The sequence below is a fragment of the Vibrio sp. PNB23_22_6 genome (assembly GCF_052877535.1).
In genome coordinates, this window is record NZ_JBNFXP010000014.1 from 1 (window position 1) to 57,671 (window position 57,671).

52 protein-coding genes, 1 tRNA gene and 2 pseudogenes are annotated in these 57,671 nt (G+C 46.2%); 23 read left to right on the forward strand and 32 right to left on the reverse strand.

Annotated features, from left to right (window positions below; genetic code table 11):
* Positions 1–93: 93 nt before the first annotated feature.
* A complete protein-coding gene (locus tag ACVA54_RS12120) occupies positions 94–1,059 on the reverse strand; it encodes an electron transfer flavoprotein subunit alpha/FixB family protein (RefSeq protein WP_119463939.1) in 966 nt (321 codons plus the stop codon).
* A gap of 12 nt (positions 1,060–1,071) precedes the next feature.
* Complete coding sequence (locus ACVA54_RS12125; protein WP_099080792.1) at positions 1,072–1,821, reverse strand: electron transfer flavoprotein subunit beta/FixA family protein; 750 nt, start codon at positions 1,819–1,821, stop codon at positions 1,072–1,074.
* Between the two features lie 269 nt (positions 1,822–2,090).
* Here ACVA54_RS12125 and ACVA54_RS12130 point away from each other — a divergent pair, with 269 nt between their 5' ends.
* Both ACVA54_RS12130 and ACVA54_RS12135 read left to right on the forward strand, forming a co-directional pair.
* Positions 2,091–3,752, forward strand: coding sequence for an electron transfer flavoprotein-ubiquinone oxidoreductase (locus ACVA54_RS12130; RefSeq protein WP_446644199.1), 1,662 nt, complete (start codon positions 2,091–2,093; stop codon positions 3,750–3,752).
* Positions 3,753–3,929: 177 nt separating this feature from the next.
* Entirely contained in the window at positions 3,930–4,406 is a 477-nt protein-coding gene (locus ACVA54_RS12135) for a DUF1456 family protein (protein WP_099080790.1), read from the forward strand.
* 153 nt (positions 4,407–4,559) lie between these two features.
* On the opposite strand, the gene ACVA54_RS12140 is transcribed toward ACVA54_RS12135, so the two are convergent.
* Positions 4,560–4,751 (reverse strand): hypothetical protein, encoded by a 192-nt coding sequence (locus ACVA54_RS12140; protein ID WP_099080789.1) that lies wholly within the window; start codon positions 4,749–4,751, stop codon positions 4,560–4,562.
* A gap of 336 nt (positions 4,752–5,087) precedes the next feature.
* Here ACVA54_RS12140 and ACVA54_RS12145 point away from each other — a divergent pair, with 336 nt between their 5' ends.
* A complete protein-coding gene (locus tag ACVA54_RS12145) occupies positions 5,088–5,399 on the forward strand; it encodes a hypothetical protein (RefSeq protein ID WP_099080788.1) in 312 nt (103 codons plus the stop codon).
* 148 nt (positions 5,400–5,547) lie between these two features.
* Here ACVA54_RS12145 and artM read toward each other — a convergent pair whose 3' ends face one another.
* From artM to artP, 4 genes are all read right to left on the reverse strand, one after another.
* Positions 5,548–6,216 carry an arginine ABC transporter permease ArtM gene (artM, locus tag ACVA54_RS12150; RefSeq protein ID WP_099080787.1) on the reverse strand — a complete coding sequence of 223 codons (669 nt, stop codon included), beginning with the start codon at positions 6,214–6,216 and terminating at the stop codon, positions 5,548–5,550.
* Entirely contained in the window at positions 6,213–6,902 is a 690-nt protein-coding gene (gene artQ, locus ACVA54_RS12155) for an arginine ABC transporter permease ArtQ (RefSeq protein WP_099080786.1), read from the reverse strand. Before artQ ends, artM begins: the two co-directional genes overlap by 4 nt.
* 1 nt (position 6,903) lies before the next feature.
* Complete coding sequence (locus ACVA54_RS12160; RefSeq protein WP_446643039.1) at positions 6,904–7,635, reverse strand: lysine/arginine/ornithine ABC transporter substrate-binding protein; 732 nt, start codon at positions 7,633–7,635, stop codon at positions 6,904–6,906.
* 79 nt (positions 7,636–7,714) lie between these two features.
* Positions 7,715–8,443 carry an arginine ABC transporter ATP-binding protein ArtP gene (gene artP, locus ACVA54_RS12165; RefSeq protein WP_446619540.1) on the reverse strand — a complete coding sequence of 243 codons (729 nt, stop codon included), beginning with the start codon at positions 8,441–8,443 and terminating at the stop codon, positions 7,715–7,717.
* A gap of 370 nt (positions 8,444–8,813) precedes the next feature.
* On the opposite strand from artP, the gene ACVA54_RS12170 reads away from it, so the two are divergent.
* On the forward strand, positions 8,814–9,632 hold the full coding sequence (locus ACVA54_RS12170; RefSeq protein WP_446649640.1) for an N-acetylmuramoyl-L-alanine amidase: 819 nt from the start codon (positions 8,814–8,816) through the stop codon (positions 9,630–9,632).
* Positions 9,633–9,876: 244 nt separating this feature from the next.
* Here the strand turns inward: ACVA54_RS12170 and ACVA54_RS12175 are convergent, their stop codons facing one another.
* The 11 genes from ACVA54_RS12175 to ACVA54_RS12225 all read right to left on the reverse strand — a co-directional run bounded on the left by ACVA54_RS12175 (position 9,877) and on the right by ACVA54_RS12225 (position 21,288).
* Complete coding sequence (locus ACVA54_RS12175) at positions 9,877–10,473, reverse strand: hypothetical protein (protein ID WP_119463943.1); 597 nt, start codon at positions 10,471–10,473, stop codon at positions 9,877–9,879.
* Between the two features lie 149 nt (positions 10,474–10,622).
* Positions 10,623–11,015 (reverse strand): nuclear transport factor 2 family protein, encoded by a 393-nt coding sequence (locus ACVA54_RS12180; RefSeq protein WP_446649641.1) that lies wholly within the window; start codon positions 11,013–11,015, stop codon positions 10,623–10,625.
* Between the two features lie 170 nt (positions 11,016–11,185).
* The gene (locus ACVA54_RS12185; RefSeq protein ID WP_099080781.1) at positions 11,186–12,148 is read right to left on the reverse strand and encodes an alpha/beta hydrolase; all 963 of its coding nucleotides are present in this window, start codon (positions 12,146–12,148) and stop codon (positions 11,186–11,188) included.
* A gap of 244 nt (positions 12,149–12,392) precedes the next feature.
* Positions 12,393–13,487: an NADH:flavin oxidoreductase gene (locus ACVA54_RS12190; protein WP_446580232.1), complete on the reverse strand. Its 1,095-nt coding sequence runs from the start codon at positions 13,485–13,487 to the stop codon at positions 12,393–12,395.
* Between the two features lie 176 nt (positions 13,488–13,663).
* Complete coding sequence (locus tag ACVA54_RS12195) at positions 13,664–14,422, reverse strand: SDR family oxidoreductase (protein ID WP_446649642.1); 759 nt, start codon at positions 14,420–14,422, stop codon at positions 13,664–13,666.
* 6 nt (positions 14,423–14,428) lie between these two features.
* On the reverse strand, positions 14,429–15,334 hold the full coding sequence (gene mmsB, locus ACVA54_RS12200; RefSeq protein WP_099080779.1) for a 3-hydroxyisobutyrate dehydrogenase: 906 nt from the start codon (positions 15,332–15,334) through the stop codon (positions 14,429–14,431).
* A gap of 10 nt (positions 15,335–15,344) precedes the next feature.
* Positions 15,345–16,469: an enoyl-CoA hydratase/isomerase family protein gene (locus tag ACVA54_RS12205; protein WP_119463944.1), complete on the reverse strand. Its 1,125-nt coding sequence runs from the start codon at positions 16,467–16,469 to the stop codon at positions 15,345–15,347.
* Between the two features lie 8 nt (positions 16,470–16,477).
* A complete protein-coding gene (locus ACVA54_RS12210) occupies positions 16,478–17,266 on the reverse strand; it encodes an enoyl-CoA hydratase (RefSeq protein ID WP_119463945.1) in 789 nt (262 codons plus the stop codon).
* A gap of 40 nt (positions 17,267–17,306) precedes the next feature.
* Complete coding sequence (locus ACVA54_RS12215; RefSeq protein WP_446649643.1) at positions 17,307–18,461, reverse strand: acyl-CoA dehydrogenase family protein; 1,155 nt, start codon at positions 18,459–18,461, stop codon at positions 17,307–17,309.
* A 19-nt stretch (positions 18,462–18,480) separates the two neighbouring features.
* The gene (locus ACVA54_RS12220; protein WP_099080775.1) at positions 18,481–19,974 is read right to left on the reverse strand and encodes a CoA-acylating methylmalonate-semialdehyde dehydrogenase; all 1,494 of its coding nucleotides are present in this window, start codon (positions 19,972–19,974) and stop codon (positions 18,481–18,483) included.
* Positions 19,975–20,058: 84 nt separating this feature from the next.
* On the reverse strand, positions 20,059–21,288 hold the full coding sequence (locus ACVA54_RS12225; protein WP_099080774.1) for a thiolase family protein: 1,230 nt from the start codon (positions 21,286–21,288) through the stop codon (positions 20,059–20,061).
* Between the two features lie 288 nt (positions 21,289–21,576).
* On the opposite strand from ACVA54_RS12225, the gene ACVA54_RS12230 reads away from it, so the two are divergent.
* The 5 genes from ACVA54_RS12230 (at position 21,577) to ACVA54_RS12250 (ending at position 26,594) form a co-directional block, all read left to right on the forward strand.
* Positions 21,577–21,942, forward strand: coding sequence for a MerR family transcriptional regulator (locus ACVA54_RS12230; protein ID WP_099080773.1), 366 nt, complete (start codon positions 21,577–21,579; stop codon positions 21,940–21,942).
* Between the two features lie 83 nt (positions 21,943–22,025).
* Entirely contained in the window at positions 22,026–23,195 is a 1,170-nt protein-coding gene (locus tag ACVA54_RS12235; RefSeq protein WP_119463948.1) for an isovaleryl-CoA dehydrogenase, read from the forward strand.
* Positions 23,196–23,216: 21 nt separating this feature from the next.
* Positions 23,217–24,821, forward strand: a complete 1,605-nt coding sequence (locus ACVA54_RS12240; RefSeq protein ID WP_446643043.1) for a carboxyl transferase domain-containing protein — start codon at positions 23,217–23,219, stop codon at positions 24,819–24,821.
* 16 nt (positions 24,822–24,837) lie between these two features.
* Positions 24,838–25,683: an enoyl-CoA hydratase-related protein gene (locus ACVA54_RS12245; protein ID WP_446643044.1), complete on the forward strand. Its 846-nt coding sequence runs from the start codon at positions 24,838–24,840 to the stop codon at positions 25,681–25,683.
* Positions 25,680–26,594 carry a hydroxymethylglutaryl-CoA lyase gene (locus tag ACVA54_RS12250; RefSeq protein WP_446649644.1) on the forward strand — a complete coding sequence of 305 codons (915 nt, stop codon included), beginning with the start codon at positions 25,680–25,682 and terminating at the stop codon, positions 26,592–26,594. The genes ACVA54_RS12245 and ACVA54_RS12250 overlap by 4 nt, the downstream gene beginning before the upstream one ends.
* Here the strand turns inward: ACVA54_RS12250 and ACVA54_RS12255 are convergent.
* The 3 genes and pseudogenes from ACVA54_RS12255 to ACVA54_RS12265 all read right to left on the reverse strand — a co-directional run bounded on the left by ACVA54_RS12255 (position 26,582) and on the right by ACVA54_RS12265 (position 29,228).
* Positions 26,582–27,124: a DUF2301 domain-containing membrane protein gene (locus ACVA54_RS12255; protein ID WP_119463950.1), complete on the reverse strand. Its 543-nt coding sequence runs from the start codon at positions 27,122–27,124 to the stop codon at positions 26,582–26,584. The two genes, ACVA54_RS12250 and ACVA54_RS12255, sit on opposite strands and share 13 nt — an antisense overlap.
* A gap of 146 nt (positions 27,125–27,270) precedes the next feature.
* Positions 27,271–27,964 (reverse strand): annotated as a pseudogene (locus ACVA54_RS12260) (DMT family transporter).
* Between the two features lie 70 nt (positions 27,965–28,034).
* The gene (locus ACVA54_RS12265; protein WP_099080767.1) at positions 28,035–29,228 is read right to left on the reverse strand and encodes an acetate/propionate family kinase; all 1,194 of its coding nucleotides are present in this window, start codon (positions 29,226–29,228) and stop codon (positions 28,035–28,037) included.
* 335 nt (positions 29,229–29,563) lie between these two features.
* Here ACVA54_RS12265 and ACVA54_RS12270 point away from each other — a divergent pair, with 335 nt between their 5' ends.
* The gene (locus tag ACVA54_RS12270; protein ID WP_119463989.1) at positions 29,564–31,132 is read left to right on the forward strand and encodes a putative bifunctional diguanylate cyclase/phosphodiesterase; all 1,569 of its coding nucleotides are present in this window, start codon (positions 29,564–29,566) and stop codon (positions 31,130–31,132) included.
* Positions 31,133–31,193: 61 nt separating this feature from the next.
* On the opposite strand, the gene ACVA54_RS12275 is transcribed toward ACVA54_RS12270, so the two are convergent.
* Positions 31,194–33,137, reverse strand: a complete 1,944-nt coding sequence (locus ACVA54_RS12275; protein WP_099080766.1) for a DEAD/DEAH box helicase — start codon at positions 33,135–33,137, stop codon at positions 31,194–31,196.
* Between the two features lie 684 nt (positions 33,138–33,821).
* Positions 33,822–33,973: pseudogene (locus ACVA54_RS12280) on the reverse strand (IS110 family transposase); the annotation flags it as partial.
* 276 nt (positions 33,974–34,249) lie between these two features.
* Between ACVA54_RS12280 and ACVA54_RS12285 the strand changes: the two are divergent.
* The 5 genes from ACVA54_RS12285 (at position 34,250) to ACVA54_RS12305 (ending at position 38,315) form a co-directional block, all read left to right on the forward strand.
* Positions 34,250–34,522 carry a polyhydroxyalkanoic acid system family protein gene (locus ACVA54_RS12285; protein WP_446580246.1) on the forward strand — a complete coding sequence of 91 codons (273 nt, stop codon included), beginning with the start codon at positions 34,250–34,252 and terminating at the stop codon, positions 34,520–34,522.
* Positions 34,523–34,673: 151 nt separating this feature from the next.
* On the forward strand, positions 34,674–35,246 hold the full coding sequence (locus tag ACVA54_RS12290) for a phasin family protein (protein WP_446580248.1): 573 nt from the start codon (positions 34,674–34,676) through the stop codon (positions 35,244–35,246).
* Positions 35,247–35,276: 30 nt separating this feature from the next.
* The gene (locus tag ACVA54_RS12295) at positions 35,277–35,648 is read left to right on the forward strand and encodes a phasin family protein (protein ID WP_253252712.1); all 372 of its coding nucleotides are present in this window, start codon (positions 35,277–35,279) and stop codon (positions 35,646–35,648) included.
* Between the two features lie 80 nt (positions 35,649–35,728).
* Complete coding sequence (locus ACVA54_RS12300) at positions 35,729–37,288, forward strand: wax ester/triacylglycerol synthase family O-acyltransferase (protein WP_099080762.1); 1,560 nt, start codon at positions 35,729–35,731, stop codon at positions 37,286–37,288.
* An 85-nt stretch (positions 37,289–37,373) separates the two neighbouring features.
* A complete protein-coding gene (locus ACVA54_RS12305; RefSeq protein ID WP_119463952.1) occupies positions 37,374–38,315 on the forward strand; it encodes an alpha/beta hydrolase in 942 nt (313 codons plus the stop codon).
* A 51-nt stretch (positions 38,316–38,366) separates the two neighbouring features.
* Here ACVA54_RS12305 and ACVA54_RS12310 read toward each other — a convergent pair whose 3' ends face one another.
* From ACVA54_RS12310 to ACVA54_RS12335, 6 genes are all read right to left on the reverse strand, one after another.
* Positions 38,367–38,999 (reverse strand): TetR/AcrR family transcriptional regulator, encoded by a 633-nt coding sequence (locus tag ACVA54_RS12310; RefSeq protein ID WP_172438181.1) that lies wholly within the window; start codon positions 38,997–38,999, stop codon positions 38,367–38,369.
* Positions 39,000–39,043: 44 nt separating this feature from the next.
* Entirely contained in the window at positions 39,044–39,550 is a 507-nt protein-coding gene (locus ACVA54_RS12315; RefSeq protein ID WP_099080759.1) for a DUF2505 domain-containing protein, read from the reverse strand.
* A gap of 63 nt (positions 39,551–39,613) precedes the next feature.
* Entirely contained in the window at positions 39,614–41,626 is a 2,013-nt protein-coding gene (locus ACVA54_RS12320; protein ID WP_099080758.1) for an SDR family oxidoreductase, read from the reverse strand.
* A gap of 433 nt (positions 41,627–42,059) precedes the next feature.
* Positions 42,060–42,599, reverse strand: a complete 540-nt coding sequence (locus ACVA54_RS12325; RefSeq protein ID WP_099080757.1) for a glutathione peroxidase — start codon at positions 42,597–42,599, stop codon at positions 42,060–42,062.
* Between the two features lie 257 nt (positions 42,600–42,856).
* Positions 42,857–43,117 carry an acyl-CoA-binding protein gene (locus ACVA54_RS12330; RefSeq protein ID WP_099080756.1) on the reverse strand — a complete coding sequence of 87 codons (261 nt, stop codon included), beginning with the start codon at positions 43,115–43,117 and terminating at the stop codon, positions 42,857–42,859.
* A 112-nt stretch (positions 43,118–43,229) separates the two neighbouring features.
* The gene (locus ACVA54_RS12335; protein ID WP_099080795.1) at positions 43,230–44,909 is read right to left on the reverse strand and encodes a GMC family oxidoreductase; all 1,680 of its coding nucleotides are present in this window, start codon (positions 44,907–44,909) and stop codon (positions 43,230–43,232) included.
* A gap of 812 nt (positions 44,910–45,721) precedes the next feature.
* Between ACVA54_RS12335 and rnb the strand changes: the two genes are divergently transcribed.
* On the forward strand, positions 45,722–47,725 hold the full coding sequence (gene rnb / locus ACVA54_RS12340; RefSeq protein WP_446580255.1) for an exoribonuclease II: 2,004 nt from the start codon (positions 45,722–45,724) through the stop codon (positions 47,723–47,725).
* Between the two features lie 62 nt (positions 47,726–47,787).
* Complete coding sequence (locus ACVA54_RS12345; RefSeq protein WP_446617650.1) at positions 47,788–48,582, forward strand: helix-turn-helix transcriptional regulator; 795 nt, start codon at positions 47,788–47,790, stop codon at positions 48,580–48,582.
* A 1-nt stretch (position 48,583) separates the two neighbouring features.
* On the opposite strand, the gene ACVA54_RS12350 is transcribed toward ACVA54_RS12345, so the two are convergent.
* Positions 48,584–48,943 carry a DUF3024 domain-containing protein gene (locus ACVA54_RS12350; RefSeq protein WP_099080794.1) on the reverse strand — a complete coding sequence of 120 codons (360 nt, stop codon included), beginning with the start codon at positions 48,941–48,943 and terminating at the stop codon, positions 48,584–48,586.
* Between the two features lie 288 nt (positions 48,944–49,231).
* Between ACVA54_RS12350 and ACVA54_RS12355 the strand changes: the two genes are divergently transcribed.
* Positions 49,232–50,059, forward strand: a complete 828-nt coding sequence (locus ACVA54_RS12355) for a phosphate ABC transporter substrate-binding protein (RefSeq protein ID WP_446649645.1) — start codon at positions 49,232–49,234, stop codon at positions 50,057–50,059.
* A 73-nt stretch (positions 50,060–50,132) separates the two neighbouring features.
* Here the strand turns inward: ACVA54_RS12355 and ACVA54_RS12360 are convergent, their stop codons facing one another.
* On the reverse strand, positions 50,133–50,813 hold the full coding sequence (locus ACVA54_RS12360; RefSeq protein WP_099080702.1) for a MaoC family dehydratase: 681 nt from the start codon (positions 50,811–50,813) through the stop codon (positions 50,133–50,135).
* A gap of 327 nt (positions 50,814–51,140) precedes the next feature.
* Between ACVA54_RS12360 and ACVA54_RS12365 the strand changes: the two genes are divergently transcribed.
* The 5 genes from ACVA54_RS12365 to ACVA54_RS12385 all read left to right on the forward strand — a co-directional run bounded on the left by ACVA54_RS12365 (position 51,141) and on the right by ACVA54_RS12385 (position 55,449).
* Positions 51,141–51,231: transfer RNA gene (locus ACVA54_RS12365), tRNA-Ser, on the forward strand.
* A gap of 88 nt (positions 51,232–51,319) precedes the next feature.
* Positions 51,320–52,582 carry a tyrosine-type recombinase/integrase gene (locus ACVA54_RS12370; RefSeq protein WP_446649646.1) on the forward strand — a complete coding sequence of 421 codons (1,263 nt, stop codon included), beginning with the start codon at positions 51,320–51,322 and terminating at the stop codon, positions 52,580–52,582.
* A 113-nt stretch (positions 52,583–52,695) separates the two neighbouring features.
* On the forward strand, positions 52,696–53,838 hold the full coding sequence (locus ACVA54_RS12375) for a tyrosine-type recombinase/integrase (RefSeq protein WP_446649647.1): 1,143 nt from the start codon (positions 52,696–52,698) through the stop codon (positions 53,836–53,838).
* 542 nt (positions 53,839–54,380) lie between these two features.
* Positions 54,381–54,557 (forward strand): hypothetical protein, encoded by a 177-nt coding sequence (locus ACVA54_RS12380; RefSeq protein WP_446649648.1) that lies wholly within the window; start codon positions 54,381–54,383, stop codon positions 54,555–54,557.
* Positions 54,550–55,449 carry a site-specific integrase gene (locus ACVA54_RS12385; protein WP_446649649.1) on the forward strand — a complete coding sequence of 300 codons (900 nt, stop codon included), beginning with the start codon at positions 54,550–54,552 and terminating at the stop codon, positions 55,447–55,449. The genes ACVA54_RS12380 and ACVA54_RS12385 overlap by 8 nt, the downstream gene beginning before the upstream one ends.
* A gap of 167 nt (positions 55,450–55,616) precedes the next feature.
* On the opposite strand, the gene ACVA54_RS12390 is transcribed toward ACVA54_RS12385, so the two are convergent.
* The gene (locus ACVA54_RS12390) at positions 55,617–57,182 is read right to left on the reverse strand and encodes a trypsin-like serine protease (protein ID WP_446649650.1); all 1,566 of its coding nucleotides are present in this window, start codon (positions 57,180–57,182) and stop codon (positions 55,617–55,619) included.
* Between the last annotated feature and the right edge of the window lie 489 nt (positions 57,183–57,671).

Sequence of the window (57,671 nt, forward strand, 5' to 3'; positions counted from 1 at the left end):
TTCATAGCAATGAACCCGCAGCGCATTTTGATAACAGATTCTGAGTCACGCTCGTTCCTCGCTGTTCAGAATGACGAACATAAAGGTGTGTGTCTAAACCTTCTCCAAAAGCTCCGGCATGATCTCAAACAGATCACCAACCAAACCATAGTCTGCAACTTGGAAAATTGGCGCATCTGGATCGCTGTTGATTGCGACAATCACTTTCGAGTCTTTCATCCCCGCTAGATGTTGAATCGCCCCGGAAATACCAATCGCAATATACAACTGGGGCGCGACAATTTTACCGGTTTGACCTACCTGCAAGTCGTTTGAGACAAAACCTGCATCCACCGCAGCACGAGATGCACCAATGGCACCACCGAGTTTATCTGCGAGCTGCTCGACCAACGCGAAGTTCTCTTTGCAACCCAACCCGCGACCGCCAGATACCACCACACTCGCTGCAGGTAATTCTGGTCTTGCGCTTTTCACTTTTTGCTGAGAAATAAACTCACTGTGTTCAGCGACTATCGTCGTCTCTAATGTTATGACATTCTCAACCACTGGAGAATCAGACATTACCACCAAATCAAAAGCCGAGCTTCGAACTGTCATGATTTTAATTGCATCATTCGAGCGCACTCTGGCTAACGCATTGCCCGCATATATCGGGCGAATGACCGTATCTAGAGACTCTATCGCCACCACATCAGATAGCTGACCAACATCAAGCAACGCTGCGACACGTGGCAGGAGATTTTTACCAAATGTACTCGCAGGGGCAAGAATATGAGAATAGGCTTTACCGACTTCCGCTATCAATGCAGACAGATTTTCAGCCAACGGATGCTGATACTCTGCTGCATCAATCACGATGATTTGTGAGACGCCCTGTACACGTTTCAAAGCATCCAGTACTGCACTGCATTGATGCCCTATCAGTAAAGCGCTAACCGGAAGCGTTGCACCATCATCGGTGATTTTAGAAGTCGCATTGAATGCTTTTAGCGTATCCACTGAAAGCGATTGATTATCGTGCTCGACAACAACCAAGGTTGCTAACTGCTTAGTTTCCATCGTCATGCCTCCTTACATCACTTTCGCTTCGTTCTTAAGTTTGTCAATTAACTCATTCACGCTGCCTACAATCTCACCAGCTTTACGCACTGGAGGTGACATAACTTCAAGTACTTCTTGCGAGCTCTCGACACTCACACCAAAGAACTCCGGAGTCATGACTGATAGCGGCTTTTTCTTCGCTTTCATGATGTTGGGCAGAGAAGCATAGCGAGGTTCATTCAAACGCAAATCGGTGCTCACTATCGCGGGCAACGTCAACTTCAACGTTTCTAAGCCACCATCAATCTCTCGCGTAACCAAAATCGCTTCCCCTTCCACTTTCAGTTCTGATGCAAATGTCCCTTGCGGCCGTTGCGTCAATGCTGCCAGCATTTGCGCTACTTGGTTATTGTCTGTATCAATAGACTGTTTGCCGAGCAAAACTAACTGCACGTGTTCTTGCTCCATGACCGCTTTTAGGAGTTTGGCAACCACAAGGGGCTCTGGGGATTGTTCAACATCAATATGAATCGCACGATCGGCCCCTAACGCTAACGCAGAACGTAACTGCTCCTGACAACTTGACGCACCAATCGAAACCACCAGCACATCTTCTGCTACGCCGGCTTCTTTAAGCCTGACGGCTTCTTCCACGGCGATTTCACAAAATGGGTTCATCGTCATCTTCACGTTGTTGGTTTCCACGCCAGAGCCGTCAGATTTCACTCTTACTTTAACGTAAGGGTCAATGACACGTTTAATTGCAACCAATACTTTCATACTCCCTCCTAGCAGATCGCCCAACACAAATCGCATCCTAGCGACTTAATCATGTGTGGTAGATAGAGTGATGAAAGCCGCTCATACTCAATGAATTCCCTGTTCATTTCGATTGGCCTATCACTGAGTGACAATGTCACTAAAAGCATTGAACACACACGATAACATCACCATTTGAGCTTAGTTTAGTTTACGTTTACGTCAACTGGACTATAGTTCTTTATACGGGTTGATGAGCAAAGACTGATTTATATAAAGGACACATAGGCATGGAAAGAGAATGCATGGAGTTTGATGTGGTTATCGTCGGGGCAGGTCCTGCAGGGCTCAGTGCCGCTTGTCGGTTAGCTCAGTTAAATCAAGAGAGTGAAAACGAACCGCTGTCCATTTGCGTGGTAGAAAAAGGCGCCGAAGTCGGCGCACATATCTTATCGGGTGCAGTATTTGAAACCCGAGCATTGGATGAACTTTTTCCTGATTGGCAAAACATGGGTGCCCCGCTTTCTGCGTCTGTTATTAATGATGCCTTCTTGTACCTCACAACCGAGCTTAACCATATTCGCGTTCCCCACTTTCTTACGCCAAATCCGATGCAGAATAATGAAAGCAATTACGTCATCAGCTTGGCAAACTTGTGTCGTTGGCTAGCAGAGCAAGCGGAATCACTCGGCGTCGAGATCTTTCCTGGGTTTGCGGCATCGAGCATCAACTATGATGCTTCCGGTAGTGTCACTGGCATCACCACCAGCGATATGGGATTAAACAAAAATGGCGAACCAAAACCCAACTTTGAAGCCGGTATCGAACTTAAAGCCCAATATACGGTATTTGCAGAGGGCTGCCGTGGCCACTTGGGCAAATCGTTGATTCAAAGATTCGGCTTAGATAGTGACACACAGCCGCAACACTACGCACTTGGATTAAAAGAGATATGGGAGCGACCTGTAGAGTCAAAAGCTCAATCCGGTAGCGTGATTCATTCCGCTGGTTGGCCGCTAAGTGAATCTGATACCACTGGTGGCGGCTTTCTTTACCATATGGAGAACAATCAAATCGCCGTCGGGCTAATCGTGGATTTGAACTATCGTAATCCATACCTTAGCCCATTTGATGAATTTCAACGCTTTAAACATCACCCTGCTATTGCACAACATCTACAAGGCGCGCAGCGCATTGCTTATGGCGCGAGGGCCATCGCCAAAGGTGGACTTTCTTCGCTACCGAAACAACAATTTCCAGGCGGTGTGCTGATCGGCTGCGATACCGGCACGTTAAATGTGGCAAAGATAAAAGGCAGCCATACTGCAATGAAATCCGGTTTACTCGCAGCAGAAGCCATTGTCGAAGCGATGGCTCAATCAAAACAAGAACCAGACTATCAGCGCCTATTTAAATATTCATGGCTGTATGAAGAGCTAAATGATACTCGTAACTTTGGCGCAAACATTCATAAATTCGGTAGTATACTTGGTGGTGCCCTTTCAACCGTTGAACATAACTTATGGCAACCACTGGTTAAAAAGCCGTTACCATGGACGGTCACCGATCCGTCGCTTGATCATGAACAGCTAAAACCACTTCAAGATTGTCAACCTATCGAGTATCAAAAACCCGATGGTGTACTTAGCTTCGATAAACCCTCCTCAGTGTTTTTGTCTGGTACACTGCATGAAGAAAATCAACCATGCCACTTACATCTCACCTACCCTCACATCCCAATTGATGTGCATCTAGAGAAATTTGGCGAACCTAGCCAGCATTACTGCCCGGCAGGTGTGTATGAAGTCATTGAGATTGATGGCAAGCCTAAATTTCAAATCAATGCGGCAAACTGCGTGCATTGCAAAACCTGCGACATTAAAGATCCATCTCAAAATATCACATGGAAAGCCCCAGAAGGTGGTGGTGGCCCTAGCTATCGGAATATGTAGTGTCTAAGCGTGCAAGAGATAGTTCTCTTATACGTGCGTTTCTAGCGGTAAGAAATAAGGCGTTATGATTTCGCTAAATTGCACAATTGGTAGGGAGTAGACGGTAAGTCTGATAAAATTCAAGTCTTCCAGTAATCACGTTGATAGCACTGGATTTACCTAAAACTAGGAACTATTTTGACCAATAATGATATTTTACGCCGTGTACGTTATACATTTGATTTAAAAGACAATGCAATGACTGAAATCTTCTCTTTAGCCAATCTTGATGTGACCGTTGACCAAGTCACTAGTTGGCTCAAGAAAGAAGAAGACGAATCTTTTGTGAAACTTAGTGATACTGAATTGGCAATATTTCTAAACGGTTTTATCAATTTTAAACGTGGTAAACGTGAAGGTGAACAACCTAAACCAGAAGAGAAGTTAAGTAATAATATCGTATTCCAAAAGTTGCGTATTGCTTTGAACCTAAAAGCAGAAGATATTCTTGAGGTTCTGCAACTTGCGGATTTTCGTTTAAGTAAGCATGAACTCAGTGCGTTCTTCCGCAAACCGGATAACAAACATTATAGAGAATGCAAAGACCAAGTTCTTCGTAACTTCTTATTAGGGCTTCAGCTTCAGTTGCGCCCAAATGGTAACGAATCAGAATAAGAACAAACGGTTTAAAGTGATTGGCAACGCATGGTATTTTTACCATGCGTTGCGTTTAAGGTGGTTTCCAGAGGCTTAGATATTGGGTTGCTCACACCTAATAGGCGTTTGCTTGGATATTTCAACCTGACTAACCCGCTAAATTCATCGTATTTATTTTTGTAATATATGAATCGACTCAACATTCGAAGACAAATCGTAACGAATGTTCACCTTAGTATTCGCGCGTTCAAACGTCATTCTATCAAAATCTGTCATGACTATTTTGAATCCATTGCTCGCAAATAAACTGGTAACCTGAGTTCGTTTCTTAATTTCCATTGCTGAAGTGAGTATTCTTTCCATAGTAACCCCCGATTAATATGATTGCAGATACGCCTTAACATAAAGTGTGGCTGCGATAGAATCAATCGCCTATAAAATAGGCAAAAATGATGTAATAAAAGACAATCATTAATTTATAGCTCATATCTATACTTGCGAGATTTCCGCCGCAATTTAATTATGTGTTAACATTAATTTTGTGACAATCTACCCAAAATGTTGATTTGCTCATTTTGTATTCAGTATATGATTGTAATGCTTACTTACAAAGCCAACCAGTAAATGAGTTAAGAGTGAGCCTGCACATAGCATTTTTAGCATACGGCGATTTTGTTATTGAGATGCCACAGGAAAAAAATGAAAGAAATCTATAATGACTTATTCTCTCAATCTTTTCCTAGTAAAGAACAACTCGTCGAGTTTGCCTTAAAACGTCATGGCTTTTGTAGCGACAACGGTTATTCTGGTGTGACATATCCAGAAGATTTAGATGAGTATGATCGTATTATTGAGAGCCAGTATATTCCCGACGGTATGGTTAACATTAACTATTGGGACGGCTCTTACAAAGAAGTCATGGTGAGTGAAAATGACTACCTTATCGCCTTAAAAATTTTCTTAACTTTAAATGGTAATGAAAACCTTGCAAGTATTCTGATTACGGAATAAAAATTGCCCAGAGCTTTCAAAACTGAGCTGATGCCAAATACTGGTTTAACAAACCAATGAGCGAAGTTTGACCCTATCCCCTATAAAATAATGCCCCTGCGAAGGATCATTCGCAGGAGAATATCAAAGCCGAGTTTTAATGCTGGCTTTATGCGACTTCGAACGCCAACGCCTTTTTCTCAACTTGGCGGAAAATCAACGTCAGAACGCCATTCACTGTTAAGTAGAATGCACCCGCAATACCAAAGACCGCTAACGTGTCGTAAGTTTGCGCGTTAATACGCTGGGCATAACCCATCAAATCCATGATCGTAATGGTGCTCGCAAGTGATGTTCCTTTAAATACCAAAATCACTTCATTCGAATAAGCAGGAACGGAACGGCGAATCGCATAAGGAAGAAGCACTTTCAGCGTTGCCGTTTTATTCATACCCAATGCGCGACACGCTTGCCACTGACCAGACGGTATCGCATTAAACGCCCCTTTAAACAGTTGTGTACTGTATGCCGCGGTATTCAATGCTAACGCTAACATTGCACAAAACCAAGGTTGACTTAACCAAATCCAAAAAACGCTTTCTCTTACTGCATCAAACTGACCCGGTCCGTAGTACACCAAGAAGATCTGAACCAATAAAGGCGTACCTGTAAACAAGGTGATAATGCCTCGGCTTATCCAATGTAAACCCGGTGTACGAAGGATCAGCGTCAACGTCATCATCAGCGCTAGGATGCAGCCCACGACTAAAGAAACCGCGGTCAATTGAAGGCTTGTACCTAAGCCATCGAGCATTTGCCAAACGTGCTGTTCGTTCATGCCGTCACCTCCTGCCCCATGCTCATACCTTGGATTGAAAACTTCTTATCAATCAACTTCACAGCCCGTTGCGTCATCAAAGTAATGCCTAAGTAAATTGCAGCAGCTGTCGCGTACCATGTAAATGCTTCATGCGTCGCTGCTGAGGTAAGCTGAGCTTGTTTCAGCAAATCGGTCACACCGATAAGTGATACTAACGCCGTGTCTTTTAGCAAAACCAACCATTGGTTAGTTAAGCCTGGTAATGCGTGTCTTACCGCTTGGGGCAAAACAATACGCACGAATGCATGAAATTGGCTGATGCCAAGTGCACTTGCGGCTTCTCTCTGCCCTCTACTGACCGCTTTTAACGCGCCACGTAAGGTTTGAGAAGCGTACGAAGCGAAGATTAACGACAGCGCCACAACACCAGACAAGAACGGGCTAACCTCAATAAAGTCTCCGGTGATCAGAAATAAAACCTGCGTCGAACCAAAATAGATGAACAACACGACAAGGATTTCTGGCAAGCCGCGTACAATCGTTACAAACGCCGTTGTTGGCCATTTCACAAATACGCGACGAGACATTTCACCACTGGCGAACACCACTGCCAGAATCAAACCGACGAAAAGGCTTGTGAATGCAAGCTGGACAGTCATCCAACTAGCTTGAACAAGCGTTAAAGAGTAACCCGTTAGTGCCATATTATTTACCGAAGTACTTATTATAGATGACGTCGTATTGGCCGTTCGCTTTCACCGTTTTCAATGCGGTGTTTAGCTTATTCACTAGCTCGTCATTACCTTTATTCACTGCGATACCAAAGCCGTTACCAAAGTATTTAGGGTTTGTTACGTGCTCACCTACGTACGCGAGGTTGTCTTCTTTCTTGAACCACTCAGCTACTACCGCAGTGTCACCAAAGACAGAATCAATACGACCGTTCTTCATATCGATGAATGCATCTTGGTAGCTTGAATAAGGCACCGCAGTCACACCCGGCATTTGATCAATGAGGTAGCTCTGGTGCGTGGAGCCATTTTGGACACCAACACGTTTACCTTCTAGCGCTTTTTGGTCAGCGACTTTATCCTGAATAGAAACAAACGCTGCTGAGTTGTCGTAATACGCATTTGAAAAGTTCACTTGCTCAAGACGCGCTTCAGTAATGTCCATTGCAGAGATGGCTGCATCATAACGTTTGAATTTTAATGCCGGGATCAGGCTGTCAAAAGCTTGGTTATGAAAGCTACATTTTGCTTCCATTTCTTTACATAGTTCGTTCGCCAGATCGACATCGAAACCTTGAATTTGGTTGTTTTCATCCATGTATTCGAATGGCGCGTACGTCGCTTCCATCGCGAATTTGATCTCTTCTTGTGCTGCTGCGTTCGCAGAGATAAGGCCAATTAGTGAAGCTAGTAGAATCTTTTTCATTGCAATACTCCGTGTGTACGTCTTGGGCTGACACTCGCAATGACAGCCGTGTTTGACTGCTCTTAACTTAATGTTGTTTTTAGTGTTTTAGATAATCAGCAAACTGTGTGGTTTGCGGATTAATAAATGCGTCGTGCGTGCCGTGCTCTACAATATGTCCTTTTTCGAGGTATAGAACATGGCTAGCGATTTTCTTAGCGAAATCCACTTCGTGCGTGACCACGACTTGAGTAATACCTGTTTCGCTTAAATCTTTTATAATTTTAACGACTTGGTTCGTTATCTCAGGATCAAGCGCTGCGGTTGGCTCATCAAAAAGTAACACTTCTGGTTTCATCATTAGCGCGCGAGCAATGGCTACACGTTGCTGCTGACCACCTGACAGTTGCATCGGCCATGCATCTGCTTTATCCGCCAAGTGAAGGGTTGCAAGAACTTGCATCGCCTGTTGCTTCGCTTCGTCTTTATTCATACCAGCGACTTTCACTGGAGCCTCAATCAGGTTCTCCATCACCGTCAGGTGTGGCCACAGGTTGTACTGTTGAAATACCATGCCGACTTTACGACGAAGCTCAAGACCTTGCTTCTCTTTAATCTCAATTGAGAAATCGAATGTGTCACTCGCAATGTTTAACTGGCCGTTATCCGCCCCTTCAAGCAGGTTAAGAACGCGCAACAGAGAACTTTTCCCTGCCCCACTTGGGCCAAGTAACACAAGCGTTTCACCACTTTCACAATTAAAACTGACATCGTGAAGGACTTGCGTATTTCCGTAAGATTTATTGATGCTTTTAACTTGAATACTCATGCTGACATACTGCATTAATTGTCACTTGGCACTTATAGTATCAAGAAAGTTTTTTTATGCAATAAAAACGTATAAAAATTTACATTAGTAATTTTTTGTATAATTATCAACCAGTACAGCAGAGCATCTGACTGGTGCAATGAGTGTGGTTTTATCCGTATTTGGGTGGCATCAATCGACTTAGCACTCGGACACAAGCCCCACAGGACTTTTGTCCTTTAGAATTACGCAGCAGAAGCATCTTACGGCTATAGTTTGTATGAACATTAGACATAACTGAGGCGGCGATGGATAAAGCTCGGTATCCCGTACCCCCACCGCGAAGCAATCGCAATTCTCTCGACTGCCTATCCAATTTAGGAGGCATCAAATGAAAATAAAAGCGCACAAACTTTTCAGAACTGACGACTCACAAGTTCCTTTCAAAAGAAGTCCGAATCAAAGTAGCGGTGCCATTCAACCTCGATATTTAGTCATGCACTATACCGCAGGCTCAAGCGCAGAAAGTTCGATCAGCTGGTTAACCAATCCCTTAGCGAAAGCATCCGCTCATCTTGTTATCGGCCAAGATGGTGCGATTACACAACTGGTCGCATTCAACCGAAAAGCGTGGCATGCAGGAAGGAGTCAGTGGAAAGGAGTCAAAGGTCTCAATAGCCATTCGATTGGTATTGAACTTGATAATCCCGGTTTACTTCAAGGATCGCCTGGTAATTGGCGTACAACATGGGGTCGCCTAGTTCCAGATAACGAAGTATTGGTAGATTCGAACGGTTCAGGCTGGCATGTTTATACAGAACAACAATTGGAAGTGGCGCGAGACGTCTCGCTTACGTTAGTTCGTCACTATGAATTAGAGGAAATCATTGGGCATAAAGATATCGCGCCGACAAGGAAAAACGATCCTGGTCCTGCATTTCCGATGTCCACCTTTCAGAGTTTGCTCGATGGGCGTAATAGTGACGATGAAGAGGAAATGTTCAAAACCACAACGGCTCTCAACATTCGTCTTGGCCCTGGCACCGAGTACGAAAAATTTGAAGATGTGTCCCCTCTTCCAAAAGGAACACGTCTATCGGTTTTGGAACATCATAACGTATGGCGTCGAGTGGATGTTTTAGACACGGTTAATGACGAAATGGATATCGTGGGTTGGGTACATAGCCGATATATAACCCGTGCTAATTGAAGTACCAGATCGATCCTAGTGAATACCATTGACGGGTTTACGCTTTCGGCATCGATATCATTCCTTTTGAGCACGGTAATTTTTCAATCGTCTTCTTTCTTCCCCCACGTTCCGTCTTCTTTACAAACAAGTCCTCCTATTACGGTTCCTGTAGGATAGGAGGTCCCATTATATATACAATCAGCATATATCGAGGATGAAAATAACAGTCCAAATAGAATAATAATTCTCATGTCATGTTCCTTTATAGACTCGATGGAATTAAGTATGCGGTAACAACTATAGTATCTTTACTTACATCTTCACCTAGCCATGATTCAACAAATTTCCGGCTTACCCACATATCACTGACATTGTCTTCTGTACAAATTAGTTTATGCGAAAACGCTTTAAATGCTCGCAATTCCTTTGTTTGATATTGTTCCGGAGGCGCAGCAAGAACCGCATGGTTTAATATTGGTGAATCAGGACAAACCACACCACCATCACCAAAAGGACTATCAGTTAACCTTAACGTGACGGTACTTTCAATCGGCTCAAAAGGGCCTTTGGCTTCCCTTACCATGATCCTCATTTCTAAACTCAGTGGGTTCTCCGTCGCCGGCAACTTCTCTATCTCGGAAGATATTTGTTTTGCAGACGAACTACTTAACGACCCCAAGTCTAGGATAAGTAAGTTTTTATTATTTTTGCCAATTGCGAATCGGCTTTCCCCGACTTCGAAATCAACAAACAAACCATCATTCCTAGACTGGATTGAAAAGCCAATGACAATTCCTAAGAGAAAAGTAAAAGACAGGAGCAATATTAAATCAAAATTTTCTGCTATGAACTTCCTCATGAGAACCTACTCTAACGAAGCCATTAATATTAATTTAAATACTAGCACATATTGATGTTTTACGATTCATTATGTTACTCAGAACAGTATTATCGATTAATTCTACCTATTTACCCAATATCAAAGAAAACACAATGAAATTATCAGGTTTAATACATCGTATTACCGTTTAGCGTCTCTTTGGGGATTTCTTGTAGCGCGTCCCAGTGCTCGACAATTTTTCCATTAAGATCAAAGCGAAAGAAATCCATCGTTACGTATTCCACATTATCTGGCCATGTCTGATGAGTATGTAGCGCAACTAAATTTCCTTCGGAAACGGCACGAACAAAGGTAATATCTTTATTTGGATACTCGTCTTGCATGCGTTCGAAATATTCAATAAATGGTAATGTACCATTACCGACTAAAGGGTTGTGCTGAATATATTCATCACCAACAAACAGTTCAACGGCTTTTCTCGGATTCCCTCGATAGGCCATCTCGTAGAACGCAATCGCGCTCCGTTTGTTCTCTTCCGTGTCGATTTGCATCGTGTTCATGGTGTTCTCCTGTTTCGGTCTCAGCGCAGACAACCCACCTTAGTGGCTCATGTTAACCAGTGTTACCTCTATCCATAGTAGCTGAGTGTGTAAGGGTGGTTCGAAGCATTTGACTAAGGATAGAAAAGCCTGAATCGAATTGTTCAACTCAAGCTTAAGTAACGGAACCGTTATTTCAAAATTGTGCTTCGATCTTTAGGTGTGACTCGACCTGTTTTAATTGCATCCGCCATATGCTTGATGATAGGACTCACTTTACCTTTGTCGTTTTCCATAAAATAGGTGTGCCCTTTAATATCAAACTGATTATTAAAGTCATCACAGTCCACTTCATACACTTTACTCGGCAACTTCGACATGTCTTCTGGCCCAGTCATCCCCATTCGGCGAGACAACGTTCTATTTTTCACATTGGCAACTTTCGATGCCGGCATTGCAAAATCATCGTTAGCAAAATAAACAACGATATTACGACCAGAATCAACGATGAAGCGACCATCTTCGCCTTCCTCTAGGATTTCATTTTTCACGTCTGCCGCGATCATAAAGACATTGCGAAATAGCTGTGGCATATTGCCCGCAGCGTATTTACTCGCCCATTCCTGTAAGGCATTTTTCATGACTCGGTTGCCCATCGAATGCGCTAAAACATTGATGCGTTTGTAACAGGGCTCCTTTTGCTGCAACTCATCTCTACGCCATGTATCAAACTTACCTAATAAGCGAGCAAAAGCTGGACCACTAAAATCAGCTGCATCTTGATCGTCCCAATAATCGTCAATGATCGCTCCTGTCCAATCGTCATCACAAGGCCAGATAAGAGGAATGACATATACGAGCGATGGAGACTGCTTATCCATCAATTGTTGTAGCTTCTCTGTATTTTCAAAAACATCACCTTCCATGTTGTTATTAAATCCATGGATATAAAACAAAAGTTGTGTTTCATTTGGCAAAGCTTTTAGTCTTTCAAAGAAGCTATCGCTTAAGATTTCGACATAGTCGTCTTTGCTGTTTCGTTCACAGAAGTACAGATTTTGGGAGACTGAGACATTGTTGTAATCAAAGCTGAGGCTTCTTCCACGCCTCGATCTTGCGGACTGTTTAGGCGTGCGGTTAGTAATAAATAACATAGCGATCCCTCTTTATTTATGTACCTAATATGAGCCTAGAAGCTTATCTACCTATAGGTTGTCTCTTTGTTGTGAATCATATGCAATTTATTAGCTGCTACAGAGCTATACCGTGTATCATCGAAATCACTCGTTATAGCGTATCGTAGGTGCGTTTTATCCGCATACAGAAAGCCTCCAACTATCGTAAACATAGAAGGAGGCTTGATTAAATTCGGTTAGAAAGTCAATAAACGACTAGGTGTTACTTTCTACGCTTGTAAACCACACAGAAGTTGCCGCGCTTTGTACGACACTTAGAACAACGTTCACAATCCACTTCGGCGCGATTACCTTCTTTCCAACGTTTGATCAGTTGTGGCTCCGCTAACAACGGACGGGAAAGCGCAAAGAACTGGATGTTGGTGTTTTCAGCTAGGTCTTCAATCGCGCTAAAATCGTTTAAGCCACCGACCGTAATCACTGGCACATTCACATCTTGGCTGATCACTTGGCCGTATTCGTGGAAGTAACCTTCTTGCTGTAGCGTGTAGCCATCAAACGAGTCACCAACCATGGTATTTGCGTTGCCGTGAATGTTACCCGATACAATGATTGCATCCACGCCCACTTCTTCTAGCGTCTTACATACGATGCGCGTTTCATCGAAGGTTAAGCCGCCTTCAAAGAATTCAGTCGCCGTAAGCTTCACTAAAATGGGGAATTCATCACCAACTAACTGACGCGTTTCTGCATAGATTTCCATTAGGAAACGCATGCGATTCTCTAGGCTGCCACCGTATTGGTCTTCACGACGGTTGTAATATGGGCTTAAGAATTGGTTGATGAGATACGTGTGCGCCGCGTGGATTTCTACACCATCAAAGCCAGAATCTTGTGCTCGTTTACTTGCCAGTGCAAATGCCTTAACGATGTAGTCGATCTCGTCTTTGGTCATCGCTTTGCCTTCGGTTTTCGTGCCGCGCTCTGGCACTTCACTCGGGGCAAAAATCACACGCTCACCTACGTTGTAAGTGGTTTTAGTGCCACCGTAAGCAATTTGCATCACGATTTTGGAGTCGTGATCATGGACAAGCTCAGTCAGCTTTTTGTATTCATCGATGAAAGAATCATTGTAGATCCCCATCATGCCTGCGTTTGGCTTTTCTTCTTCAACGATGTTGGCGTAACCAGTGACAATCAGACCCACTTCACCTTGGGCAAGCTCTTCATAAATGTCGTACAGCTTGTCGGTCATATGGCCATCTTCTGTCGCCATATTTTCCCACGTTGCACTACGTACAAAGCGGTTCTTTAGTGTCATGTTGCCAATGCGGGCTTCGGAAAACAAAATGCTCAATGCGAGTCCTCTTAAATTGATCTTTGCATTATTGCTGGAACGAAAAAGGAACAGCCACACAAAGTATGGCTGTTCCTTGTCTAAATTCGCATTACGTCCAGTAATCGACGCGCACCTTACCGCCGATAAGGGGGGAGATCTTTAATCTGGATTAAGCTTTAGTGAGATTGATGGCTTCACATCCGCATTCCCCCATCCACTTCTAATACTCGCCCTGTAAAATAGTCATTTTCTAGAATGTACTTAACGGCGTGAGCAATCTCACTCGCATCCCCCATTCTACCAGCAGGAATCATGTTTCGTAGCCGCTCTATTGCCTCTGGTTTCATTTGCGCCGCCATCGCCGTCTTCACCACACCAGGTGCAATGGCTGCCGCCCGAATACCGTATCGAGCAAGCTCTCGTGCCCAAGTGGTTGCCATGGTTGCGACCGCTGCTTTAGACGCTGAATAATTGGTCTGCCCAATGTTACCCGCCCTTGCAACGCTGGAAATGTTGATGATCACACCTTTAGAGTTACTCGCAATCATCTTAACGGCGGCTTCTCTACCACACAGGAATGTACCTGTAACATTCACATTCATAACGAGGTTGAATTGCTCAAGTGACATCTTACTGATCTCGCCATCTTTTGCTTTGACCAATAAACCATCACGCAGTACACCTGCATTATTTATCAACCCGTTAAGCTTTCCAAAATCTTGAAGGATCTCATTAAAGGTTTCTTCAACTTCTGATTCGTTGGTGACATCCAATCGGTATATCAGCGCTTTGGCACTCAACATTCGGCATTGCTCCTGCGTGTTAAGCAACCCGGTTTCATTCACATCTAATAACGCGATATCAGCCCCAGCTTGTGCAAGGCTAACGGCCATCATTTGCCCAAGCCCTTGTCCCGCTCCGGTAATCGCGATCACGCTGTTTTTTAAGTCCATATGCTGTTAACCCTCCTGATGCTTATAAAATTCAAACAAACTAGAGAAATCAAGATCGGCATTCCCACTGGCATTGTGAAATGCGTAGAGGTTACGCGCTAACGAACCCATCGGAACTGAAGAGTGCGTTTGCAGTGCCGCATCTAAACCTAGCCCCAAGTCTTTCAGCATCAACTTACTCATAAAGCCTGGTTGGTATTGATTACTTGCTGGCGCATTGTCCATCACACCTGGACACGGATTGTACAGCTCTAACGCCCAATTTCGACCCGAGCTCTGCAGCATGATATTAGAGAGCACTTTAGGATCCAGCCCATGATCAATACCAAGATTCAGCGCCTCACAGGTTCCTGACATTAAGATGCCAAGCATCAAGTTATTGCAGATTTTTGCCATCTGCCCATCACCGGCTTTACCAGCATGAAACACATTTTTGCCCATGTAGCGCAATATCGCATTGGCTTTGGAGAACGCCTCATCGGTACCACCAACAATAAAGGTTAACGTTGCGGCATTTGCACCAGCGACCCCACCAGACACTGGTGAATCGACAAACAGCAAGTGCTTATTCGCGGCCTCATTTGCGACTAAACGTGCTGAATCTGGGTCGACCGTTGAACAGTCAATCAACAAGGTTTTTTCTGACACGAGGTTAAGTACTCCTACTCCGCCATGTAAGTCTCCTAAATATACCGATCTTACATGAATGCCGGTCGGCAACATGGTGATGACGGTGCTCGCGCCATCCACGACCTCTTCTAATGACTGAGCAACTATGGCACCAAAAGGTTCAAGCTGTTTGGCGGCGTTTACATCCAAGTCAAACACCTGCACATTAAATCCTGAAGCCAGTAAGTTTTGTGCCATTGGGCTTCCCATATTCCCTAGACCAATAAATGCGATGGTACTCATGCTGTTCTCCTTATTTTCCTAACTGTGCAAGCGGATGATCTTCGTCTGACCACAACGACGTAAACAAACCATCAATGACCCTTTCATCAACGTCAGTAATGCTGTTGAACATCCATTTCGGCGCACCATCTTTATCCATAAGCCTTGATCGTACTCCTTCTTCAAATTCACCAAGCAATGCGCTTCGTACTGATAAAGTGAGCTCCAAACGAAAACAATCAGCCAATAATAGTCTGTGGTAGTCTTTAACTTGCCTAAAACAGATATGAGCGGTAATAGGGCTTCCTGCAGCGAACGTCTGCTTTGCATTTTCAAGCCATTGATTGCTCGACTCTAGCGCTAATATCCGCTGTGAAATCAGCTCAAGATCGTTGCCTTTACACGCTTCTTTAATTTGAGAGAGATAAGGGCATATTTGGGTCGTCGGTTTACTGTCAATCACTTGCTCCTCCATCAATTGTAGCAAGGCACTGACAAGCTCCTTCGCTCCGGCGGTTCCCCACTTCACTTGCTGTAATTCTTCCAACAACGCGGGGTATTGCTCCTCCAAAAGTAGCCATTCCGCCAAGCCAATCGTGACAGCGTCACTTGAATTAACCATTGCTCCGGTGAGTCCGAGAAACAACCCAACTTCGGGATCTATTTGGCTCAAAAACCACGTCCCACCAACATCGGGATACAAGCCAATATTGATTTCAGGCATAGCAAGTCGAGACTTTGGCGTCACCACTCGATGGCTCGTGCCCATAAACAGCCCCATACCGCCGCCCATGACGATGCCTTCTCCCCAACCAATGATCGGCTTTGTATACGTGTGGATCAGGTAATCACATTCGTATTCAAGCGCGAAATAGTTGGTGCAAAATTCCGCCGTCGCTTCTTTACTCTCGTTGTGCATGACGTGATACATGGTTCGCACATCGCCGCCGGCACAAAAGGCTTTTCCACCCGCACCGTTAAGGATGACACACACCAAATGTGGATCGTCTTGCCATTTGATCAACTGCTGATTAAGTTGGAAAAGCATGTCGTAGGTCAGTGCATTAAGTGATGAAGCATTATCCAAGGTTGCGATACCGATACGATGAACACCATCCATGCATTGCATTTCCGTTAGGGTTACCTTCCCTGTCATGCCGCCTCCTATTGGTTTTTCCAGTTTGGTTTGCGTTTTTCCAAAAAGGCGCGAACCCCTTCAGTTTGATCCTCGGTGTCAAATAAATTGAGGAACAACTCTCGCTCTTTGATGAGGCCGTGTTTAAGCGGTGCAGAGCGCATGTTCTGAATCAAAATTTTACAAGCCGCGACAGATGAAGGTGATTGGCTTGCCACCGACTTTGCCAGTTCAATGGATTTATTGAGCGCTTGACCCGTTTCGACCACTTCTTCTACTAACCCAAGTTCGTACGCTTTCTCGGCCCCGACTTGTTCGCCACATAGAATGATACGTTTCGCCCAACCTTCACCCACTAATGCAGTGAGGTTTTGCGTGCCACCAGCACAAGGGAGCAGCCCAACTTTCGCTTCTGGTAACGCCAAAACAGCTTGCTTTTCAGCAACGCGAATGTCACACGCTAAGGCAACTTCTAACCCGCCGCCCATGGCATAGCCGTTGATGGCTGCAATGGAGACACCTCGAAATGCTGACAAGCACTCAAACGCCTCTCCAAATACTCTTGCCATGTCTAACGCGACCGCTTTGTCTCCATCGGCAAACAGCTTAAGATCCGCTCCTGCAGAGAAAAACTTATCACCTCTACCCGTGAGTACGAGTGCATACACGTCTTTGTCTTCATTCAGTGCCAACACCAACTCTTTTAGAGCAATTAGGCTATCTGACGTCCAAGTATTTGCGGGGGGGTTATTCATCGTCACCACCGCCACATGATTACTGATGGTGTAGTTAATCGCTTGTTGTTCTGTTAATGACATATCGCTGAATCCTTTCTCAGTGAAAATGATCGGAGCAAAATCAAATAAGTGATGATTGGTTGACCAGAAACCGGCGAGCAATGATTAACCGCATGATCTCATTCGTACCTTCCAAGATTTGGTGCACACGAACGTCGCGAAAGTAACGCTCCATTGGATATTCTTTGATGTAACCGTATCCACCATAGAGTTGTAGGGCTTGGTCGCAGACTTGAAAACCGACATCCGTTGCAAAGCGTTTTGCCATCGCACAGTAAGTGGTGGCATCGGGATCGCCTCGATCGAGCTTACTGGCGGCATAGCGAACCAATTGCCTTGCCGCCACAAGCTCTGTCACCATGTCTGCCAGCTTGAACTGCAGGGCTTGGAACTGAGCCAAAGGCTTGCCGAACTGCTTACGTTCTTGCATGTACTGCGCCGCATGATTTAACGCTTGCTGCGCGGTGCCTATCGAGCAAGTCGCTATGTTGATGCGACCACCATCGAGCCCTTTCATAGCGAAGGCAAACCCCTGTCCTTCTTCACCTAATAAGTGACTCGACGGAATCGACACATTATCGAACATCACTGCGCGTGTCGGTTGGCTGTTCCAACCCATTTTCGGCTCTTTTCGCCCGTAACTGACACCATGCGCATCAGCGGGTACCACAAATGCAGACACACCTTTGGCTCCAGCATCACCTGTCCTCGCCATCACGATTAACACTTCGGTATCCCCTGCTCCGGAGATAAAGGTCTTGCCGCCATTCAGCACATAACAGTCACCTTGCTTCGTCGCTGAGGTCGTCAATGAAGCGGCATCGGATCCTGCATTTGGCTCGGTCAAACAATAAGACCCTAGGTATTCTCCGGTAATAAGCTTTGGACAGAACTTGTTCTTCACCTCTTCGGTTGCAAAGCTTGCTACCATCCAGGTGACCATATTGTGAATCGTCATAAATGCCGTGGTTGACGTGCACCCCATAGAGAGTTGTTCAAAGATAATGGAGGCGTCTAATCGGCTTAAACCCAAACCTCCCTGTTCTTCTGGCGTGTACAGACTGAGAAATCCCAACTCACCCGCTTCACGCAATATGTCTTTGGGGAAGATTTGCTTCTCATCCCACTCTGCTGCCATCGGTGCTAACCGTTCTGCTGCGAACTGTTCGGCCGTATCAGCAAACATCCGTTGCTCTTCATTGAGTTCAAAATCCATATGAGCACCTTACTCTTAGTTAGTGCAGATTGATGGTGAGATTGGGACCGGTGGGAATATCGTCATCAAACCAACGGGCAGTCACCGTTTTGGTCTCGGTGTAAAAGCGCACCGCCTGTTTACCATAAGCATGAAGATCGCCATAAAAACTGCCTCGCCAACCCGTAAATGAGAAGAAAGGCAGCGGAACAGGTATAGGCACATTCACGCCAACCTGACCAACTTGAATCTCATGTTGGTATTTTCTTGCAGCCCCACCATTCGCCGTGAAAATCGACGTACCGTTGCCGTAAGAGTTACGATTCACCAGCGCTATCGCCTCTTGCAAGGTATCCACTTCAATACACACCAGTACCGGACCAAATATTTCTTGGGTGTAAATCGACATCTCCGTTGTTACACCACTAAACAGGGTTGGCCCAACCCAATTACCGTCAGGGAAGCCTTCGACTTCACATTGGCTACCATCGAGTTCACATACCGCACCTTGTTGCTTTCCTTCTTCAATCAGTCTCAGCACACGTGCTTTCGCCTGCGCACTGATAAGCGGGCCATAAGCCGCACTTTCATCATCCCAAGCTCCTGGATGCACTTTGGCCATCTCTTGTTTGAGTTCGCTTATCCACCCTTTCGAACTGCCAACAAATACCGCTACTGATATCGCCATGCAACGTTGACCAGCAGCACCCACCGATGATCCAACAAGATTACTCACGACCTGCCCTTTGTTGGCATCTGGCATCACCACCATATGATTTTTCGCCCCTGCAAAAGCTTGGACGCGTTTGAAGTTTTGTGTTGCTTTGGTGTAAATGTATTTCGCGACAGGCACGGAACCAACAAACGACACCGCTTGAATGGTCTGGCTCGCCAATAAGAAATCGACTTGTTCTTTTCGGCCATGCACGATCTGCAACACACCTTTTGGCGCCCCCGCTTCTTCAAACAGCTCGGCCAATCGAATTGAGGTCAGAGGGACTTGCTCGGATGGCTTGAGAACAAATGTGTTCCCGCTGGCAATCGCAATTGGAAACATCCATAAAGGAATCATTGCCGGGAAATTAAATGGTGTGATCCCACAGCACACGCCCAGCGGTTGAATCAAAGAATAACTGTCGATATCCGTGGCCACATTTTCAACCGTTTCCCCCATCATATGACTAGCAATATTGGCGGCTTGCTCTACCACTTCAATTCCTCGCCATACATCCCCTTTTGCATCAGCAAAGATTTTTCCCGTTTCGTGTGAAAGGAGTGTCGCCAATTCATCATGGTGCGTTTTTAACAAATGTTGATAGCGAAGCATGAGCCTCGCGCGTTCCGACACCGCGACATTCTTCCAGCTAGAAAATGCCTTGTTAGCGCTTTCAATTGCAGCTTGCATCTCTTCATCGGTTGAACATGGAAGGTAAGCAATCACCTCATTAGTGGCTGGGTTATTAACTTCTATCCAATCTGCGGTTTGAGATTCACGAAATTCACCATCTATGAATAAGGGAACCAAACGAGTCATAAGCTAATCCTTTGTTAACGTAATGATACTGACACCAATCTAAGTAACCCTGAGCCACTTCTGTTGACTAAAAGCCATGAGCTCCTATTTCCGTTGATCAGAGTCAAGCGGTATTTCGACAGCAATGGCGGTTGCTTCTCCACCACCAATACACAACGATGCTACACCTCGCATCACCGTCTTATTATTGGCATTCCCTTCAACACCCAAAGCTTGAAGCTGGCGCAGACTGTGAATGAGTGTGACTAAGATTCGAGCACCACTGGCACCAATGGGGTGACCAAGTGCACAGCTCCCCCCTTTGATGTTGACTTTGTTTTGATCGAGGCTTAACTGGCGAACAGCAATTTGGGTAACCACTGCAAAGGCTTCGTTGATTTCCCAAAGATCCACTTCATCCACCGACCAGTCGAGCTGTGAGAGTAATTGCTCAATTGCAAATACAGGTGCAAGGGTAAATTCTGAAGGCTTTCTTGCATGTGTCGAGTAACCCTTAATGACTGCTAATGGCGTTAAGCCTTTATGACGGGCGCTTTCTTCATCCATAAGTACGAGCGCAGCCGCACCATCTGAAATCGCGCTGGAATTCGCCGCCGTGATGGTCCCAAGAGAGTCGAAAGCCGGCTTAAGCTTAGGGATTTTTTCGAGTTTGATTGAGCGTGGATGCTCATCGTAATCCAGAGTCAAAGAGGCAATTGGTGTAGTTACGTCGATCGGAGAGATTTCATCATCAAACAAACGCTGCTCTTGTGCATCTAGCGCACGTTTGGCAGACATCATCGCCCATTCATCCATTTGCTCTCGCGTGAACTCAGAGTGATCGGCCGTCTGCTGAGCATACACGCCCATTAAATGCCCTTCATAAGCGTCTTGCAAACCATCAAGAAACATATGGTCATACGTCGATTTGTGCCCCATACGCATACCATTCCTTGCTTCTTTGAGTAAATATGGCGCATTGGTCATACTTTCCATACCACCAGCGATAGCAGTATTGATCGAACCCGCTTTAATCAGATCGCTTGCCAGCATGACGCTCTTCATGCCTGAACCACAAACTTTGTTGATCGTCGTACAGGCGGTGGTGTGTGGTAAGCCGGCTCCCAAAGCCGCTTGCCTAGCGGGAGCTTGACCACAGCCCGCTGCTAAAACACAACCCATGTAGACTTCATCCACCGATTTAATACCACATGCTTTTAAAGTTGCCTTAATCGCCAATGCACCTAACTGCGGCGCAGAGTAGCTTCGTAATTGACCTTGAAATCGCCCAATTGGCGTTCTCTTGGCGCTGACAATCCAGATGTCGTTTCTCATGATGCCGTCCTTATTGACGATAATTCACCGATCACGAACTCATCCCTCACACCTGCTACCACGGGCTTCCACATATTTTGCATGGTAGCTCCAGCCTCTTATAAAGCGACGAACTTTCGCACTGTGATTTCTTGACGTTTACGTAAGCATAGCACTAACATTTACGTCAACGTTAACAAACAACTTTATAACAATTAAATTTTAAACTCAGGTAAAGGAAGCGCCTTTCGCTTAAACAAGCATGACGTAATTTGCAGCAACTGCATTTTTAATTAGGGGAAGTGTCCGGTGGAAAAATACAAGATTAGTGACCTAGCGAAGGAGTTCGACATCACGACTCGGAGTATCCGATTTTATGAGGATGTAGGGCTAATTGAACCAGAGCGCAAAGGCAACATTCGTGTCTATCAGCGCCGAGATAAAACGCGTCTCAAACTGATTTTACGTGGCAAGCGTTTAGGCTTTTCCCTTGCAGAAATTCGCGAATTATTTGAGCTTTACGACACACAACAGACAGACAGTCAACTGATTAAAATGCTCACCATCATCGATGAGAAACAAGCGCATCTACAGCAACAACTGGACGATATTGGTGTTGTCATGGCCGAACTCAACGCCGCTAAAGAACGATGTCAACAGGCACTAAACCGATAACAAGACAAAAAAACAGACCCTTAAATTTGCCCAAGCAAGCAGTATAACTCTCACCTCTTTCGTACTTAAAACAGGGAAACGTTATGAAGACAAGCTACACCCCATTAAGTTTTGGGCTTGGTGAAACCATCGATATGCTCCGCGATCACGTGAATGCCTTTTCGTCCGAGCACATCGCCCCTATCGCTGCCAATATCGACCACTACAATCAATTTCCTAATCACCTTTGGCCTCTATTTGGAGAAATGGGCTTGCTTGGCGTAACGGTAAGTGAAGCGTTCGGCGGCGCAGGAATGGGCTATCTCGCTCATGTTGTGGCAATGGAAGAGATCAGCCGCGCGTCTGCCTCCGTTGGGTTGAGTTACGGCGCTCACTCCAACCTTTGTGTTAACCAAATCTACCGAAACGGAACTCAAACCCAACGCGAGAAGTACCTGCCAAAACTGATTGACGGTACTCATATTGGCGCACTAGCGATGAGTGAGCCGAACTCCGGCTCTGATGTGGTCAGCATGCAATTGCGAGCAGAAGACAAAGGCGATCACTTCCTGCTTAATGGTACTAAAATGTGGATCACTAACGGGCCTGATGCCGATACCTTCGTCGTTTACGCTAAAACGGACCCAAGTGCAAAGTCACGAGGTCTCTCTGCGTTTATTATTGAGCGTAATTTTGCAGGTTTTAGTCATGCACAAAAGCTCGAGAAGCTTGGCATGCGTGGTTCAAACACATGTGAATTAATATTCAAAAACTGCAGAGTACCGAAAGAAAACGTACTTGGAGACGTCAATCAAGGTATCAAAGTTCTCATGAGTGGTCTCGATTACGAACGAGTCGTCCTCGCGGCAGGCCCACTCGGCATTATGCAAGCCTGTATGGATGAGGTTATCCCCTACGTTCACGAACGAAAACAGTTTGGCAAATCCATTGGTGAGTTCCAATTGGTGCAAGGCAAACTCGCAGACATGTACTCACGCATGAATGCCGCGAAAGCGTATGTCTATACCGTTGCAGCGGCGTGCGACCGAGGCGAATGCACTCGAAAGGATGCCGCTGGAGTAATCCTATATAGCGCAGAATTGGCGACGCAAATGGCTTTAGACGCCATTCAATTGCTAGGTGGCAATGGTTACGTCAACGAATACGCGACAGGACGATTACTGCGAGACGCCAAGTTGTACGAAATTGGTGCCGGAACCTCGGAAATACGTCGAATGCTGATTGGTCGTGAACTGTTTGAAGAGTCTCGTTAATCCTCCAACAAGGAAATCTCCATGGCCATCATTAAAAGTAAAACCAAGCCAATGAGTGAGTTGTTTCAGTCTAACAAAATCGTCATGACTGAGTTGGTGAAAAACCTCAATGCAAACATCGAAATCATCAAACAAGGTGGCGGCAACAAAGCGATCGAACGTCAAAGATTAAAAGGAAAATTGCCCGTTCGTGAACGTTTGGCGTGCTTGCTCGACGATGACAGTGAATTTCTAGAAATTGGTCAATTCGCCGCATGGCAAGTGTACGATGAATCGATCCCCTGCGCCGGCGTGGTTGCTGGCATTGGCACCATCGAGGGCATTCAATGTATGGTGATTGCCAACGACCCTTCGGTCAAGGGCGGGACGTATTATCCACTCACGGTGAAAAAACATTTACGTGCTCAAGAAATTGCACAGCGTTGCCAGTTACCTTGCGTGTACTTGGTCGACTCAGGCGGGGCAAATCTCCCATACCAAGCGGAGGTTTTTCCTGATAGAGACCATTTTGGACGCATCTTCTTCAATCAGGCCAGAATGTCCGCCAAAGGCATTCCGCAAGTTGCCGTCGTGATGGGGCTTTGCACCGCAGGCGGAGCCTATGTGCCAGCCATGGCCGACGTATCGATTATGGTGAAACAACAAGGCACCATCTTTTTAGCTGGCCCACCTCTGGTCAAAGCGGCGACTGGAGAGGTGGTAAGCGAAGAAGAGCTTGGCGGTGCTGATGTCCATTGCCGTAAATCGGGTGTGGCCGACTATTACGCCGATAATGACAAGCATGCTTTACAACTTGCTAGAGAAGCGATTTCAAACAGCAACCAACCGAGCCCTGTCGTCTGTAATAAAACCATTTTACCTCCTCGCTACGACGCCAAAGAGATGTACGGGATCGTCAATGCGAACCTTCGTCTCACTTTTGATGTTAGAGAGATCATTGCGCGCATCGTGGATGACTCCGACTTTGACGAGTTCAAAGCACTATATGGAAAAACGTTAGTGTGCGGATTTGCGAGGCTTCATGGCCACCTGATTGGGATTGTGGCCAATAATGGCATCTTATTCTCAGAATCATCACAAAAAGGAACGCACTTTATCGAACTGTGTGCCAAACGTAAAATTCCCCTCCTGTTTCTCCAAAACATTACCGGGTTCATGGTCGGTAAAAAACTCGAGGCGGAGGGTATTGCTAAACACGGTGCAAAGCTGGTAATGGCGGTGGCATGTGCCGATGTACCTAAATTTACTGTCATCATCGGTGGTTCCTATGGTGCAGGAAATTATGGCATGTGCGGACGAGCCTATGACCCCACCATGATGTGGATGTGGCCAAATGCACGTATCTCGGTGATGGGGGGAGAGCAAGCGGCAGGCGTACTCACCAAAGTTCGAAGAGAAGTAAAAAAGCGCCAAGGTGAAGTTTGGCCTGAACAAGAAGAAAGGACATTTCGAGAATCTATCTTAGACTTGTATGAGTCTCAGGGGCATCCCTACTATGCCAGTGCACGATTATGGGATGACGGCATTATTGACCCTAAGGAGACACGTCATGTACTGGCGCAAGCATTGAAAGCCACGCTCAATGCGCCAATTCCTGACAGTGAATTTGGTATATTCAGAATGTAAATGGGAAGGACACGCTATGCAGGAGCTACAACCTAGCATCACACCAAATGCAAACCGACAAAATGATGTACTTTGGCACGTTGATAAACATGGTGTTGCGACATTGACTCTCAACCGTACCGATAAACACAACGCCTTTGATGCCTGCATGATCGACTTGCTGATCCACCGTCTCGACTACCTTGCTCTGCGTACCGATGTTCGCTGCTTAGTCTTGCGTGGCAGTGGAAAACACTTCTCGTCCGGTGCTGATCTTAATTGGATGAAGTCTATGGCAACCAGTACACGAAAACAAAACCTCGATGATGCGACGAACCTTGCCAGGCTGATGCACACACTCGATTCGTTTCCCCAGCCAACGCTAGCCGTCGTTCAAGGCTCTGCATTCGGGGGGGCATTGGGGTTAATTTGCTGCTGTGATATCGCCATTGCCGCAGACGATACTCAGTTTTGTCTAAGTGAAGTGAAATTGGGTTTGGTCCCCGCAACGATAGCACCATACGTAATGCGTGCGATGGGGAATCGGCAAGCACGTCGCTACATTCTTAGCGCAGAGGTGATCAGTGCCCACAACGCTGAAAAGTTCGGCATCATACATGAAGTACATAAATTGGATAAGATTGACGATACCATTGACACGCTTATAGACTCACTGCTTCTGAATAGCCCCGACGCCATGCGCAAAGCCAAAGCCCTCTGTCATCAATGCCACCAGAACCCAATCGACGCAGACCTTATCCACTACACCAGCCAATTGATCGCAGATGTTCGCGTTTCTCCCCAAGGGCAAGATGGCTTGCAAGCGTTTCTAGAAAAACAGACTCCAAGCTGGGTAACGAAGCCCTCTAAGGATGCACGATGATACTGCCCCGTAAAGTAAATATCGTAGAAGTTGGCGCCAGAGATGGATTGCAAAATGAAGAGCCAGTTTCAACCCATACCAAAATCCGATTAATCAACCTTCTATCTGATACGGGTTTGACGCACATTGAGGCGGGAGCGTTTGTTTCTCCAAAATGGGTACCTCAAATGGCGGACTCACTTGAAGTAATGAACGCGATTACTCGCCGTGGCAATGTCATATATTCGGCACTCACTCCCAACTTTAAAGGTCTTGAGCAAGCATTAAAAGCGGGTGCAAACCAAGTCGCGATTTTTACCTCTTGCTCGGAAGGGTTTTGCCAACATAATATCAATTGTTCCATTACAGAAAGCCTGAAGCGATTCGAACCTATCATGGAAATGGCGACCAAGCAAAATATCCCTGTGAGGGGATACCTCTCGTGTGTTATCGATTGCCCATATGATGGCCCTACCCGCCCAAATCAAGTCGCCAAAGTGGCAAAAGCATTAATCGACTTAGGCTGCTATCAGGTATCACTGGGGGATACCATCGGAACTGGCACCCCAAAAGGCGTTGCCCATATGTTAGAAACCGCGCAAGCCGTCATTCCAACTCACCAGTTGGCCGTTCATTTCCACGATACGTGGGGACAAGCATTGGCAAATATCTACCAAGCGTTAACCATGGGCATTGATACTATTGATAGCAGTGTTGCTGGGCTTGGTGGCTGCCCATACGCTCATGGTGCTTCTGGGAATGTAGCGACTGAAGATGTACTTTATCTCTGTCAAGGTTTAGGAATAGAAACGGGTGTCGATTTGGAGTTATTGGCGAAGGCCGGATGGATGATCAGTGAAGAGCTTAACCGCCAGCCAACGTCTAAAGTGTCGTTGGTTTTGCGGCGTCGCAGCGATTCCTACACCTCATAATTATCCTTAATACCGATATCAAAGTGTAATGGCATTCGCCACTTCAATATGGACAGGTACCCCATGATCACCCCAGCAATCAACAAGGAGAGCGCGGCAAAAGTGGATAACTCATACCAAATAGAAAATGTTGCGATGGCGAGTAAAACTGGGACGAGCTTTAATCCCGGAACTTTAAAGCAGAACGATTCTTTCAAGGCGATGCCAGAAAACGTCACGAAGATAAAACCTAATGCCAGCCAAACGAGGCTCCGTTCAAAATCACTCGCCAACAAAACAAGCCCAATCCACGAAGACCAACAGATCACGACTCGTACACGTTTACTGTAAATATGAACATTGGCAGCGGACAATGCACCGGCAACACAAATACCAGTGATGGTCCATTGGTAACCTTGTAAAAAAGCACCATAAACAACCATAGAAAGCGCCATCAAGGTCAACGCAAATAAACTAATACCTAGGCGATATAAACATACGCTGAGTTTATCCAGAGAATCGAGCGTTTCTTGATGTTCAATATTTGCCATGCTCTATTGCCTTACTAATCCGCATTGACCTTCTTCGGTTCGCTTTTCTTCGTAAAGTCACTTGCCAAGAACTGCAGAGTACTAATGCATTTCAAAAACCAAAGTGCTTAAATTAAGGATACCCACCTCTCCCACTAATGCCACTTCTATCGGCCAACGCTAAAACTGAATTTACCGCCTGTCCGATAAACAATCAGCGAAAATAAGATGAGTGCGCAACCGACTAGCTTCTTTGCCGTCAACACCTCACCGTACCAAGAAACACTGAGCATCACCGTCCAAACTGGTTCTAGGATCATAATGAATGCGGCGTTTCCTGCCTGCACAAATTTTTGTCCCATGGTCTGCATCACATCGCGCAAACTGGTGGCTAACAATGTACTAAGCGCAAACCAAACCCAAATCGAGGAATCAACCTCTGTTGGCCGAGACTCCAAACAGAACGAAACGAACAGTCCCAAACGGCGATGGGCAGCGACACCCAAAATATCCTTTGAGGACGCTGACGAAATTACGCCCATGCAACAATCGGAACAAACAACATCGACAAACTCATGATGAACGCCCCTTCACCGAGAGTATCACTGACCGAAATGGCATATATCCAGGTCATCATCAGTAAGCCGACACCACTTGCTGACAGCACGTCTTTCACGTTCGCAGTAAGGAGCGGCCTGATACACAAAGGCAGTAAACAGATTGAAGCGATGGTAAATCGCAATCCAATAAATCCAAAAGGTGGAAGCCCCTGAATCGTTTCTTTGGAAAAATCCAGCCGAGTGCGGCGATCATCGTTGTTGCGACAAGCACAAGTGCCGCTTTGCGTTCAGAGTTGAGCATAATGACTTACGAAAAAAAGCCCTTTCCAAGCGGAAAGGGCTTTGACTTAGTTCCCAAAATTTTTGCCGTTTTACAGCAGTTCTACCGACTGTTGAGCGATAACCCACTCTTCATTGGTAGGAATAACCAGTGCTTTCGCACCAAGTAACTCAGATGTAGCAACAACACCTGCGTTGCCAAAGCGTGCTTCTTCGTTACCTTTCACATCTTCAACAAAACCCAACAATTTTAGGTTTTTCAGAATTTCGCGACGAATTGGCAGAGAGTTCTCGCCGATGCCGCCAGTGAAGATGATGCCATCGAATGAATCAAGGGCAGCAAGGTAAGAAGCAATGTATTTAGATACACGGTATGTAAACACTTGGAATGCTAGCGTCGCGCCTTCGTGCCCCTCTTCCATCGCTTCCAAAATACCGCGAGCATCACTTGTTAGGCCAGAAACACCTAAGAAGCCTGAAGCTTTGTTCAATGAACCAAATACTTTCTCTTGAGACCAACCTTTTTTCAGTAGGAACTCAATAATGCCTGGGTCCAGGTCACCACAACGTGTCCCCATCATTAGACCTGACAGTGGGGTAAAGCCCATAGACGTATCTACAGATTCACCTTTATTAATTGCACAAACAGAAGCACCGTTACCTAGGTGTACCGAGATGAAGCTTGATTCTTCAACGGGTTTGTTCAACATCTTCGCAGCTTCACGGCTTACGAAGTAGTGACTAGTACCGTGGAAACCGTATCGACGAATGCCGAAGTCTGTGTATAGCTCTTTCGCAATTGCACCTGTGAATGCGCGCTGAGGCATCGTTTGGTGGAAGGCAGTATCGAATACAGCAAACTGAGGAAGGGTTGGAAACGCTTCGATAGCAGCACGAATACCAATAGCACCTGCAGGGTTATGTAGTGGAGCAAGATCGGCAAGTTTTTCAATTTCTGCTGTAACTTCTTCAGTAATGCGAACTGTCTTTGTGAATTTCTCACCGCCGTGAACGATACGGTGACCCACCGCTACGATGTCTTTAGCTAGGCCAAATTCTTCGGTTAAATCAACCAGCTTACCAATAGCAATTTTATGATGGCTATCGTCGCCTTCGATTGCGATTTCTGTTTTTTCACCGTTGAATTTCCAACTCATACGAGCGTCTGACAGACCAAAGCATTCGCCTAAACCACTTAGCACAGCATCGCCAGAAGTTGAATCGATAACTGCAAATTTTAGTGATGAGCTACCAGAGTTGATCACCAGTACAAACGAATTAGACATGAAATAGTTTTCCTGTTGTGGAGCAGAGGTTGTGATTGCGCTGATGCGCTGTGTGCTTCTTGTTTGCGGCCCTATTATTCAATAATTTTTTAATCTTTCAACTATCTTTTAGCATAGACCTCTGACTTGAGTAAGTTTAGTTGATCTACAACAAGTTTGGATTTTATTTGAAGATGAAAAAAAAAGAGTTGTTACAACAAAAGTGGTATTAATAAGTCTTTTCAAAACCAAAAGTATGCGCTAAGTTGTTTATGTCAACTGTATGAATTTTATATAAATAAAACTAATGGAATAGAGACGTGTCTGATTTTGCATTTATATTCGTGTCCATTGGGATGCTTTTACTATGTTGGGGCTGGATAAAAACTAAAAGTATATGCTCGAAAACTGATGTCTCTGGTTGGGGATGGCTGTTGCTGCTCATCACTGGTTTTATCGCCTCTTACGCACTTTACCTACATTCAATCACTAAAAAAGAGTTCGTCTCTTTGTTAGATATGGCCGTTTCTTTAAGTCTCTTCGGCGGCAGTATATTCGTAGTTCTGGTTCTCAAATGGAGCAACGACTCTATCAATGAGTTGCATAAGCTGGCTGACAAAGAAAAGCGTAACGCCACACATGATACCCTAACTGGGCTACCAAATCGGAAATATTGTTTTGATATCATTGACCAAAACATAAACGATACTAAGGCGTTTTCCGTCATTTTGTTTGATGTGGTCAACTTCAAGCAAGTTAACGATGCGATGGGACATAATTGCGGTGATCAACTTTTGGTTCAAATTGGCCAGCGATTGCAATCCGTTCTATCTAAAAAAGACAAAATATTCAGAGTGGGAGGTGACGAATTTGTGATTCTCACTGCCTTAAGTGTGCATCATGAGATTGCGAACTTAATTGAAAAACTCGACGCAACGCTGTCCAAGAAGTTTTCAATCGATGAGTTTGAATTCTCTTCAAGCGCCGTTTTTGGTGTCAGTACTTTTCCTAACGACTCAGAGAAAAGCGACTCTCTGATAAAACGAGCAGACATCGCAATGTATTGTGCAAAAAACGATGGGAAACTGTTCTCTTTTTATCACGAAGACATGAATGTCGGCGCCAAATACCAACTTGAAATATCATCTCGTATTCAATCCGCATTGGATAAAAAAGAGTTCAAATTGTACTACCAGCCTTTAATCGATGCGAACTCAAATCTCGTGGTGGGATTTGAAGCCGTGATTCGGTGGAAAGATACTAGTGGGAATATCATTTTTTCGCCGGACGATTTCATTCCTATTGCTGAGCGCAGTAACCAAGTCAACTACATTACCATGTGGGTCATCGGTCAGGTTGAGAAAGACCTAAATGAACTTTTCAAATATGACATTCAGTTACCTGTGCATATTAACTTATCGGCCAAAGACCTCTCCTCAAACTTGCTGTTCTCCCGTCTAGACAAACTGCTCTCCGACAACCCTGCATTTTCTTCCCTAATCAATTTAGAAATTACAGAAACAATGGCAATTGATCGCCTGTCGGAACTCACTCCGTTGATTGATAAGATCAAATCATTAGGCATCAAAATTAGTCTGGATGATTTTGGAACCGGCTATTCATCGCTCTCGTTACTGAGAGATCTTCCCGTTGATCAAATTAAGATCGATCGCTCGTTTCTAAACTCAGCTAGCCGGACAACTGGCTCACGTTCAATCGTAGAAAATACCATCGCATTAGCTCATGGCCTAGGGTATTCCGTGGTAGCAGAAGGTGTTCAGGATATGGATACATTGCACTTTCTTCGTAGCAAAGGCTGCGACATCATCCAAGGCTACCTATTCAGCCCTGCCCTACCCTTGAATGAAGTGATTACTTGGGTGAATGAACACGATAACAAACAACGTAATATTTTAAGCGCATAGAAAAAGCCGAGCATTTCGCTCGGCTTTTTTATCAGTTCAATTCGCGAAAGCGCGAAATCAATTATGCGTCTTGTGTACGACGAGGACGGCTGTGACCACGTTCGCCACGGTGCGCACCACGGTGATCGCCACCACGGTTACGATCGAAACGACGTTCACCACCTTCGCGGTTACCCTCGCGGTTACCATCGCGGTTACCATCGCGGTTACCACGGTAGCCACCACCTTCACGACGCGCACCACCTTCGCGGTTACCATCACGATTGCCACGGAAGCCACCTTCACGACGACCGCCATCGCGACGACCACCGTCACGGCGACCACCACGAGACTCACGGAAGTCATCGAAATCACATACTACAGCACCAACATCTTGTTGACGGATACGTAGCTTACTTAGCTTAGTTGCCGCATCAGATGTCATTGCTTTTGGTAGCTGAACAAAAGTGTGACCTTGTGCTAGCTTGATTGCACCGATAGAACCTTTACCAAGACCTAGTTCGTTCGCTAGAGCACCAACGATGTCTTTAACTTGAACACCTTGCTCACGGCCAACTTGTAGTTGGTAAGTATCCCAATCTTGAGTATTAAAGCTGCGACCACCTTCACGACCACCTTCACGACCGCCTTCACGACGATCTTTACGACGTTGCTTATCACGCTCAATCGCTTCTACCATTGGGTCTTCACCAATATAGAATAGAGGACGTTTACCTTGCTGACGCTTAAGCAGCATAGCCGCTAGCATTGCTGGGTCAATTTCTAGAGAAGTTTGTAGTTTCTCTACAAGTTCAGCAAACTTATCGAGTGCTTTGTGCTCTTTCTCAGCTTCTAGCTCAGCCGCTAGCTTGCTTAGACGAGCTTCTGCAACTTGGTCACGTAGAGGAAGTTGGATTTCTTCCATAGATGACTTAGTTACACGCTCGATAGTGCGAAGCATACGGATTTGGTTAGTACGAACGAGAAGGATAGCTTTACCTTTACGTCCAGCACGACCTGTACGACCGATACGGTGGATGTAAGACTCAACATCGAATGGGATGTCGTAGTTAAATACGTGTGTAATACGTGGAACGTCAAGACCACGTGCAACAACGTCAGTTGCAACTAGGATGTCGATAACACCTTGTTTGATGTGATCAACAGTACGCTCACGTAGAGACTGAGGAATATCACCGTGCAGAGCCGCAGCTTTAAAGCCACGTGCAGATAGCCAATCAGCTAGGCGCTCGGTATCTTGACGTGTACGTACGAATACGATTGACGCGTCAGTTTCTTCAGTTTCAAGAAGACGAGACATTGCTTCATCTTTCTCTACACCTTTTACTACCCAGAACTGCTGTTGAACTTTGTCTACAGTGTGGTTCTTACCTGCTACGTCAACAGTGATAGGATCACGTAGGAAACGCTCTACAATGTTTTTCAGCATTGGCGGCATTGTTGCAGAGAACAATACACGTTGTGCAGAAGATGGAGCGTGTTCCATGATATTCGTTACGTCGTCAACGAAACCCATGTTTAGCATTTCGTCTGCTTCATCTAGTACGAATGTGTGTACTTCGTCTAGGTGTAGACGTTCACGGTTGATAAGGTCTTGAACACGGCCAGGTGTACCAACAATAACGTGAGCACCGTTTTTCAGTGCACGCATTTGATCTACGATAGAAGCACCACCGTAAATCTCTAGAACTTTAAGACCTTGGATGTTTTTACCAAGGTTTTTCATTTCAGCCGCAACCTGAATCGCTAGCTCACGAGTTGGAGCAAGTACGATAGCTTGTGGTTTACGTTGATTAAGATCTAGCTTGTTTAGCAGAGGCAGAGAGAACGCTGCCGTTTTACCTGTACCCGTTTGTGCCTTGCCCAGCGCGTCAGCACCTTCCAATAGGTGAGGGATTGCCGCAGCCTGAATTGGAGTTGGTGACACGAAACCCATTCCGTCTAGAGCAGAAAGGATAGAATCATTCAGTGACAAATCACTGAACTGAATAACAGAATCTTGCATTGGGATCCTACTTAATTTAACAAAAAAACAGTCCCATATGCTCTTCTAATTCGATACTGATTCTTCCAGATACTAAATCCATTCAGATAGGAATTAGCACAGTACTCAACCGCGATAAGCCATTAGGGACGACTAAGGGAGGCGGATTATTCCCTAAATGCATAAAAAAAGCCAGAAAAAATTGAATTACATCACAATTTATTTCATAAACGGTATAATATGCATAATTTTCCACCTCTCCACCCATTTTAAAGAAAAAAGCACACCGCAACACGTGACTATTTCATATAGAATTCACATCGAAATTGCGTGCTATAAGTAGTAATAATAGCTCGCAATGAGTATCGTGCGTGCAGTTCCATTGGTAAGTTAAGAAAAGATGTTTCAAATGCCCATCGCGTATAACAGAAGATATGTTCACCATGCGGATCATTTTTACACAAGGTTAACGCAACAGACTTTGTTTCACCACTACGACCCGAACGCTGCAAACAATTCTCTGGGTTAGGTGGCACATTAATCATTGCAACCACAGAGATGCCAGCAATATTCCCCCTATTTCTATGGCGATCGAACAACTCAGTACATTAATGGTATCCATTTTAAACTTGTCTTCAAGTCACGCAGCAACGCCGCTGGCAATTGTGCAGAATGCGCTGCCAATCCAAATAATATCAGCCCCCCCCCTTCCATAGCGACATTAGAGGGCTTGGCTTTGCCGAGAAACTCTTTCATTTTCTTGTGACTTCGAGGCTTATTGGATAGCAGCTCACCATGAATGCTGATATGACAGGCTTGATTGTTGAGTCAATAGCGATAACGTAACTAGTCAACATATTGGCACCCTCAGATTTAGTTTCACTCTGCTAAATTTAATTTGGCAAAGCGAGTGAATTCCATACATCTTTCTAGAAACAACTTGGCTATCTTGCAAGAAAATCTCAGGTATCCCTATTTTTCTTCATACCTAGAGAGTGTCTTTAACATTGGGATCTTCTTCAGGTTTTGCCCTATCTGAAAAGCAGCTCGCTGGATCTTTACCATGCATTGCGCTATGAATAGTTAACAGTGATTTATCGAAACCAAGAAGGTAAAAGGCGGTCTGATTAACTATGGTGATTTTTATCGAACGTAATCACGAATTGTCACACATCCAGGCTAGAAATGTTGCCGAACAAGTAGCCAATGAACTGGAGCAGGAATTTGGCCTGCTCTGGCACTGGGACGAAGAACACCTGCACTTTCAGCACCATTCTGCCCGTGGGTGGTTGTTAGCAACTTCCGGTAAACTGAGCTTAAATATCCGCCTCGGCTTTGCCGCCAGCCTGTTTGCATACTCCATCGAACAACATATTTCCCTGCGCCTAGACGAACTGCTCGGCTAGCCCCCATGAAAAATTGATCCAGCACAAATCCCATCAAGATTTTTTCGATTTTATTGTGCGCTGACTAGCTATTAGAAAGCTGACTCTAACTTCTCTACCTATCATGAAACTGGAATGAGAATTCAGTCTTATTCATTTTAAGGAGGGAAAGATGGGGATCTTCTCACGCAGCGCAGCCGACGATGAAAAAAGCATCGAAAGCATGCGCGAAACTATGATGTATAATATCTGGCTAGCCGGACTCGGCGCCTATGCCAAGAGTGCCGAGGAGGTCAACGAGATCTCAGGCCGCGGCCGCTCGGTATTCGAAGACCTGCTCGAGCGCGGACGCGCCATCGAAAAACAGCAGAAAGAGCGTGCATATACCAGCCACAGCCGAGCCGCCGTGGCAATGGAAGAGCGACTGCATCAAATGGTGCAGAAACTTACCGGTGTCGACAGCGACAAGCTGAACCAAGTTGATGACAAGCTTGACAGACTGACCGAACAAGTCGAACTGTTGCTCAAACAGAGCCAGGATCCGGAAGAAAGCTCGCCTGCTGCGATTAGCGCTGCAGATACTGCAGCTAAAGCGTCACCTGCCATACCGGCTGTTAAAACCACCAAGGCTAAGCCGCGCACAACCTCAGGTGTAGCAAGGCGAAAAGCTCCGGTTAGCAAGGAAAAAGCCACTCATTCACCGGAACATAAGCCAAAAACGGCAACAACCGAAAAAGCGGAATAACCCGACACACCAGTTCATTGGGAGGACATCATGAGCAAATTGAGCACAGTTGACCAAACCGCCACTCAAATCATTGAAAGCGGTGAGTCTATGACACGCAACATCTGGCTAGCCGGGCTGGGCATGTATAGCCGCAGTGTCGAAGAAGCCCAGTCTATTAACCAGAAAACCAACCGCATGTTTGACGAACTGGTAGAGCGTGGCAAAGAAGTAGAACAGGCTGCGAAAGACAAGATCGATCTAACTCGCGATAAAACCGCCGATCATCTTGAAGACCAGATGAACGACGTAATGTATCGCGTTAGCGGTATCGACCGGAGCAAACTTGATCGGTTAGATGAAAAAATCGAAAAGCTAACCACCATCGTGGAAGCAATGTTGGAACAGCAAGCGAAAAAATAGTCAGCAACTTGCTGGTAAACAGGTGGGGGGCAGCCCCCACCCTTTTTCATTTGAATAATAATCTGGGGCGGCAGGTGTCTATGAATCAACTCTCTCTTATCGATCTTGCGTTTGTATTGTTTGAATCTGGTGACACACCGATGCATGTCACTGGATTAGTCCATCTGCAGCCACCAACAGATACCGAGAGCGCAGAATTCGCATGTGACTTGTACAGCCAGCTGCTCTCTTATACCGAGGTCAAATCACCGTTCAACTGGCGCTTGAACCTGTCGTTGACCGAATGGCCAAACTGGCAGGAAGTCCCGAACGTGGATATCACCCAACATGTTCATTTATCGATGCTGCCTCAACCAGGTAGCCGTGAACAACTTCTGGATCTGGTGGGAAGGATCCACAGTCATCAACTGGATCGCTTCCGACCATTGTGGGAAATGTGGGTGATTGGTGGCCTAGAGAACAACCAGGTGGTGATCTGCCTCAAGGTGCACCACGCCATTGCCGATGGTATGAAAGTCGGCAAACTTTTTGATTTCTGCACATCACAGGACCCTACTGAGCCGGGTACGCCATTCTGGCAGCAGGATCTGGGGAAATCGCACAAGCGTCAGCAGGAAGAAAGTCAGCAGCTAATCACCCAGTTGTTTGGCTCGGTCGGTGAACTGAGACGTCAACTCAGTGCATCACTGGGCTTGATCAGCCTGAGCACAGGTATGCTATCGAAGCTATTTTGCGGCAAACGACCCAATCTAAAAATCCCCTTTACCGCACCCAAGACCCCATTCAACCAGAAGCATCACAAATCGCGTGCGGTTGGCCTGGGCCGGCTACCTATCAGCCAGTTTCGCCAAATCAGCCGCCTCACCGGCGCATCACTGAACGACGTGATGCTATGCGTGTGTGATATTGCGTTGAACCGCCACCTGCAGGATCACCGTTTGTGTCTTGAGAAGCCCCTCGTTGCGCTGATGCCGATTGACCTGCGGGAAGAGGGTGCGATCAAAAAAGGTGGCAACAAGTTCGCGGTTGGCTTGGTTGAACTGGGTCATGCCCTAGATACGCCGACTAGGCGCTTGGCAGCGATCCAACAGTCGACCCACAATGTGAAGCACCAGGCGCAGGAGGTGTCACCCGGGGGGTATACCAATTATTCGATTCTGGTCAACGGGCTGGCATTGTTAGGCGGCAAACTGAATATCAACCACGTGGTACCGCCAGCCACTAACCTGATCATCTCCAATGTGCCAGGACCAGTGCAGCGGCGCTATTTCTTCGGCGCCGAAGTGCAGGAATGCTATCCGCTGTCTCTGCTGATCCCAGGCCAGACTATTAACATCACCATGTTCGGTTACGATGACCACCTGCATTTCGGACTGGTCAGTTGCCCGTCTAACTTGCCCCATGTCGAGAAAATTCCCGACTACCTGGAAGAGGCACTGGCGTCCCTCGAGCAGGACGTGATGGATACCGCGATGTCTGCGGTGAATGGCGGACTGTTCAACCCCTTGGCCGACGATCATTCACAAAACCTAGCATACGAGGTCGAGATGCTGCTTGCCGAACTGAAACAGTTCAAGGTATCCCCTCTTCCTCGGCAACACCGCAGGGTAAGCAGAAAAACCGAGCCAGCGAAGGAGTAAGACTAAAGGTCAGATCTGTTCATCTATACTATTGAGAAGATTGAAAGACTGCACGGGTTCCCCTACTCAGTTCATGGAGGTAAACATGGCACATTGGACAAGTCGGGCATTTAACAAAGTGCTTGAGCGCGTTATGCGCCAACGCATAGCTCGCTGCAACGATGTACATGAGATGCGAGAACTAATCACCAACATCGACCAGTATGGCGCGCTCATCAACGCCCCCAAACAAATCAAGCGTTCCCCGTGCCGTTGGGCTGATATTCCCTGTGAATGGGTTGACATGCCAGCATCCGATGGCAACATGTTGCTGCTCTATTTCCATGGCGGCGGCTTCTGTTTTGTCAGTCCGAATACCCACAGCAGCTTCATCGGTCGGGTGTGCCAGAAGATCTCTGCCCGCGGCCTGATGGTTGATTACCGTCTGGCGCCGGAGCATACGTATCCCGCTGCCCACGATGACTGCTACATGGTCTACCGCGCGCTGCTGAAAGAGGGCTACGACAGCCGCCAGATCGTCCTGATGGGCGATTCCGCTGGCGGCAACCTAGTACTCGGCACCTTGCTGCGAGTCCAGCAGGATAAGCTGCCACTACCCGCCGCTGCTGTGCTACTCTCGCCAGTGTCAGATATGGAGATGACAGGAAACAGCGCCTATGAAAAACGTAATGACGACCCGTTTTTCGATCTGCCCTCTCTACTGCTGATGCGCAATACCTATCTCAACGGTGCTCCGCCCCGGGATCCCTTGGTTTCTCCCATTTACGCCGACTACATGAAACTCCCTCCCACGCTGATCGTGGTGGGCTCTGAGGAGGTCCTGCTGGATGACTCAACTCGTCTGGCTGACAAACTGACTCAGGCCAAACACCCGATCGAGCTAATCGTGGGGAACGGTATGCCCCATGTTTATCCGTTATTTAGTCAGATCCGGGAAGCGGGAGAAGCGATTAACAGCATTGCCCAGTTTCTATGGCAACACGACGTGATAAAAGGCGAATATCCCGCTTCCAAAAAAGCACTCTAGTATCGGAGGCTCAGCGAACGGGAGTTCGACTCTCGATGATAATAATTTTGCCTAACCCATGAGTTGCTCAGCCCAGCGCTGATGCTGAACTAGTGCCGCCCCATGCTCAGGCGCGATGTAGGGAGAAACTAGAGTCAGCATGCGAATCACGCCTTTGCGCAGCAGTGCCGACTCGTTGAGGCCAGGATCCTGCAGAATCTGGTAATGCGCCCAGTGCAGACCAACCAACAACAGATTGTCAGCCAGAATAGCCTGCTCGGCTTGATCGACATGTAAAACGCCTAGACTGGCCAGACGCTCCAGCATGGTCATGATCAGTCCCTTCAATCGACGAACCAGGGCACGGATCCGCCGGCCAAGGGCCGGCGAATCACAATGCAGGTGATCCAGACTCCTGAAGATAAACTGGTAACGCAAGAAGTGCTCCATCAGGCGGTGCAAAAATGCCCAATAGTGCTCCAGGCTTTCAACCTCTCGTAAAAACGCCTGACTATCGTCGGCAAATAGCTGGTCACATTCGCTAACCAACACCGCGAGGATCTCGTCCTTGCCGCGAAAGTGGTAATATAGGTTACCAGGGCTGATCCCAAGCTCAGTTGCGATCTGTAGGCTGGAAATGGGCTCAACCCCATGCTGATTGAACAGACATCGACTTACCTCAAGGATCCTAGATTTGGTTTTCACGCGGCCTCCATGCACTAGTTATGTTAACGCGGGTATATACCTGGCTACGCGGCGCTGACTGCAACCTGCTGCTGAATATGTTCATATTCAGCCTCGGCCAGACGCTTGATATCCTTGGCAACAAAATCCCGCAGTGTGCTGCCAACAAACGGCAGCGACGATGATACCGAGATGGTGACGTGGTTTTCACAGCGCTGATTGTCATCAAAGGCGATCAGTCGCATTTCACCTTGCACCGTCACCGGCACGCCGACGATCTCCACCACCAGATCACAGGAGATGGTGTCGTCGTCCAACCAGTGCCACTGCTCCTGTTGGCGGATCTGATTCGAAGCGCCAAGCACCGCTTTCAGTACCGATGGCACCTGGGCCGGCACTTCGCGTTCGGTGCGAGTCCTAAACCCATCATCAGTTTCTACCAACTCCCGGACCCGGGTATATCGTGCTCCGAGCTTTGAATATTTCTCTTCGATCAGATCGGTTTCGCTAAAAAACCGGATCACCTCATCTAGGGGGGCCGCGTAGGCATGAACCAATTCGATTCGTTTCATTCCCACTCCTTGGTTGTCTATTTTCTGTCTACTGATTATCCTGCTGCTTAATCTAGCACAGGCTTACAGATGAATATCCCGGATAAAACTGGACAGGGCCTGGATCTCCCGCTGTATCTGCTGCTGATTTTCATGGGCAGCCTGAGCTTCGGGCAGATCCGGTCGGTACTTTTCATCCAGCTTGTCTGGGTACATATGAAAATAAGTGTTCATGATCAGCTCACCCAGTTTCGGGAATAGCCCGTGAACCAAGGCACCGAACATACCCAGCCGGGTAGCGACTCGCTTCGGCCGATCGATAACAGCTTTGGCAACCATCTCTGCTGCTTCTTCAGGGCTGAGGGTTGAGACCGACCGATAGGTTTCCACCGGTTCCAGCATCGGCGTGTCGACCAAGGGCATATGGATCGTCGTCATGTGCACGTTGTAGTCAATCAGCTCTGGAGCCGCACAGCGGGTAAAGCTTTCCAACGCAGCTTTAGACGCAGCATAAGCAGCAAAGCGTGGCGGATTGGTCAGCACTGAAATCGACGAAATATTGATAATGTGGCCACCGTTATTGGCGATCATGCCTGGCAGAAAACCGTTTATAAGCCTCAGTGCGCCGAAATAGTTTATCTGCATCAAGCGCTCATAATCGTGGAAACGGTTTAGCGAGTTGATCACAGGACGGCGGATCGAATGACCGGCGTTATTGATCAACACATCGACCTTACCGAACTGCTGTTCAACCAATTGTAGCATGACATCCACGGCTTCAAGGTCGGCAATGTCGCAATAATATGCCGCCGCATTGCCACCTAGCTCTTCGACTTCTCGAACCGTCTCCTGCAATCGTTCGGGGTTACGCGCCACCAGCAACATCTGTCCCCCTGCCTTCGCTAGCTTAAGGGCCACGGCTTTACCTATGCCTGATGAGGCGCCCGTGATCATCACCGTTTTACCCTTCAGCCGCGCTTTTAGACTACGCGCCAGATGCAGGTCAGGGTCCAGGTTTCGCTCCCAGTAATCCCAGATCGCTGGGGCGTAATCCTCAAGCCTTGGACAGCTAATGTCCGTACCTTCTAGGGCTCGTTGAGTATTACGGCAGTCAAACAGCGTTGGCGTGGTAAAGAACGAGGCCACCGCTGGCGGGATCCCGAACTCCTGACACAGGGATTGTCCCAGTCGCTTTAACAGAGGCTGATTGCCTAGCTCTTTACGTAGCGTCTCGGGCAGTAGTTCCAACAGACGCAGGTCAATCCGCATCGCCATCCGAGGCGCATGTCCTGCGCGGGCGAAGATATTCACTATCTCGCCGGCACGGAATGGCTCAGGATCGGTCAGATGAAAGCACTGGCCGTTCAACTCTGGCTTATGGGAAATATGATCCATGGCGTCGGTGACAAAATCGACCGGCACCAGATTCAGGCGCCCCCCTTCAAGCCCTAGCATAGGCATCCACTGCGGCAAGGAATCGCGCATTTTCTGAATTAACTTGAAGAAATAATAAGGCCCATCGATACGCATGGCCGCACCAGTTTTCGAGTCTCCGATCACCACCCCTGGCCGATAAATTCTCCATGGCAATGCGCTCTGTTCACGCACCAGCGCCTCGGAGGCCAGTTTACTGGTCAGGTAGCTATGACCCTCGGGATGAGCTTGATCGAACATATCTTCATGGAACCAGCCACGATACTGGCCAGCGACGGCAATTGAGCTGACATGGTGAAAACAGCCTGCACCCAGTTTTTCGGCTAGCTGAAGCGCATGACGGGTTCCGTCGATGTTGACTTTGTCGATAGTGTCACTGTCGGCTTCGAACGAATAAACCGCGGCAAGATGGAAGAAATGTGTCACTGAATTACTGAGTTGATCGATCCACTGGGGCGCGATTCCCAGCTTCGGTTGGGTTAAATCGCCTTGAACAAACACCAAGTGATCCGTTGGGAACCCAAACTGTTTTGCCGCATTCAGGATCTTAATCCGGCTATCGTCATTGCGAACCAAAAGGTAAAAGGTTCCTGGCCGTTTGGTCAGTCGTTGTAAGAGGTTTAAGCCAATAAATCCGCTGGCTCCGGTGATAAAGTAGTTCATATTCATTCCTTGAGCAGCCTCCGCAATATTTCTTTAACTCTGCCAATAACGCTTGGCAACATTATTTCTCTGTGCCATTTAAGTATAGCAAACTGGTACGACCACTTTGTGTTAACTAGGACACACAAACGCCAAAAAGCTGCACAAGTCTATGATATGTACCAAGCAATGCTGGACCAGATGAAATGATCAAGGAGCAGGTTGTTTTAAAAATATTGCCGGACAGTAACTTGCAAGAAAACCCGCTTCTGCCATCAACAGGGCACTCTTGAGAGCAGAACAAACCCGAGATTCGGACTTCACTGTGTCATCAAAGAAGACAGCCTTACGCCCCCTGATCAAAAGGGCTTTGGAAAGGGCGTGAAAAGGAAGTCTGGCCGGGTATAGCCGACCATATTACACTCGCGGTGGATAAGACCGCCCAGTTATTGAACTATTTGGCTAGCTCACGCTCAATCGCTCTCACCAGTTTCCGGGCATCGGGTTTGGTTGTCGACGAAAACCAGTCAACCAGTTGGCCGTCTTTATTCACTAGAAATTTGTGAAAGTTCCAGCGTGGTTTACCCAAGAAACCGACCTGTTGTCCGGCCCAGGTATAGAATGGGTGCTGATCTCTGCCTTTCACCTTTGTTTTTGCGGCTAGTGGGAACGTCACCCCGAAGTTAAATTCACAGAAACTATTGATACTGGCATTGGAGGCTTTTTCCTGACCACCAAAATCGTTGCACGGCACCCCGACGATCACTAACCCCTGATCACGATAGGTTTCCCACAAACTCTGCAATTGCTTGTACTGCGGGGTAAAACCGCACTCTGAGGCTGTATTGACCACCAGCACTACTCTGCCCTCGTAATCGGCTAGTGACAACGCATCACCAGCGATGGTATCGAAACTGAAATCGTGAGCATTGCCTTCGCGACTTTGCCAAGGAACAGTGACTAAAGCAGCGAAATATTGGATTTTACTAAACATCAAAAGTCCCTCTGGTTTAGAAAATGGGAGACCTGCTCTTACGCTGTGTGAATCATAACGTTCACATTGACTTGGTTTTAATCCCTTTAATATGTAAAGCTGAACAAATTGGAAAGGGCACCCTAAAACGGTTCGGGATCCGGTGGTGTTGCCTTGAGCTATACCTGTCAGTCAATCAGACATGTCTGTGCGATTTACGGCTGCAACCCGGCGAAGAATAAATTAGAGGCCCGATCCGGGGATCTGCATCTTCTCGATCAGGTGTTGGCCAAACGCTCGACAAGGTCGACGTATGCCTGTTTAGCCTTATCTGATTCCATGCCACGCAAGCGCTCCCACGCAGCATACTTGGCGCCGCCTTTAAAGTCGAACAGACCAGGCCGCCTGCCCTGTACATCGCCAGTGCAGCCTTGTTTGTAGTAGGCGTAGAGTGACAACAACGTTTCATCATCAGGCCGTTGCTTCAACGTTTTTACGGCTTCGGCTGCCGCTTCGAATTGGGAAGAGAGTTCACTCATAGTAAGGTCCTTTTTCTCGATAATTGAAGGTTACCGCCAAGCAGTGCTCCGACCAGTATACTGCAGTCATAAATGCTTACACAATAGCTCAAAAAGTGACCCAGACCAGAAACTAGGGAAAATCCCTTTCCGGTAGATTCCCGTTTTGATGTACAGGTAAACCAATTCGAAGGTTCAAATTATTCACAGTGCCTGCGTGTCTTTCTTTGATTTGCTCAACGATCTTCTCTGCCATCATGATGGTTGGGGCATTGGTATTTGCACCAACCAAGGTTGGCATGATAGAGGCGTCAATTACACGCAGTTGCTCGATACCATACACTCGGCCTTGATTATCGACTACCGCTTGCTCATCCTCTATTAACCCCATTTTACAAGTACCCACCGGGTGATACTGAGTATCGGCTCGGTTACGGATGTCTTGCTCAATCGCCTTATCATCATTAGGGTCAACAGGGTAGAAGTTGTCACCACGCACATCATCAAAGGCTGAGCTATTTAACATCTGATACTGCTTTTTCCACCCTTTGATCATTAACGGCATGTCATCAGGGTGACTGAAAAAGTTGGGATCAATCAATGGAGCCTCATATGGATCGCTACTTTGGATGGTAACTGTGCCACGACTCTTGGGTCTTAGCAGCGTCACATGGCAGCTAAACCCATGACTAGTATGAACCTTTCTTGCATGATCGTCAGCCACTCCCACCAAAAAGACAAACTCCAGGTCGGGTACATCTACCCCTTCTCCAGAGCGGAAAAAGCCAATCCCTTCAGCAATGTTACTACTCAGTTTGCCTTTGCGCTCCATCTTCCACTCGGGTAACGCCTCGCAGATATCGTTGAGCATTTGCAGTGAAATACCAAACGTCTCATGCTTGGCTGAGGTTTTATAGCTATGTATTAGGTCGATGTGGTCTTGTAAGTTCTTGCCTACACCTGAAAGCTGGTGTACCTGCTCAATGCCGTGTGGTTCTAGATCGGCCTTATCGCCAATACCAGAAAGCTGCAGAATCTGCGGAGACCCAAACGCACCTGCAGATAATATCACTTCATGTTTGCAATAGATGCGAAACACCTTGCCTTTTGAGCCATACTCCACACCCACCGCCCGCTTACCTTCTGTCAGCACTTTATGCGTGGTGGCTTTGGTCACAACAGTTAGATTAGGGCGATCAAGATTCGGGGTAAGGTAAGCTTTTGCTGCGCTACAACGCTCACCATTTAATTGGGTCACTTGGGTCCTCATGGCACCGAATTGCTCGGCGCCGTTCACATCTGGATTACGCGGAATGCCGACCTCTTCACAGGCATCAAGATAGCGATCAACCATCGGACTAGGTGAGCGCAGGTTAGCGACATTCAATGGTCCACCTTGACCATGAAACTCATCTTTCAACTCTTCATTGTTTTCCGCCTTTTTAAAGTAAGGCAAACACTCATCAAAGCTCCACCCTTCGTTACCTAAGCTTGCCCAAAGGTCATAATCGTACTTATGACCTCGAGCATACATCATCGCGTTAATTGAGCTTGAGCCACCTAAAGTTTTCCCTCTAGGCTGATACCCTTTACGGCCATTAAGACCCGGCTGTGGCACAGTTTCAAATGCCCAATTATTAATTTTAGTCGGCGTCATGACCACTATACCCACTGGTGTGTGGATAATGGCACTGTCATCTTTGCCACCTGCCTCCAGCAGACATACTGAGATAGTTTCATCCTCAGTAAGGCGTGAAGCCAGCACACAACCTGCTGAACCTCCACCAATAATAATGTAATCGTAACGTTCCATATTACCCTCCGATGTCATTTCGACTGTTAGCTTGCGCTTCAGAATCTTAACTGTCGCCGTTATTGGTAGGAATTCACGAATGAAAGAACGACGTAGTGACAGGAATAAGAGCACTGAAGCACCAAACAAGCATCATATCCATACGATTTCGCTAATTAGACCTATTACTTTAAATTGTAGTTAAAGCATTTCTTGGCAAACAAAAAAAATCCAACACCGTTAATTCATCGAAACAAAACCCTCCTAACGTCTGTCTCTTGATCAAAAGTCAGTGCTCAAGAGATATCGGGAGTTCATAGCCTTCAAAGATGGTTTGCAGTTTAAACCAACCTTCCCAAAGTGCTCTTATTGAGGCTAGATCTGTAGGCTAGTATCTTTCCTGCCGCCCAATGTTGTGAGACTCTTTTACGTCCAGTGAATCGCCACTGATGCTCGAAGCACCATATGCACCTTGAGTTCGCGGATATCAGACTGAGCTAAAGGTGCTTGATAAGGGAGAGGAATCACACATACTCAACGATCATGCGCATACGTTACTCATTGCTAAAGCTAGCCCAGTAACGTCGTTACTTTTACCCTACAAGGATACGAATAAACGAAGGGATAGTGGTTCGGCTCAATAATGACCGCAATGATCACTATACAATTCTACGTATGCCAAGTAACATGTGACGCAGTCACACTTTCTGTAAATTTGTTGCAGCGACCAAAAACCTACATAGATTCACTCTCATTTTGTTGGGGAAGAATTTTTGGGGGGATTTTGAGGAGAGCGATAAATTAGTTAAAATACAATTAGATAGAATTTATAGATGTTTCAAGATAACCCGCTATTAGCTCAGCTTAAGCAGCAAATCCAAGAAAACCTGCCTAAAAAAGAAGGTTCAGTCAAAGCGACAGATAAAGGCTTTGGCTTTCTGGAAGTGGACAGCAAAACCAGCTTCTTCATCCCACCTGCATACATGAAAAAGTGCATGCACGGTGACAAAGTGGTCGCTATCATCCGTACGGAAAAAGACCGTGAAGTTGCAGAACCACAAGAACTGCTAGAACAGTCTGTTACTCGCTTTATCGGCCGAGTAAAAATGTTCAAAGGCAAACTTAATGTCACTCCAGATCATCCGCAGCTGAAAAAACTATCCCTAAAAGCAAAGCTAAAGAAAGGCCTAAAGCCGGATAACTTCGCTGAAGGTGATTGGGTTGTCGCTCACCTAATCCGTCATCCGCTAAAAGATGATAACGGTTTCTTCGTTGAAATTTCAGAAAAGATTACTGACGCGAACGACAAGATTGCACCATGGTGGGTGACACTTGCACAAAATGACCTACCAAATTCTGAGCCAGCAGGCATTGAGAACTGGGAACTAAAAGACGACGCTGACCTAGAGCGCGTTGACATGACTCATGTTCCTTTTGTCACTATCGATGGTGAATCAACCAAAGATATGGACGATGCACTATACGCGAAGAAGACCGAATCTGGTGATTTCGAGCTAACGATCGCTATCGCCGATCCGACTGCATACATCACCCCTGAAGATGAGATGGATAAAGTAGCGCGTGAACGCGGTTACACTATCTACCTGCCAGGTCGTAACATACCAATGCTACCTCGCGATCTTGCTGATAACCTATGTTCATTGATTGAGGGTGAGATTCGCCCAGCTATCTGCTGCACCGTAACGGTTAGCAAAGACGGTATAATTGGCGACGATATCAAATTCTTCGCGGCAAACATCAAATCACACTCGCGTCTTGCATACAACAACGTTTCAGATTGGCTGGAGAGTGGCCATTGTGATGCATGGCAACCAAGTGAAGAAATCGCGGTGATTGTTCGTGATCTATACGATTTCTCTCTTGCTCGTGCAGATTGGCGTGAGAAAAACGCGGTTGTGTTCCCAGATCGCCCAGACTACCGTTTCGAACTTAGCGAAGATAACGACGTTGTTGCTATTCATGCAGACATGCGTCGTTGTGCAAACCGCCTCGTTGAAGAATCGATGATCACAGCAAACATCTGTGCCGGACGCACCCTTCGTGACAACTTCGAAACTGGCGTGTTTAACACTCATGCAGGCATTAAAGCGGAAAAACTTGAAGAAGTTGTAGAGCTAGTGACTCAATCAGGTGCAACGCAATTCACCGTTGAATCGATCTCTACATTAGAGGGTTTTGCGGCATTGCGTCGTTGGTTAGGTGAGCAAGAAACTGCCTATCTAGATAACCGCATTCGTAAATTCCAAACGTACAGTGAAGTTGAAAATCAACCTCTGCCTCACTACGCTATGGGCTTAGATATTTACGCAACGTGGACTTCACCTATTCGTAAGTACGGCGATATGATCAACCACCGTATGCTTAAAGCGGTCATTCTTGGCAAAGATCCAATTCAAACACCGGATGACCAAGTTGGTGAAGAGCTTGCTATACATCGCAAACACCACAAAATTGCCGAACGAAACGTGTCTGATTGGCTATACGCTCGCACATTAGCCGAGGAGCCTACAAAGCAAACTTGTTTCACAGGTGAGATTTTTGATATTAATCGAGCAGGCGCACGTGTTCGACTTCTCGAAAATGGCGCTGCAGCCTTTATTCCGGGTAGTCTGATCCTTGATAATAAAGAAAGGATCGAGTGCAACGGCGACAACGGCACCATCTCTATTGATAAAGAGGTGGTATACAAACTGGGTGACACATTGGAAATCGTTTTGGCTGACGTAAACCAAGAGAACCGCAGTTTAGTGGCCAAGCCGACCCGGGTATTTGCTGATGTAGCAGCAACACAAACAGAAGAACCTGTTAGTGAATAATACCGATTAAGGTGAAGGCGCTCATATGAGCGCCTTTTTTATAATCAAAAATAAGAATAACTATGCTGAACATTGAGATCATTCACTTTAATCACTTCACGGCACGAAAAAGTGAGCGCTATTCCGCTACTAACCACGGCTTATATATTGTTGAAGAAGGTTCACTAACCATCAATCAACCAAGTGGAGAACAATTCGAACTCACTACTGGCGACTTTATTTTATACAACTCTTCAGATTTAAAAGATGCTTACGCCAAACCAGGTCCTTTTCGTGCAATCGCCTTGGTGTTTGATATTCATCTATTTACTCAATTTAAAACCGCTCATCCAAGCATCCAGATAAAAGCAGATGAACGTCGTTTTTATGCCTTTTCAGCTCAATCAAACAAGCGCATTAGTAAACTCAAGGACACGTTAATCGAACTCGCTGACCAACAAGCGTCACAGTATGCACAAGCACATATTGCAATGGCATTGCTCTCGTTAATGGCAGAGATTCAGCCTAAGATTCTCTCAATTATTGATGACGCCAGCACTCTAACCACCTCTCAAAAAGCGATTAAGTACATTGAAGACAATATTGAAAAAGATATTACGTTAGAAACTCTAGCAACCCATATGAGCATGTCTATCGCGACACTAAAACGTAGACTCGCAGCAGAGAACCTTTCCTTTTCACATATTTTAAAAGTGAAGCGTATTAACCATGCTGCAACCCAACTGCGTACGTCCAAAAATTCGATTACTCAAATTGCTTTTGAGTCGGGGTTTAAGAGTGCGGCCCATTTTAGTACCGCGTTCAAATCCATCTATAGCATGACCCCTAAAGCGTTTCGCGGCCAAATCATGAAATAGGTTAGTTATCTGCCCAAAAGTAAGCTTGAGGATCGCTTTCCAATTCCCTTATAAGTACCTCAAGCGAGTGGCTGTAAGGTAAGTGTGGGTATGGTGTCCAGTGAAGTTCTTCACCTTGATATTGGGGGACGTAAAAACACCACCCCTGAGCATTTACATTAAAGGTAATTTTCGCTATTGGTGACGTGTAGTCGATATGTTGAGAATCTAACAAAAAATGGGCAAGATATAGCTCTACACCGTTCTCTACGGGTTCGTATAAGCATTTTCCTAACTCTACGGGCAAATTTACATTTCGCTTAGAACATAGAGACTCAATCAACTTGTACAGACGGCTTGTCGCCATTTGAGATACGGACATGAGTTTACTCCCCATTCATTGTTCTTAGTATACACCCAAGTGCCTTGGCGCGGCAGAATTACCCAAAGAGACACTTCCCCACCACTCCTTAGATTAACATGTCCAAAATTGCTGAAATAGCGACCAAGTCACCGCTTTACCTACTGACCATATGACAATCGAACTCCCCCATGCCCTGCTATCGTTTTGATAATCAACCACCTCGTTCAGTTATTCGAGCGCATTCACAAAAATGTAACTTCAACGAAATATGATGATCGCTGCTATCTACCGTAAGTGGAGTTCATTATGTTACGTCTTTCTATGGCGACGTTATTCGCCATGGTACTCTCTCTTCCTTCTGCAATGGCAAAAGAAGTGAGCATCTCAGGTTCTACTTCTGTTGCTCGTGTAATGGATGTGCTGGCTGAAAAATATAATAAAACGCACCCTAATGATTACATCGCCGTACAGGGCATTGGTTCAAGTGCAGGCATCACAATGGTGAACAAAGGTGTAGTAGAACTTGGCATGAGTTCACGTTATTTAACTGAGAGTGAAAAAGGAGAAGACTTAAATGTATTCCTTATTGCTTTCGACGGTCTTGCCGTTGTTGTTAACCGTACCAACTCTGTTGACAATCTTTCTGAACAACAACTGTTTGACATATATAAGGGTAAAGTGAATAACTGGAAACAAGTCGGCGGCACTGACCAACCGATCGCGGTCGTTACGCGTGAAGGATCATCTGGGTCACGTTATAGCTTTGAAAGCCTGCTAGGATTGACCAAAATCGTAAACGACCGTTTGGTCTCTGACATCAATCCGAACAGCCTCGTCGTAAACAGTAACAGCATGGTGAAAACCATTGTGAATCACAACCCTCATGCCATTGGCTTTATCTCGGTCGGTTCCATAGATCGTTCTGTGAAAGCAATTCAGTTCGAAGGTATTGCCCCAACACCAAACAATATCGCCGCTCACAAATATAAGTTGGCTCGTCCCTTTTTGATCCTCTACAAAGTTGACGGCCTAGACAAAGTAGGCAAAAACTTTATGAGATTCCTGAAGTCTAAAGAAGGCCAAAAAGCGATTGCTGATTACGGCTACACGCCTGTAAAAAACTTTGAGCAATAAAAAATGCATAAAAAAGAGAGCCAAATTCGGCTCTCTTTTTTGTTTGAATCTTGCTTTTCGAAAGGTTTAACTATTAGAAATGCAACTGAATCACAGATACCACTACCGCACCAGGGCGGCGAACGCCTTCGATTTCTACTTTAATTTCACGCTCGATCTCTAAGCCCTTTTTGATCGGCGTAATCTTGGTCAGTGTACTTGATGCTCGGACATTGTTGCCCGCTTTGACTGGGTACGGGAAACGGACTTGGTTCAAACCTAGATTAACAACAAGCTTTGCTGTCGGAAACAGTGGTTTATCTGGATCAACAGAATCTGTCAATTTTGGCAATAGTGCTAGCGTTAAGAAGCCATGTGCAATTGTCGTTTTAAATGGGGATTCTGTAGAAGCTCGCTCCGGATCAGTATGAATCCATTGCATATCTTCAGTAACTGTGCCAAATTGATTAATACGTTCTTGAGAAACACTTACCCAGTCACCAACGTGAATCACCTCGCCCACTTTATCGCTCAACTCATCAAAAAGCACTTGAGCTTCTGGTTTTAGTACGATTGGCTCAGGTTGCGGAATAACTTCTTCGTTCACTGCTGGCTGTTGGTGATCTCGAACCTTTGAAAATAAGAAGCTACTTTGTGCCTTACCCAAAAAGTCACTCCAGTAATCGCGTAGCGTTGGAGACATCCAATTCATAAACTCTGATTGATGTGTAGAGATCGCACCAACTTTGTCTTTAAATAGATTTGTGACCTTCATAAGACCCCTTAGATAAACTCGCACAACTGGCTATACCAGTGAATTTTGAATGAGTTCACACTATGTTGCAAATACTTTCGGGCGTACAGCTGTATCCCCAAAGCTTTTAGTTTCTTTATTTTCAATATGATTTCAATAAAACGCCATTTTATTAAACATGCGCGATATAAAGTATAAATTCTACCATATTGCGTATTTTGCTTGTTAGCTTACGTAGTTTTATCACTTCCACCCCTTTAAAATGCACATAAAACAAGCAAACGAAACTTTTTGTACAAATCAGTACTTTACAACGTCCCAAACACCCCCTATCATACGCCACGCAACGGAGAGATGGCTGAGTGGTTGAAAGCACCGGTCTTGAAAACCGGCGTACGTTAATAGCGTACCTAGGGTTCAAATCCCTATCTCTCCGCCACTATTCATAGAGATAAGCCGCTGATTTTAAGCGGCTTTTTTCTTTTCTGGCCCACTCGAATTGCTCACTGAGTCAATGAGGTGAGTCAATGTATTTATATAAAAACCGCTACAGCGTCTACTACGGCCGTATCTGTTCTCCCAAGCGTTTAGTCGCTCTCGGATTTCCTTTTGATTTTAAATTCAGCCTTGAAACCAAAGATCGAAATATCGCGGTTCGTCGCTGTCACCCCATCGTGAGTGCGATACTTCATTCCCTAGATAATTTCCAACCAGATAGGGAAAATGTTAGGGAAGCTCGCACAAAAATCACCTCGTTAATCCAATCACTCAAACAGCAATTTTGCAGCGCAGGTATTCAGCCCTGTACCATCACGGGTGAACCTTCTTCACCAAAACCTCGAACAACCAAAAATGCCGACAACAAATGGCAAAAAGCATTCATTGCAAGTAAAGAGAAAACGCAGATCTCACGCCTCAGCATTCATCAACTTGATCAGCGCACCAGAGACTTTCTTAGTTACCTGAAAAAGCGCAAACTAACGCTCTATTCGATAACCGGTTCTGATCTCGTTGAGTTCTCGCACCACTTACAAGCGCGAAACCAAAGCGCAAAGACCAAAAAAGACTACTGGCAAGCTGCCAAGCAGTTTGTTAATTGGCTGGTCATGACCGAGCATCTCCCTAAAAATCCGTTTAGCGGCGTCACTACTCATTTTCGTTCACAGAAACTGGCCGATCAACAACGTCCTAAATGGTCGCCAAAGCAGCTTAAATCCCTACTTTTAAGTTCACATTTCCAGCAAGCTTCTCCCTCTTTTCGATGGACTTCTTTACTGCTTATCCATATGGGTCTTCGCCCCTCAGAGGCTTGTCAGCTTCGTATCAGCGACGTTTGCTGTGAAAATGCAACACTGACGATCACTGATCGTCATTCCCAACAAAAAGTGAAAAATAAACACGCACTGCGAACTCTCCCTATCCATGACGCTTTAATTAACATGGGATTCTTTGACTATATCAATGCTAGAAAGACCGCTCGTAAAGCGACATTGTTTGATTGGGAACCTACCGGGCAAGACCATGATTGGTCGAAAGGTTTTCGGGTTCAATTTGGTCGTGTACAGAGCGCAATCGGCATGCCAGCAAGCGCGCGTCCAACCGCCTATGGTTTTAGACACACATTCATTGATGCGTTAAAGCAGCTTAATGTCGCTGAGCATGAAGTAGCAGAAATCGTAGGGCATCACCACGCTGGCATGACGTACGGTCGATACGGGAAACGCTTGTCCATGCCAAGACTAAGGGAAATCATGGCGCTATTTGATATTGATAAGTTGCCTGTGCACTGACTTGAATAAGATGTTGCGCCACAAAAATGTCGCAACATATTTTTGGGGTTTTTGCTTTTGCCATTTCCCACTCCACAAGCCTGGCCGTTGCCAGTGCAGATTGGAGAATGACGATGTCAACGTTGTTAAAAAAATACCAAGCATTACTCAATAAAAAGTACCTCGCTACCCGAAAAGAATCGACCGCTAAAAGTTACATCTGCTGCTTAAAAAAAGTGTGCGACGCTATCGAAGAGCATTATGACTTTATCCGCTTAACACACTCTGATCTATTGGAATTGGTGGTGAATTGGCAGTTCGACGGGCTTGCCCACTCGACCATTAACAATCGCCTTACTCAACTCAGAGAACTATGCCAAGTTGCATACAATGATAAGAAGACCAAGTGGAAAGCTAATCCCTGCGATGACCTTAAGTGCCTGCCACGCGACCAGATGTTTGAAAAGCTGCTTTTTACCAAAGAAGAGATGCAACAACTGGAAAACACATCCACACTGCAACACTCCGCTAAGCGCATGGCGTTTTTTGTTTATCATACTGGGATCCGCATGGAAGAAGCCGTGGTGTTGTCTTGGCAAGATGTTGACTGGGAGAAAGGGACGCTCTCTATCCGTCGTGCTCGGGCTATGGATTACTGTCACACACCCAAAACCCATCAATCCAGTCGAACCATCGCACTCAGCAAGAAAGCATTGACGCTATTGAAAGACCAATGGGCGGTCTCGGGAGATGCGCCCCAACAAACGGTGCCGATGAGAGGTTCCAGTATCAAGTCGAAGACCGTCGTTGAGATCGCTCCGATCTTCATTGACGACTTAACAGGCAAGATGTTTAAAAACAGCAAAGATTACGCTCAGCGCTTTTTTACTGCATTTCTTAAACAAGCAAAGGTTAAACATCGTGGGCCGTCTGTATTGCGCCATACTTATGCCTCGCATGCGCTCTCAAGTGGCGTCAACATCGCTTTCATCGCCAAAACGTTAGGGCATGTCGATACAAAAACCACAGAAGCACATTACGCTAAGTACATTCAAAGCTATCAAGATGATGATGTTGCGATGCTTGATGCCGCCCTCTCTTTGACGCCATCGTCGCCTAGCAAGAAAACATCCTTTTTAAGTAAAGTTTGGCATGGCAGTCAGAAGTTCAAAGCCCGCATCGGCGCGTTTTTCTCCTCATCTTCTAACCTCAATGCCTTGCAACATAATAGGCCGGATCATACTGCCTCTGACATGCAATCAACACAACACGCTTAAACGCATCCACAATGCGCCCCATCTCCGGGCCGGATAAATTTGCTCAGCGAGGGGTAAGCTCTCACGCGCTGAGAAGCGCAGAGAGTCGAGCTTACCCTCACTTCTCAAATTTCGAACGCGCAAGCGCCCTCGCTAGGTGAAACTCCGTTTTACCTAGCGAGGGCTTACCACCAAAAGATATCAAGCCATTCGCGCACAGACTCTTTTGCATACCCTTTGTGGTTTCCACAAGCAAAAAACCGAACTCTGTTTCCTGCCTCTTTTGTTGTCCTACTTCCTGCATCGTTAATCGAAAAGACCTCACCGTCGATAAGGAACGAATGGTATCAGCACCTAACTGTTGAAATAGGTCGTTTGCTTGTACGCAACAAGCGCCGGTAGTGGAAAACAGTCAGTCCCCAGCCCGAAGCTGAAACAGGCGAATAGGCATTCAGTTGTCGCTGCCCTCACAAAAGAGGGTTGTATGTTCTTACAGCGGAGGCGTGATGAAAGATTTTGATGCAGAAAACGAAACAAAAAAACTGAAAGAAAGGACAAAAATAATGAGAAAGAAACCCTACAAAAACCGTGAATCTCGGTTAGATAAATACACCTTTGAATTGCTTGAACTGAGCCGTGCTGGCGCCTCCATCGCAGAATTACAGCGATGGCTCAGACACGAGTGTCGCATCAAAGTGGCTTACTCGACCGTTTATCGTTGGGTACAGAAACATGGCTAAGTTTTCAAAGCGCGTTGATGCGAAAAGCGTAGCCAAAAAGCAAGCTGCAAATGTCATGAAGCAATTGCAACATCGCCATTTATCCAGCGTTGGCACAGTACGAAATTACGAAGAGCGACTGACTCAAGTGGCGAAATACGTCAATTCTGTTTTTCACTGTGGGCTGAGAGCGCTCACAGTCGAACAAGCGCATCAGTACCTGACTGACCGAGCCGTCCAAGTGGGCCAAAAAACGCTCGATATGGAACGGCAAGCCATTCAGGCTATGCTCCACCATGTCACCATGCAGTTGCCGGTTTCAAAAGGGCTCTGCGTCATCCAATCAGAGAAGCAACAACTGGCGTCTTCACGCGCCTACACGTACGAACAAATCCAACTCATTGCTGCGGCTCAAAATGACAAAAACGCACTAGCAACATACATCAGTTATTATTCTGGTATCCGCGCGCACGAGCTCTATACACTCCGCCCTATCGACGAACGAACGCCTGACGACAGACCAGCGTTGCCCGAAAAATTTAAAGGCCGCCACGGTAAGTTGTATACGGTTCACGGTAAAGGCGGATTAGTCAGAGTGGTATTGCTCCCCAAAAAGCTGGCGAAACGGTTAGAAGCTCGTCGACTAACAACACCTAAAACTGTCGTCGACAGAGGCATCAATTATCAGTCTTACTACGACATTAATGGCGGAAATCGATGGTCGAGTTCTTTTTCAGCCGCGTCTAAACGTACGCTCAATTGGAGTGCAGGAGGCCACGGGATGAGACACACTTACGCGCAAGAACGTATGGCGGAGCTGCAACAAATGATGCCTTTTGATAAAGCGCTTGCGGTCGTATCTCAAGAACTCGGACACTTTCGACCGGAAATAACGCTCATTTATCTGCGATAAACCGAGCAATGAAAAGTATACAGGGCGGCTTAGCTGAAGCCTTGTATAAGTGATGAGTGTTCTGAAGCACATAAGGCAAGGGATAGAGCCCGATGAGGTTTGTATGAGGGTTAGACGAACAGACAAGAAGCAAGGGAGCCATCGCTCCCTTATTCATCTAGAGCCCTTTAGGCCATTTTTCGTCGTAGCAAGTAAGCGCCCATCAAAAGCAAGCTGAATAGCCCTGTACTGCCGCCACCTGAGCCGCCACCAGAACTGCTTCCTGTTGAACTCGTGTCGCTAGAGTCACTGTCCGTAGAATCATCCGAGTTCTCGTTAGAAGAGTCATCTGAGCCCTCGTTGGTGGAATCATCCGAACCTGAGCCAGAAGAATCACCTGCTAAAGCAAGCGCCGTTACAGACAGAGACTGCTCTGAACTGACTGGCAACGCAATCGCATAACCCTCAGTGAGACCCAGTTGATCAACGTCAACGTCGAGCGTGACATTACAATGCGCCAGCGAGGTCAACGTCGCTGGGCAATCAGTGGTCACATTCAGACCCGGCTCAAACTCACCAGACACCAAAGACAGCGCTTTGTCGCCTGAGCTTACGTTCTGCACCGTAAACTGATAGGTACTCACCCCAGAAGCCTTCGCCACAAACTGCGTTGGCAACACCAAACGGTCAATGGCTTTGGTGATCCATCCCCAATAGGGACCAAAGGCCGTCACATTAACTGAGGAAAACAAAGTTTCACCATTAGGCCCAGCTTCAAACGCACCACCACGAACTACACCCAACACTGTATTGTCACCAATGACGACTGGTGTACCACTGTCACCCGGAGCAGCCGATCCCATATCATCACTGACCGAGGTGTACGTTTCTGCGTAAAGCGGCTCCAAATAACAATTAAGCATCGCTGCAACCGATGGGTCACATTCAACACGGATCCATGACCACAACCACTCAGGCGTCGAACGCGGATTATCCGTCTCCATGAATACCTGCGTATTGACGTGCTCAAGGCGCATGCGCACCTCTTGCATCTTGGGTGTCAACGTTCCGCCATTGACGGCATCAGAACCCCAACCACGAAACATGACTTCCGTGCCAATCTCATAGTATTGCTCGCTCGCATCCCCCGTCACCGCCAGTACAGGCGCGGCAGAAAAGTCCACTTTGCCACCTAACGTTACAATGACCATGTCAGGCGCAAGATATCGCAAAAAACGAGAATGATCTTGCGTGGCGCAATCGGCCATAAACGCCGATTCGTCTCGCCATTTCGACCACTCATTCACCACTTCCTTAAACGCATCAAATGGACCGCCCTCATGACGCCCGTAATAGACTTCATACTTGTAGTATGAAGATTCACAGATGTCTTCCACCTCTGAGAGCACTTTGGCGCTCATCACAGGCAGATTTGGGTAGTAACCGGTAGGATTTGTCGAATCCACCCCTTGACTCACCGTAATGGTGTAGCTGGTGGCTGCATCAATATCCGGCAAGCAATGCTTGGCCGTCATGATCACATTGTTATCCAACATGGTACCACCACAGATCAGGTTACCCCTACCTTCTTCCTGCGTGTCAATCTCAAGGCGGACAAAGAAGTCCTTGTAATCTACTTCTTTTACCGTTCCCTCTGAGCCTGCAATCATTGGCGCGATTGCCGGGGCATTTGCGTAAACTTGGCTAATAGCTGATGCGAGTAACACTCCCGTCATCAACGAATACTTTTTCATTTTTCGCCTCTCCTTGTGCTTGTTGTTTCACTTCCTATCAATCATCCATTAAATCAATGCTTTTTGTATCTTTAATTGTCGGTAAGCATACTTTAGTGAGTAAAGTTCTCAAGGCTTGAGCCCCAAAAATTATGCAATTAATTTAGTATAACTTGTTACGCAGTAAGTTTTATAAAAAAGAGTGAGTTGGTCACTTGGTGAGTTATCTATGCCCACTCATTAAATAAAATCTTTGAAAGAGGTTGGCTGAGTCCATTTTCAATATTCACAAAACGCCAATATGAAGACTAAATCTCATTTGAAGTTGCAAAATTCCCTAGATAATCTAACATCAATCCAGTTCGTCAATTTATGAGCTTTTTGACGGGCAAGAAAATCAAAAGCATATAAATATCAGCGCATTAGAGGAAGATAAATTGATTTGTCTTGGGTTCAAATCCCTATCTCTCCGCCACTTATCCTTAGAAAAAAGCCTTTGATTATCAAAGG

What these genes read in the sequence shown, in the direction of transcription:
- ACVA54_RS12120 (WP_119463939.1), bottom strand. Translation starts at nt 1,059, where the DNA reads ATGGAAACTAAGCAGTTAGCAACCTTGGTTGTTGTCGAGCACGATAAT.
- ACVA54_RS12125 (WP_099080792.1), bottom strand. Translation starts at nt 1,821, where the DNA reads ATGAAAGTATTGGTTGCAATTAAACGTGTCATTGACCCTTACGTTAAA.
- ACVA54_RS12130 (WP_446644199.1), top strand. Translation starts at nt 2,091, where the DNA reads ATGGAAAGAGAATGCATGGAGTTTGATGTGGTTATCGTCGGGGCAGGT.
- ACVA54_RS12140 (WP_099080789.1), bottom strand. Translation starts at nt 4,751, where the DNA reads ATGGAAAGAATACTCACTTCAGCAATGGAAATTAAGAAACGAACTCAG.
- ACVA54_RS12145 (WP_099080788.1), top strand. Translation starts at nt 5,088, where the DNA reads ATGAAAGAAATCTATAATGACTTATTCTCTCAATCTTTTCCTAGTAAA.
- artM (WP_099080787.1), bottom strand. Translation starts at nt 6,216, where the DNA reads ATGAACGAACAGCACGTTTGGCAAATGCTCGATGGCTTAGGTACAAGC.
- artQ (WP_099080786.1), bottom strand. Translation starts at nt 6,902, where the DNA reads ATGGCACTAACGGGTTACTCTTTAACGCTTGTTCAAGCTAGTTGGATG.
- ACVA54_RS12160 (WP_446643039.1), bottom strand. Translation starts at nt 7,635, where the DNA reads ATGAAAAAGATTCTACTAGCTTCACTAATTGGCCTTATCTCTGCGAAC.
- artP (WP_446619540.1), bottom strand. Translation starts at nt 8,443, where the DNA reads ATGAGTATTCAAGTTAAAAGCATCAATAAATCTTACGGAAATACGCAA.
- ACVA54_RS12170 (WP_446649640.1), top strand. Translation starts at nt 8,814, where the DNA reads ATGAAAATAAAAGCGCACAAACTTTTCAGAACTGACGACTCACAAGTT.
- ACVA54_RS12175 (WP_119463943.1), bottom strand. Translation starts at nt 10,473, where the DNA reads ATGAGGAAGTTCATAGCAGAAAATTTTGATTTAATATTGCTCCTGTCT.
- ACVA54_RS12180 (WP_446649641.1), bottom strand. Translation starts at nt 11,015, where the DNA reads ATGAACACGATGCAAATCGACACGGAAGAGAACAAACGGAGCGCGATT.
- ACVA54_RS12185 (WP_099080781.1), bottom strand. Translation starts at nt 12,148, where the DNA reads ATGTTATTTATTACTAACCGCACGCCTAAACAGTCCGCAAGATCGAGG.
- ACVA54_RS12195 (WP_446649642.1), bottom strand. Translation starts at nt 14,422, where the DNA reads ATGGACTTAAAAAACAGCGTGATCGCGATTACCGGAGCGGGACAAGGG.
- mmsB (WP_099080779.1), bottom strand. Translation starts at nt 15,334, where the DNA reads ATGAGTACCATCGCATTTATTGGTCTAGGGAATATGGGAAGCCCAATG.
- ACVA54_RS12205 (WP_119463944.1), bottom strand. Translation starts at nt 16,469, where the DNA reads ATGACAGGGAAGGTAACCCTAACGGAAATGCAATGCATGGATGGTGTT.
- ACVA54_RS12210 (WP_119463945.1), bottom strand. Translation starts at nt 17,266, where the DNA reads ATGTCATTAACAGAACAACAAGCGATTAACTACACCATCAGTAATCAT.
- ACVA54_RS12215 (WP_446649643.1), bottom strand. Translation starts at nt 18,461, where the DNA reads ATGGATTTTGAACTCAATGAAGAGCAACGGATGTTTGCTGATACGGCC.
- ACVA54_RS12220 (WP_099080775.1), bottom strand. Translation starts at nt 19,974, where the DNA reads ATGACTCGTTTGGTTCCCTTATTCATAGATGGTGAATTTCGTGAATCT.
- ACVA54_RS12225 (WP_099080774.1), bottom strand. Translation starts at nt 21,288, where the DNA reads ATGAGAAACGACATCTGGATTGTCAGCGCCAAGAGAACGCCAATTGGG.
- ACVA54_RS12235 (WP_119463948.1), top strand. Translation starts at nt 22,026, where the DNA reads ATGAAGACAAGCTACACCCCATTAAGTTTTGGGCTTGGTGAAACCATC.
- ACVA54_RS12240 (WP_446643043.1), top strand. Translation starts at nt 23,217, where the DNA reads ATGGCCATCATTAAAAGTAAAACCAAGCCAATGAGTGAGTTGTTTCAG.
- ACVA54_RS12245 (WP_446643044.1), top strand. Translation starts at nt 24,838, where the DNA reads ATGCAGGAGCTACAACCTAGCATCACACCAAATGCAAACCGACAAAAT.
- ACVA54_RS12250 (WP_446649644.1), top strand. Translation starts at nt 25,680, where the DNA reads ATGATACTGCCCCGTAAAGTAAATATCGTAGAAGTTGGCGCCAGAGAT.
- ACVA54_RS12255 (WP_119463950.1), bottom strand. Translation starts at nt 27,124, where the DNA reads ATGGCAAATATTGAACATCAAGAAACGCTCGATTCTCTGGATAAACTC.
- ACVA54_RS12265 (WP_099080767.1), bottom strand. Translation starts at nt 29,228, where the DNA reads ATGTCTAATTCGTTTGTACTGGTGATCAACTCTGGTAGCTCATCACTA.
- ACVA54_RS12270 (WP_119463989.1), top strand. Translation starts at nt 29,564, where the DNA reads ATGCTTTTACTATGTTGGGGCTGGATAAAAACTAAAAGTATATGCTCG.
- ACVA54_RS12275 (WP_099080766.1), bottom strand. Translation starts at nt 33,137, where the DNA reads ATGCAAGATTCTGTTATTCAGTTCAGTGATTTGTCACTGAATGATTCT.
- ACVA54_RS12285 (WP_446580246.1), top strand. Translation starts at nt 34,250, where the DNA reads ATGGTGATTTTTATCGAACGTAATCACGAATTGTCACACATCCAGGCT.
- ACVA54_RS12290 (WP_446580248.1), top strand. Translation starts at nt 34,674, where the DNA reads ATGGGGATCTTCTCACGCAGCGCAGCCGACGATGAAAAAAGCATCGAA.
- ACVA54_RS12295 (WP_253252712.1), top strand. Translation starts at nt 35,277, where the DNA reads ATGAGCAAATTGAGCACAGTTGACCAAACCGCCACTCAAATCATTGAA.
- ACVA54_RS12300 (WP_099080762.1), top strand. Translation starts at nt 35,729, where the DNA reads ATGAATCAACTCTCTCTTATCGATCTTGCGTTTGTATTGTTTGAATCT.
- ACVA54_RS12305 (WP_119463952.1), top strand. Translation starts at nt 37,374, where the DNA reads ATGGCACATTGGACAAGTCGGGCATTTAACAAAGTGCTTGAGCGCGTT.
- ACVA54_RS12315 (WP_099080759.1), bottom strand. Translation starts at nt 39,550, where the DNA reads ATGAAACGAATCGAATTGGTTCATGCCTACGCGGCCCCCCTAGATGAG.
- ACVA54_RS12320 (WP_099080758.1), bottom strand. Translation starts at nt 41,626, where the DNA reads ATGAACTACTTTATCACCGGAGCCAGCGGATTTATTGGCTTAAACCTC.
- ACVA54_RS12325 (WP_099080757.1), bottom strand. Translation starts at nt 42,599, where the DNA reads ATGTTTAGTAAAATCCAATATTTCGCTGCTTTAGTCACTGTTCCTTGG.
- ACVA54_RS12330 (WP_099080756.1), bottom strand. Translation starts at nt 43,117, where the DNA reads ATGAGTGAACTCTCTTCCCAATTCGAAGCGGCAGCCGAAGCCGTAAAA.
- ACVA54_RS12335 (WP_099080795.1), bottom strand. Translation starts at nt 44,909, where the DNA reads ATGGAACGTTACGATTACATTATTATTGGTGGAGGTTCAGCAGGTTGT.
- rnb (WP_446580255.1), top strand. Translation starts at nt 45,722, where the DNA reads ATGTTTCAAGATAACCCGCTATTAGCTCAGCTTAAGCAGCAAATCCAA.
- ACVA54_RS12345 (WP_446617650.1), top strand. Translation starts at nt 47,788, where the DNA reads ATGCTGAACATTGAGATCATTCACTTTAATCACTTCACGGCACGAAAA.
- ACVA54_RS12350 (WP_099080794.1), bottom strand. Translation starts at nt 48,943, where the DNA reads ATGTCCGTATCTCAAATGGCGACAAGCCGTCTGTACAAGTTGATTGAG.
- ACVA54_RS12355 (WP_446649645.1), top strand. Translation starts at nt 49,232, where the DNA reads ATGTTACGTCTTTCTATGGCGACGTTATTCGCCATGGTACTCTCTCTT.
- ACVA54_RS12360 (WP_099080702.1), bottom strand. Translation starts at nt 50,813, where the DNA reads ATGAAGGTCACAAATCTATTTAAAGACAAAGTTGGTGCGATCTCTACA.
- ACVA54_RS12370 (WP_446649646.1), top strand. Translation starts at nt 51,320, where the DNA reads ATGTATTTATATAAAAACCGCTACAGCGTCTACTACGGCCGTATCTGT.
- ACVA54_RS12375 (WP_446649647.1), top strand. Translation starts at nt 52,696, where the DNA reads ATGTCAACGTTGTTAAAAAAATACCAAGCATTACTCAATAAAAAGTAC.
- ACVA54_RS12380 (WP_446649648.1), top strand. Translation starts at nt 54,381, where the DNA reads ATGAGAAAGAAACCCTACAAAAACCGTGAATCTCGGTTAGATAAATAC.
- ACVA54_RS12385 (WP_446649649.1), top strand. Translation starts at nt 54,550, where the DNA reads ATGGCTAAGTTTTCAAAGCGCGTTGATGCGAAAAGCGTAGCCAAAAAG.
- ACVA54_RS12390 (WP_446649650.1), bottom strand. Translation starts at nt 57,182, where the DNA reads ATGAAAAAGTATTCGTTGATGACGGGAGTGTTACTCGCATCAGCTATT.